This window comes from Chryseobacterium sp. CY350, assembly GCF_027945075.1.
GTDB lineage: Bacteria > Bacteroidota > Bacteroidia > Flavobacteriales > Weeksellaceae > Chryseobacterium.
Window position 1 is genome coordinate 922743 of record NZ_CP116034.1, and the last position, 57671, is coordinate 980413.

Below are 57671 nucleotides of genomic sequence, written 5' to 3' on the forward strand. Positions count from 1 at the left end.
TGGTAACTCAAAGTACTGTATTTCCCGATCGAGCTTGGGATGATATCTTTACCAAAATCATCTCCCGCACCATCTTCAAACATTTTTTTCAAAATAGATTTGGTGAAAATATAAATTCCCATTGAAGCAAGATATTCTTTTCCCTCAGATTTATTTTTATCAGAAACTTCAGACTGCAAACCATCCAAAAGTTCATAGCTTGGTTTTTCAATAAATGACGTAATATTGCCTTCGTCATCAGATTTCAGAATTCCAAAACCTGTAGCATCTTTGGCATTTACAGGAATTGTTGCAATGGTAACGTCTCCTCCTTTTTCGATATGGAAATCGAGCATCGCATTAAAATCCATCTGATATAATTGGTCTCCTGACAGGATCAAGATATATTCATAATCATATTTTTCAAGATGTTTCATAGACTGACGTACAGCATCCGCAGTTCCTTGAAACCAGCTGTCGTTTTCAACATTCTGCTCTGCGGCTAAAATATCTACAAAACCTTTACTGAAAATGTCAAAATGATATGAATTTTTGATATGTGCATTCAACGATGCAGAATTGAACTGTGTAAGTACAAGAATTTTATTTAATCCCGAATTTAAACAGTTTGAAATCGGAATATCAACCAATCTGTATTTTCCGGCAATTGGTACAGCAGGTTTTGATCTTGAATATGTTAACGGAAAAAGTCTTGTACCTCTTCCTCCTCCTAAAACGATTGAAATAACATTTGGATTCATAAATTAATTTGTGGTTTATCTCTATTATTAGTATTATTTTTTGACTTTATTATATTTCAATCATTACTAAATGTGAAAAATTAAAGATTTAATATTTGCACTGAACATTTGATTCTTAGAATCTAAAATTAGTTCTTGTATAAAGCTAAATATTTTTCCGCAGATTTCTCCCATGCAAAATCAAAGTTCATGTTTGAAAGTACAAGTTCTTCCATCGCCTTTTTCTGATTAAATATTGCGAGACCGCGAATCATTGCATGAATAATATCATCAACTCCCGGATAAGTAAAATTTAATCCTGAACCGCCAGTTGAAATATCTTTAACAGTATCTCTCAATCCGCCTGTGTAGCTTACGACAGGCACTGTCCCGTAACGCATCGCGTACATCTGATTCAGTCCGCAAGGCTCTACTCTTGATGGCATCAACAAAAAATCTGCCGAAGCGTATATTTTGTGCGACAAATGTTCCTTATATCCGATATCTGTAGCGAAATTTGCGTAGACATAATCTAATTCCTTTAGTTTATCTTCAATATAAGAGTTGCCAGAACCCAAAATCATTATATTCAGCGAACCGTATGTTTGTTTTATACTTCGCCATACAACTTCGGGAAGCAGGTCTGCACCTTTTTCTGTAGCAAATCTTCCGATAAATGCGAATAAGGGTAAATCTGGGTTTAAACCATACTCTTTGCAAAGTTTCTGCTTGTTCTTCTTTTTTATTTTAAGTACATTTTTTTTATTGAAATTGAAATCAAGCATAGAATCGGTTTCAGGATTCCAAACGTCGGAATCAATACCGTTGATAATTCCATAAGCTTTACCAAATTCATCTCTTACCAAACTTTCAAGACCTCTGAAACTTACAAATAATTCTTCGAGATATCCTTCAGAAACGGTAGTGAAAGCGTGCGAGCACTTTATCATACTAGCTAAAGGATTGATGAAGCCATTCCAGTCTAGAAGTCCCCATTTATGATGATCAAATGATGGCATAAAATGAATCATATCCCAACGCATCATCCCTTGGTATTCTCCATTGTGTATTGTTCCGATGGTTTTAACACCTTTTAAAAAATCAAACTCCGGACAGTGCTCTACCATAAAAGGAACCAATCCTGTGTGATAATCGTGGCAATGCAATACATCGGGACGAATCTGCATCGCAGTCAGCCAATGTAAAACTCCGTGTTGAAATGCCAAAAACTGAAAGCTTTCATCCTGATAACCATAAGGATTTTCGCGGTCAAGAAGCCCGGGAATTTTCACTAAAAACAATTCAAATCCTAATGTGTCAGATTTTTCTTTCATTACCTGAACCTGAAGCATATTTTGCCCCTGATGAATAAAGCCGTCAAAAACCACTTCAAACTCATGATCATAGATAAAAGATTTATTGTACCAAGGCATCACCACTTTGGCATCAACATCTTTCATTTTGTTCTGATATTTCGGTAGCGCTCCTACAACATCTGCCAAACCTCCAACTTTGGCTACGGGATAACATTCTGTGCTAAGGTGATAAACTGTCATTTTATTTTTTGTGTTGTTTTATTCTTGGTGTTTTATATTTTCTGTCTTTTTTCATTTTTAGAACGACTCCGGCGAGCGGCGGAAGTTTCAGGTAAATACATTTCGGACGATTCATCCATTCTTCTTGATCTTCTCTGAAAACTGTGCTTTCTACTCCACTACCATTATATTTTTTATGATCAGAATTAAAAATTACTTCCCACTGCGCTCCTTTATCTACTCCTACTTTGTAATCAAAGACATTCGGAGTAAGGTTTAAAATAACCATTACAACATTATCCTTCCTTTTTCCTTTTCGCAGATAAACGAGAACTGAATTATCTGTATCATCAGCTTCTACCCATTCAAAACCATCCGGATTAAATTGATTTTCGTAAAAAGCCGTTTCACTTCTATACAAATGATTTAAATCTTTCACTAAATTCTGCAAACCTTTGTGAATAGGAAAATCAAGTAAGTGCCAATCTAAACTCTGTTTGAAATTCCATTCGCCGGTTTGCCCAAACTCATCTCCCATAAACAGTAATTTTGCTCCCGGATGAGTAAACATATACACATATAAAGCTCGGAGGTTAGCAAATTTTTGCCATTCGTCGCCTTTCATTTTGTAAATTAAACTTGCCTTACCATGCACTACTTCGTCATGAGACAACGGCATCATATAATTTTCATTATACATGTACATCGATGCGAATGTCAATTTATGATGATGGTGTTTTCTGTCGCCGTATTCTTCTTTAAAATAATCTAAAGTATCGTGCATCCAACCCATCATCCACTTCATTCCGAAACCTACTCCGCCATCATGCACAGGCTTTGTAATTAGAGGAAAATCTGAACTTTCCTCAGCAATCGTCATGATACTGTTCCCAAATTCTTTATAAACTGCTGTATTAAATTCCTGTAAAAATAATTTAGCTTCGAGGTTCACATTAGTTCCCAAAACATTCGGCTCCCACTCACCCTCATTTCTTGAATAATCGAGATGCAACATTGAAGTCACCGCATCAACACGCAAACCGTCAGCGTGATATCGATCCAACCAAAACATTGCATTAGAAATAAGGAAAGATTTCACCTCATTTCTGCCATAATTAAAGATATAAGATTTCCAGTCGGGATGAAAACCTTTTCTGGGATCTTCATGCTCATAAAGATAACTTCCGTCGAAACGGTGCAATCCGTTGGCATCACCCGGAAAATGAGAAGGAACCCAGTCAAGAATTACTCCGATCTCATTTTTATGAAGTTCATTGATTAAAAACATCAGATCCTGCGGCGAACCAAAACGTGAGGTTGCAGCAAAAAAACCAGTGATTTGATATCCCCAACTTGGATCATAAGGAAATTCCATCACCGGCATGAATTCTACATGAGTAAAACCCAAATCTAAGATATAAGGCAGTAATTTCGCAGCTATTTCTCTATAATTTAAAAATCTTTTCGGATTTTCAGTATCTCTTATCCATGAACCAAGATGCAATTCGTAAACTGAGATGGGCGAATCTAAGCTGTTATTTTTCCAGCGTTTTTCCAGCCACTCTTCGTCATCCCATTCGTACCAAGTCGTAGAAACCAGAGAGGCAGCCTGCAAATTCTGCTCCCAACTTAAAGCGTAAGGATCACTCTTCTCCAAAATCTCTCCCTGACTTTCGATAGCGTATTTGTAAAGCGTTCCCCAAGTAAGACCTGAAATGAAGCCTTCCCAGATTCCTGAACCATCCCATCGCTGAAAAAGAATATGGTCCTGATGATTCCAATTATTAAAATTTCCGATCACAGAAACTTTTTTGGCATTTGGAGCCCACACTGAAAAATAAACGCCCTTCACACCGTCTTTCTCAACAGAGTGAGCGCCAAATTTTTCGTACAATCGATAGTGTTTACCTTCTTTGAAAAGGTAAATATCGTGATCCGTGAAAAGAGTATAGGTTTTTACCGAGTTCATCATAGTGTTTCTTTAACCGACAGCATCATTAACTTTAAGACTGAACAAACCCAAACAAACATAATGCTAAATTAGTTTGTCTGAGAGTTGTGATGACTATCAAATATAAACATTTTTCATTTGGTAACCTCTCTTTTTTATTAATTTTAAACAACTTATATAAAAAGATTTTTTATACTTTTATGGGTTAAATTAAAATACAATTATTTTAACACAAATATGAAGTTTACCCTTTACACAGAAGAAGCTGATGAAAGACCAATATATATAACAGGGAATTTCAATGCATGGAACCCGAAAGACTCTCGCTTTCAGCTTTTACAAATCGATCCGAATAATTATTATATTGACATCCCGAATGATTTTCTTAATGAAATTATTGAATTTAAATTCACGAAAGGAGGATGGGAAAACGTAGAACTCGATCGATACGGAAACATTACGCCCAATAAAAAAGTCCTGAAATCTGAGAATGAATTTTCGCATACTGTTGAAAAATGGAGATTCAATTGGGGACCTTTCAAAAAGGAATTCTTTCCGATTGTAGAGATTATATCGGAAGAATTTTATATTCCGCAGCTGGAGCGTCATCGGAAAGTCTGGGCGCTTTTACCTTACGATTACTATGTTTCAGACAAGAATTATCCTGTACTTTATCTTCAGGATGCACAAAATTTATTTAATGAAGGAAGTCCGTACGGAAACTGGGAGATCGATAAAAAGCTATCGATCCTTGCGGAATATGGCCGTGGAGATGTGATTATTATCGCCATTGAACACGGGAGTGAAGAGAGAATAAAAGAATATATCTTTGATAACGATAACGTTGCAAACGGTTCTGAAGGCAAAAAATACATTCGTTTTATCACAGATACCTTAAAACCATTTGTGGATGAACATTACCGAACCAAAAAGGATCGTGACAACACTGGAATTGGCGGAAGTTCTCTGGGCGCACTGATCAGTATTTATAGCGGATTTTTATACCCTGAAGTTTACTCCAAACTTTTGATCTTTTCTCCGTCACTTTGGGTAGAGCCAGATAACAATTTTCCGATGATGAGCTTTAGAGTTCCGTTTAAGACTAAAATTTACTTATACGGCGGCGAACAGGAAGGTTCAAAAATGGTAAAACGAATTCAGGTTTTTGAAAATTATCTGAAAAAATGGGAAAAGAAAAATCTTTTTGATTTTGAATTTAAAACCAATATCAATCCCGAAGGTTCTCACAGTGAATTCTATTGGTCGCAGGAATTTCCGAGAGCAATCGAATGGTTATTTTACAACAATACAGAAAATCCTGTGGAAGTTACGCCGCATCAGGACACTATAGAAAACTAAAATAATATTTAATCGCCAGGTTTTCAAACACCAAAATCGTTGAAGGTAAGGCCATAACATATGACCATAAAAAATAATAACTATTAAGATATGAAACTATTAAATAAAAGAAATAAAAATTATGCGCAGATTTTTGAATTGTTCACAGAAGAATCATGGTCAGAAAATCGCAAAAAATATAATAAAAACATCTCTCTTCTTTTTTCAGGAAAGAAAAATGAGATTTTTGTTGAAGCCAAAGAAGAAAGCATTACCTATTTTATCGGATTAGGAAAATCAAACCTGCAGAATTATGAATTCCAGCAAGTTGCTACTAAATTTTCCCAAAGTCAAAAGAAAAATTTTCAAACGGTTTCCACTTTAATTTTGGCAGATTTTATTAATGAAAAGCAATTTCAAGAATTTGTAAAGGGACTTTTTCTCGGTACCTATAATTATCCTTTTGAGAAAAATCATCCTTTTTGGAATGATACATTTGAATTTCATTTTGGAAATTTAAGTCAGAAAAAACTTGACAATATTTTCACTAAATCGAATGCGATTTGTGAGGGACAAAGTGCTTGTCAGGATTGGCTCAATAAGCCAGCCAACTTAAAAAGACCAGATGCTCTTAACGATTATCTGAAAAATTTAGCTAAAAAAAATCAGCTTAAATATACCGTTTTCAATAGAAAAAAATGTGACGAAATAGGTCTGGGAGCCTTTCTTGCAGTGAATCAAGGAAGTGCTTACGATGCCGCTTTTACAATTTTAGAATATAAAACTACGGTTAAAAATGCCAAAACTTTTGGTCTGGTCGGCAAATGCGTATTGTTTGATACTGGCGGAATTTCCATTAAAGGCTCAGACAACATGCATTACATGAAATCTGACATGGGTGGTGCTACAGCCGTCATCGGAGCTTTAATTTACGCTTCACAAATGCAATTGCCCGTTAACATTACCGCGATTTTGCCCATTACCGATAATGCTGTTTCCGAAAAAGCGTATCTGCCGAGCGACGTTATCACCGCGTACAACGGGAAAACTATTGAAGTTCTGAATACCGATGCCGAGGGCAGAATGACTTTGGCTGACGGACTTTCTTACATGGCTAAAAATTACAAAACTGACGTCCTGATCGATCTTGCCACATTAACAGGAAGTTCCGTCAGAATGTTTGGAGATACCTGTGGAGCAATGTTTTCTAATAATGATGAATTAAAAAATTTATTGATTAAAACCGGAGATAAAACCAATCAGAGATTATGGAATTTACCTCTTTGGGATATCTGGAAAGAAGACTTCAAATCTGATGTTGCAGATTTCAAAAATATATCAATGAAACCAATAGGCGACTGCATCATCGCTGCAAAATTTTTAGAAGAATTTATCGAAGGACACGACAAATGGGCTCACCTGGATATTGCCGGCGTGGCCTTTGGAAATGTAGGATATGCAAAAGATAAAGCTGCAACGGGTTATGGCGTTCAGTTATTAGCCGATTTAATTGAAAATTATCATTAAAAATTAGTTTATCTCGAAAAATCTCTGTATAATTGATTAGCAATTTTCAAATACGCATTGTTTATTGATTTTTAACATTAAAACATCAATAAACAATTGCTTTTATTTTTGAATATTCATCAAAAATTAAAAAACATTATATGGAGGAGAAAACTATTGTATGCATTTCGTGCTATTACAAAGGGTATGATTTTATGGACGAGATGAAAAAACTCGGCAATAAAATAATCCTGGTAACATCCGAAAACCTTAAAGGAAAAGATTGGCCTTGGCATGCCATTGATGAGGTTTTCTATATGCCCGAAGTGAAACCGTCTGTCTGGAATCTTGATCATCTTGTTCAGGGATTTTCACATCTGATGAAAACACGGAAAGTAGATGCTGTCATTGCATTAGATGATTATGATGTAGAAAAAGCAGCATTAATTCGCGAGACATTTCGTATTCCCGGGATGGGACAGACTACACACCGTTATTTTAGAGATAAATTGGCAATGCGTCAAAAAGCCAAAGATTCGGGGATTAATGTCCCAGAGTTTACTGCAGTCTTCAATGATCAGGAAGTAGAAAACTTCACCAACAAAGTCAGTGCACCGTGGGTTCTAAAGCCAAGATCTGAAGCCTCTGCCTCCGGAATCAAAAAACTTAACAACAAAGAAGATCTTTGGACAGCTCTGGAAACATTGGGTGAAGAACGTCATCTTTTTCTTCTGGAAAGCTTCAAGCCCGGTGATGTTTATCATGTTGACAGTCTTACATTCAATAAAAAAATTGTTTTCACATCAGCCTCAAAATATCTGGCTCCGCCGATGGAAGTTTCACATGAAGGGGGTGTTTTCAGAACCAAAACTTTAGGAAGATATTCTGATGAATTTATCGCATTAGATGAAGCCAATTCTAAGGTTCTGATGAACTTTGGCTTGATGAATGGTGCGACGCATACAGAATTTATTCGTGGTAAAGAAGATGGAAAATGGTATTTTCTTGAAACAGCCTCAAGAGTTGGCGGTGCGCATATACCAGATCTTGTGGAAGCATCTAGTAATATTAATATATGGAGAGAATGGGCAAGAATAGAAGACGCATTGCTAAAAGGCAAAAACTATGAAGTCGCAAAACCTACGGGATATTATTCAGGATTGATCGTTGCATTAATTAAAGATAAACAGCCAGATTATGATCAGTTTCAATGTGAAGAAGTGGTAAAATTTCTTCCAATTGATTATCACGTGGGAATCGTTTACAAATCAAAAGATTCTGAAAAAGTGGTAGAAAGATTAGATCGTGCTGCTGAAAAGATTTATTCACATCTGCTCAATATTATTCCACCAAAAGAAAAACCAACAGCTTAAAGATTAGTTATTATTAAATTAATTGAAATTCAGAAACTTATTAATTTAAAATGAATTAATTTGGAACCTAAATGACGATTCAGTTAAAATAACCATATAAAAATTCAGAAATAAAACTAAAAATCTATAGTACATGCCACATATAGAACACACAGATTATTACTCACATATATTAGGAATTAGCCTTAAAGTTGAAGTTACGGGACATTTCGGTTATCCGATCATTATGTTTCCGACTTCGCAGGGACAATACACTCAGAATCATGATTTTCACCTAAACAGCAGCATAGACTGGTTTGTTGAGCAGGGAAAAGTAAAATTATACAACATTCAGACAATTGATGCATGGAGTTTTTATGATGATAAAATTTCTCCCCAGCAGAGAATCAGAAATTACGAAAAATATGTACAATTTCTCATTCAGGAATTTATACCCTACATCCAGAAACTTCATGGTACACATCGTGTAGCTGTAGCCGGAGCAAGTTTCGGAGGTTATCATGCATCGAATTTTGCTTTTAGATTTCCCGATGTAGTTTCTCATTTATTTTCACTCTCGGGAGCGTTCAGCATCAGGAATTTCATGGATGGATATTCTGACGATTTGGTTTATTTCAATTGTCCGAGAGAATTTATGAAAAACGATGAAGCCTGGAAATACAAACATATGCATATCGTTCTGTGTACTTCAGATGAAGATATCTGTAGAGACAAAAATATTGAAATGGCAGATATTCTTCGTGCAAAAGGTATCGACTTTTGGTACGATGAAAAAAGGTGGATCAATCATGACTGGCCGCTTTGGCGAATGGCCTTTCCTAACTTTATCGGAACTTTCTTTTCTTAAAAATTTAAACAACTCAAATTAATAATAAATCATTAAAAAACAAATTATGGCAAAAAAAGTAGGAATTTTATTTGGTATGGAAGATACTTTTCCGTGGGCATTTATAGATAAAGTAAATGAACTTGGAAAGGGAGAAATTGTAGCTGAAGCAGTAACAATCGATAAATTAGAGCAGGGTGCAGATTATGGGTATGCAGTAATTATTGACAGAATTTCGCAGGATGTACCTTTTTACAGAGCTTATCTTAAAAATGCAGCATTAAAAGGAACTTACGTCATCAACAACCCTTTTTGGTGGAGTGCAGACGAAAAGTTCTTTAATAATGCTTTGATGTCTAAACTTGGAATTCCGTTACCTAATACTGTTTTGTTGCCTTCGTACGAAAGACCTACAGATACGTCTGAGACATCGTTCAGAAACCTTAAATTCCCTCATGACTGGGATTATATTTTCAATTACGTTGGTTTCCCAGCTTATATGAAACCTCATGACGGCGGCGGCTGGAAAAGTGTTTACAGAGTTGAGAGTCCGGAAGATCTTTGGGAAAAACTTTCTGAAACAGAGCAGTTGGTGATGATGGTTCAGGAAGAGATTGTATTTCAGGATTATTACAGAGTGTATTGTTTAGGCAAAAAATATGTTCACATAATGCCATATGAACCAAGAAATCCGCATCATTTGAGATATGCAACAACACATCAGACAGAAGGGAAAGATTTAGAAAAATTGTTAAAAGTGATTCATGATTATACGATTACAATGAATGAAGCTTTAGGTTACGATTTCAATACCGTAGAATTTGCCGTTAGAGACGGAATTCCTTATGCAATTGACTTCTGTAATCCTGCGCCGGATGCCGACAGAAATTCTGTTGGTGAAGAAAACTTCGCATGGATTGTTGAGCATTCTGCAAAACTGGCAATCGAAAAAGCCAAAGAATATGTTCCCGGAAAACAAAATATCTCATGGGGAACTTTTGTGAAAGATTCAGTAAAATAAAACCATAAAAAACACAAATTAAAAATGCATCAGTTTACTATTGGGATTGAAGAGGAATATCAAATCATTGATTTAGAAAGCAGAGATTTGGTTTCTCACGTTTCAAAAATCATCGAAGGAGGAAAAGCGGTTTTAAGTGAAAATTTAAAGCACGAAATGCACGAATCAATGATTGAAATGGAAACCGGAATCTGCCAGAATATACAGGAAGCGCAGGCGGAACTCACCAATCTGAGAAGACATCTCATCAATACAGCTCATGAGCAGGGACTTCGTGTTTCAGGTGGTGGAACGCACCCGTTCTCAAACTGGGAACACAATACGATTACTAATGGTGAACGTTACAACAAAATTGTAGACGATATGGGCGATGTAGCCCGTGGAAATCTTATTTTTGGTCTTCACGTTCATATTGGGATTCCGAATCGTGAAGAAGGCGTAAGGATTCAGAATGTGATGCGTTATTTTCTTCCGCACGTTTATGCTCTTTCCGTAAATTCTCCTTTCTGGATTGGCAGAAATACAGGATTCAGATCTTACAGACAGGAAATATTTGTAAAATTTCCAAGAACGGGTATTCCGAGTTACTTCAATTCTTTGGCAGAATTTGACAGCTATGTAGATCTTCTGGTGAAAACCGGAACAATTGATAATGCTAAAAAAATCTGGTGGGATTTGCGCGTTCACCCATTCTACCCTACCATAGAATTTAGAATCTGCGATATGCCTTTGAGAATCGAAGAAACCGTTTGTCTCGCGGCGATTATGCAAAGTTTAGTAGCTAAAATCTATAAATTGCATCAGCAGAATTTAAGTTTCAGAAGCTACAGAAGATTGTTGCTTAATGAAAATAAATGGCGTGCTTCCAGAGACGGAATTCACTCTCAGTTAATTGATTTTGGCAAAGAAGAATCTGTACCATATCCCGATTTACTCAAAGAATTATTAGAGTTCATAGACGATGTTGTAGACGATTTGGGATGTAGAAAAGAAGTGGAATACGCATGGAAAATATTAGAAAACGGAACAGGTGCCGACAGGCAACTTGCGGTCTATAAAGAAACAGGTGATCTGAAGAAAGTCGTTGATTACATGATCTCTGAGACAGAATACGGAATTACTCACGGTGAAAATGCTTCGTAATATTTTTAATAACTTTGCATAAAATATGAGTTATGAAAGATCTTAGAATTGCTTTGCTGGACATGAATAATAATCAGGTAAATCAAGGATTTAAAAACATTAAAGAAATATCTGAAGCCTTCCAGAAGCAGTCTGAAGAAAATATTAGTATAGAAGTTTTTGATGTAAGATTTAAAAATGAAATGCCCAATGTCAGAGATTTTGACATTTTTATTTCTTCCGGAGGCCCAGGAAATCCGCACAGAGAAGGTCATGACTGGGAACAGAAATTTGCTGATTTTTTAAATTCTGTTTACGTCCACAATCAACAAAATGAAGCGAAGAAATTTCTGTTTTTAATTTGTCATTCTTTTCAGTTAGCTAGCATTCATTGGGAATTAGGAAATATCTGCAAAAGAAATTCGTACTCTTTTGGTGTGATGCCTATTCATAAAACAGAAAATGGTGAGCAAGAATTCTTATTTAAAAACCTTCCGGATCCTTTTTATGCAGTAGATTCTCGGGCTTATCAATTTATAGAGCCTGATCACGATCGTTTTGAAGAACTGGGAATGAAAATTGTTGCGATTGAAAAATTCCGTCCTCATGTGAATTTAGAAAGAGCTGTGATGGCGATTCGCTTTTCAGATGAGATTTTCGGAACTCAGTTTCACCCCGAGGCAAATCCTGAAGGTATGATCGAGAACCTGAAAGATGAAAAGAATAAAAATGCAATGATTGAAAATTATGGAATGGAAAAATATCTCGAAACGGTTGACAGGATGGACGATGAAGATAAAATCGTTCTTACACAAGCTCAGATTTTGCCACGATTCTTGAGATTAGCAAAAAAAAACATTTTGAAAGACGTTGAAGCAATGGCTTAATCTTTTATAAATAAAAACTATCAAAATCGGGCACAATTGCTCGATTTTTTAAATCACAAAAGAAAAAAACATGATTCCACAATACAGAAAACAGTTTAATGAGGAATTTACTCAGGAAAAATATGATCGTTTTAAAGAAATTTTAAAAGAAAAAAGTGGATTGGAAGCTTCTTTCAGACTTTCTGAGAGTCCGATGTTTCTCACAAATGAATTTAAAGACAAACTGATTGACGCAAGCGAGAGCATTATCGATCAAATAAAAGCTTTGCCAGCGGGAATTTTAGAAAAAGCTATACCAGAAAACTGCAAAGTTCCCAACGATACAAAACAACCTCATTTTTTCACGATTGATTTTGGAATCTGCAGAAGTGCAAGCGGAGAAATAGAACCACAATTAATTGAATTGCAAGCTTTTCCATCTCTGTATGCTTTTCAGAAAGTTTTTGAAGAAACATTTTGTGAGGTTTATCCTTTTTTAAATGATGTTAAAAGCCAAATGCCACAGGAAGACTTTCAAAATTATCTGAAAGAATTAATTGTTGGTAATGAAAATCCTGAAAATGTAATTCTACTTGAAATTTTTCCTGAAAAACAGAAGACAGCCGTTGATTTTGCTTTAACTGAAAAATTATTAGGAATAAAAACGGTTTGCCTGACAAAAGTAAAAAAAGAAGGTAAAAAGTTATTTTACGAAAATGATGGTGAAAAAATTCAGATCAATAGAATTTATAACCGTGTGATTTTTGATGAACTAGACAGAATTCCTGATCTAAAACTTGAATTTGATTTCCGCGAAGATGCAGATGTAAAATGGATCACGCATCCGAATTGGTTTTTTAAAATTTCAAAATTCCTTTTGCCGATGCTACAGCATAAGTTCGTTCCTAAAAGTTATTTTTTACATGAATTTCCTGAGAGTGAAAATCTTGAAAATTTTGTTTTAAAACCTTTATTTTCTTTTGCAGGAAGCGGAGTTAATCTAAATCCGACAAAAGAAGTTACAGACGCAATTGAAGATAAGGAGAATTATATTTTGCAGCGAAAAGTAGTTTACGAGCCAGTTTTTGAAGACATCAACGGAGAATTTTCAAAAGCCGAAATTCGCTTACTATATATTTGGAGAGAAAATGACGAACGACCGATTTTGCTTGAAAACCTTGGCAGAATGACGAAAGCTGCAATGGTGAATGTAGATTTTAATAAAAAAGATGCGATTTGGATTGGAAGTTCTAATACTTTTTTTGTGGATTAACATTAAAACTAACAAAAAGATGGAAGAAACATCTCGTTTTGACGTTTTCGATATATAAAGTTTTTAAAAATTAGAACAAAGCTGGAAACGGTTTGGTAAACAAAAACCTCAGAAATATTTCTGAGGTTTTTTTATGATAGTAAGCTGTGGCGGACATCTTTGAAGTCCGCCGCAAATATATTTTATATTTTACCATCTTCAAGCAACTCTCTCGCTTGATATTCCTGTACGAGATCTATTGCATTAGAAATAACATCGCTCAATGCGGTGATGAAGGTTCCTTCTTCAGCCATTCCCATAGCATGTTTTAGAGCTTCAATTTCTTTAGGAATCGTTTCATAGCTTACATCTCTCCCTGAAGATTGCATTCCCTCGATGATTAAGCCGTTAATCTCCTCCTCTGTTCTTCCTCTTAGATGCTTTTCATTTCGGATGATAATATGATCAAACATTCTTCCTGCAATTTTACCGCATAATCTGATATCTTCGTCTCTTCTATCGCCAACGCCTGAAATAATTCCTATTTTTTTTGTCGATTCTACATTTTTAAGATAATCTTCGATCGCTTCATATCCTGCAGGATTGTGTGCAAAGTCTATTAAAACTTTAAAGTTTTTAAATTTAAAAACATTCAATCTTCCTGGTGTAAGCTGTGCGCTCGGTATGAAAGTTCGAAGAGAATTTGAAATATCTTCAATACCAAATCCATATAAATAACAAGCTAAACTCGCTGCCAAAACATTATCAATCATGAATTTTGCTTTACCATCCATGGTGATAGGGAAATCTTTGGCTTTACCAATCCTTATTTTCCAGTCGCCTTTTTTGATAGTTACGTAGCCTTCTTCATAGACGCAGGTTGTTTTACCTTCTTTCGCAAATTTTTTGATATATTCATTGTTTTCATCCAAACTGAAAATTGCCACATTGCTTGGCAAATCATTGATGATTCTCATTGAATACTCATCCTCGGCATTCAGAACGCTCCATCCATTTTTCTTTACCGCATCCAGAACAACTCTCTTTACCTTCGTAAGGTCTTTAAGATTGTGTATGTCATTAAGACCCAGATGATCTTCTTTAATATTGGTTAAAACTCCAATATCGCATTGCGAAAAACCTAAACCGGAGCGAAGAATTCCACCTCTGGCAGTTTCCAGAACGGCAAATTCTACAGTAGGATCTTTTAATATAAATTCGGCAGAAATAGGACCAGTAGTATCACCTTTTGTCAACATTGTATTTTGAATGTAGATGCCGTCAGACGTTGTAAATCCTACTCTATACCCGTTACTTTTAACAATATGTGATATTAATCGTGTCGTTGTTGTCTTACCATTAGTTCCCGTCACTGCAATAATAGGAATCGTAAACGGCTTCCCTTGTGGATATAACATATCTACTACCGGAGCAGCCACATTTCTAGGCAGACCTTCGCTTGGCGCCAAATGCATTCTGAAACCCGGCGCGGCATTAACTTCAATAATAGCCCCACCACTTTCTTTTAATGGTTGAGTTAAATTTTCGGCCATAATATCAATTCCGCAAACATCTAAACCGATAATTTTTGAAATCCTCTCAGCCATGGTGATATTTTCCGGATGCACCATATCGGTGACATCGATTGATGTTCCGCCTGTTGAGAGATTAGCTGTAGATTTCAGATAAACCACTTCTCCTCTTTGTGGAACTGTATCTAAAGTATAATGAAGTTTCTCTAGTAATTCTGAAGTATCTTTATCAATACTGATCTCGGTAAGAACATTTTCGTGTCCGTAGCCTCTTCGTGAATCCTGATTTTCTTTATCAATTAATTGCTGAATATTCATCTCACCGTCACCAACGATGTGCGCAGGAACTCTTCTTGCTGCAGCAACCATTTTATTATTAATCACTAAAACCCGGAAATCATATCCCGTAACGTATTTTTCAACAATTACTTTATTTGAATAATTTTGGGCATGTTCCAAACCAATTTTGGCAACTTCCCAATCGTTTACATTGATTGAAGAACCCTTTCCATGATTTCCGTCTAAAGGTTTTATGACAATAGGATATCCAATTTTCTGAATTATATTTTGAAGCTGTTCTTCTGTGGTAATTAAATCACCTGTCGGAACCGGAATCGCGGCATCGTGCAGCATTCTTTTCGTTAATTCTTTATTGCAGGCAATATCAACAGCAATCGAGCTCGTATTTCCGGTAATTGTAGCCTGAAATCTTTGTTGATTTACTCCGTAGCCCAGCTGTACAAGAGAATTACTTCCCAGTCTTATCCAAGGAATTTTTCTTGATACCGCTTCTTCTACGATACTTCCTGTTGAAGGCCCAAGACGCACGCGTTCTCTTATTTCCTTTAAACTTTGTATGCAAAGATTAAGATCGTATTCTGTTCCGTTAATTAAGGCATGAGCTATTTCTACCGCTTGTTCTGCAGCATAAATTCCTGCATTCTCTTCTATATAATCAAAAACTACATTATAAACTCCGGGCGTTTTCGTTTCGCGAGTTCTCCCGAATCCGGAATCCATCCCGGCAAGAGTCTGAATTTCTAACGCAATATGTTCGATAACATGCCCCATCCAAGTTCCAGTTTCTATACGGTGAAAAAAACCGCCATGTGTACCTTCAGAACATCTGTGAGTAATTAAAGAAGGAATCAGTTTTTCTATTCTTTCACGGAAGCCCTCAATTTTATTGGTAGGGAAATTCTCCATTTCTTCAAGATCCAAACGCATTTGTATCAACTTCTTTCTTCTAATACTCCAGATATTAGGACCCCTCAAAGCTTGTATCTTCTCAATTTTCATAGTTTAGTATCGAAATTTATATTAATAAAATTATCTTTTCATATCAAAGATAATGCAAAACCTTAAAAAAAACCACAGTGCTGTTAAAGATTTATTAAAAAACTTTCAATTTCGTAATCAATTTATAATCAATACAAATGCATTAAAACTGCTTTGAAATTTCCTCAACTATTAATAATTTTCTAACTTTGCCTGCTATGAAACCTGTTGGAAAATTAATTATTATCGGGGGAGCTGTTAATAAAGGCAGTTTCTCAGAATCCGATTACGATCAGAATATCGAAAAAAATCTTAACTTTTTTGAAAGAGGAATTTTAAGAAAAATCATTACTGAATCAAAAAACAAAGAAAACTCAATTATTGAGGTTATTACAACTGCATCTCAGATTCCTCAGATTGTAGGAGCAGAATATAAAAAAGCTTTTGAATTTTTAGGAGCTAAAAATGTCAACATTCTTGATATTCACAACCGCGAAGAAGCCAATTCTGATGCCATCGTTGCAAGAGCAAATGCGGCAGACGTTGTAATGTTTACAGGCGGAGATCAGCTGAGGCTGACGTCTATTCTGGGCGGAACAAGATTTCACGATACTATTTTATTAAAATATCTGGAGCAGGATTTTATCTATTCCGGAACTTCTGCGGGAGCTGCTGCAGCATCCGAAAATATGATTTATCAGGGAAGCAGCTCAGAAGCTCTTTTGAAAGGTGAAATAAAAACTACACAAGGATTGGGACTTATTGATAACGTTATCGTTGATACCCATTTTGTGCAGCGAGGCAGAATAGGAAGACTTTTTCAGGCTGTAGTTAGTAATCCCAGAACTTTGGGAATAGGATTGGGAGAAGATACCGGACTTTTCATTTACAATGACACAATGACCGCTGTAGGTTCGGGACTTGTAATCATCGTAGACGGAAGGTTTATAAAAGACACTAATCTTACCAATATTAATCTGGGTGAGCCCATTTCTATTGATAACCTGACCGTTCACGTGATGTCTATGAATGATCATTATGATTTAACGACCAGAAAACTTACCATAGAAAATTCACAATTTAACCCGATACCGCAAGCTTAAATATATCATTAAAGATTATTTATTTGCAAATGAATTCAATTTGTGAATTAATTAATTTCTTATCAACCATCAATCACAATTTTATGAAAATCATCATTCACGGAGGTTTTTTCTCTGAAAGCGATCAAAGCAATGACGTGAAAATTGCTAAGCAAAATTCTTTGAAAGATATTGCAAAAAAAGCTTACCTTTATTTAGAAACGCATTCTGCATTTGAGACTGCTGCTTTTGCAGTTTCTCTTTTAGAAGACGATGAATTATATAACGCGGGGATTGGATCGCAGATTCAAAGTGACGGAATTATTCGCATGAGTGCTGCAATCATGGATGGTGAAACTCAGAAAATGAGTGGCGTCATCAATATTCAAAATGTCAAAAATCCGATATTTGTAGCTAAAGATTTAATGAAAGAAGATGACAGAGTTTTGGGTGGAAGCGGTGCTAAAAATTATGCAACTGAACATGGTTTTGAAGATTTTTCAACCGAAATTCCTCGACGCAGAAAAGAATATGAAGCCAAGTTAAACAATGGTGGAAAAGGCACTGTAGGATGTGTCGCATTTGATAAAGATAAGAAACTGGCCGTCGCAACATCTACTGGCGGAAAAGGTTTTGAAATTCCTGGAAGGATCTCAGATTCTGCCACAGTTGCAGGTAATTATACCAACGAATTCTGCGCTGTCAGTTGTACAGGAGTTGGTGAAGATATTGTGAGCAATGCGACGTCAGCAAAAATTGTCACACGAGTAACGGACGGAATGAATCTAAAACAGGCTTTTGAAAAGACTTTTGCAGAGCTAAAAACTATTGACGGTTTTGCAGGAGCAATTGCAATTGATAAAGATGGAGATATGTATCATCAGGATTCTCATCCAATGATGGTTTTTGCAAGTTATGACGGAGAAAATTTTGAAATATTTAATTAAATTTTAACAATCTTTTAGTATTACCCAACTTTTTTTGGCACGTATTTTACATACTAAGAGTTATAACAAATTTAAATATAACTTTTAAAATCAGAAATCATGGGAAATAAAACAAATGGCTTATTAGCATTAGTTGGTTTAGGAGCATTAGCTTATTGGAAATACAAAAAATCTACTCCAGAACAGCAACAAGCAGTAAAAGATAAGTTCAATAATGCAAAAGACAACCTCAACAAATGGGGAAATGATCTAAAAGACAAAGCAAATGATGTAGCTTCTCAGGCTCAAAATAAATTTGACGAAGCAAAAACAAAGGTAGAAGATACTGCTACAAATATGTAGGATTTGCTACAACAATTTTAATATTATTTACATTCATATTAAAGAAAAAGTCATCGATTACGATGACTTTTTCTTTGCTTTTATGGCATAAACCATTGGTATCTTATTTCCAAATTTAGAGATTCTCCATTTTCCTTTTTCGAACTCCTTTACGTGTTTAAAACAGGGATAAGGAGACCAATCAAATTCCTGAAAATTCTTAAGCTCTAAATTTTTATTGATTAAATTTTGAAGTACATCAGATAATGGATGATTCCAGGAAACATAATCCTGAACGATATCTGCAGAAGAGTCTGCGTATGTACCTTCTAAGGTTTCGGTGATCGGTTTTTCATTAAAATAATTGTAAGCTACACCTTCAAAATCATCATCGTACATCCAAACAACAGGATGGAATTCTGCCATAACGAATTCTCCGTCGGGTTTTAAAAAATGACTGACAACATTTGCCCATTTTTCGAGATCCGGCAACCAACCGATCGTTCCGTAACTTGTAAAAACAATATCAAATTTTTCATCTAAAACATTGGGAAGATTGTAAACATCTGAACAGATAAATTCTGTATCTGTACCACATTTTTTTGCTAAATCTATTGCCGCGTAGATCGCCTTATCCGATAGATCAATTCCGGTAACTTTTGCTCCCAATCTCGACAGCGATATGGAATCTTGCCCAAAATGACACTGTAAGTGCAGAATACTTTTTCCTTTTATATCGCCTAAAAGCTCAAGTTCGATAGAATTGAGTGAAGTTCTTCCTTTTACAAATTCATCGACAAAGTAAAAATCTGATTCCAGATGAGGTTGTACCCTCGCATTCCAAGAGTTTTTATTGATTTCTAAATAATTTTTCATTTGGCTAATAATTATTAACAGTATTCTTAGAGATAAAACGATTAAAATAAAACGTCCAGGGAAATAATGAAATTAGTAAAAATGCAAGCACTATCTTAGACTTGTTATTATAATCTTTAACCTTATAGATATAATCATCATATTCTTTAAGATAGTAAACAGCGATTGAAGATTTTGTTGGAAATTGTTCGCAAACTTCAGAACTCAGTTTTATTGAATATTTTTTTCCATCCACATTAATTAATACACTAGACGAACTTCTTCCGTATTTTCTACAATGTTGACGAGTAACAATATGCGAACTCTTTACACCATTTTCGGTAGTTTTGTGATATTTATTATCTGAATACAAAGCATATATTAACATAATAATCACCATTCCAATAAAGAAAAGATGATTATTACTATAATATTTTTTTCGTTTGAGAGTCAAAATTTTCACCCTAAAAACTCCTCCAAAGAAACCGTTTTCTGTTCTCCAGCTTCCAGATTTTTATAAGTAACAGTTTTGTTTTTAATTTCCTCTTCGCCTAAGAAAACAAGATTTTTAATCCCTTTCTTTTCAGCGTAAGTAAATTGTTTATTTATTTTTGAACTTTCAGGATAAAGCTCCGCAGAAATTCCTTTTTCTCTTAACCGAACAATTAGTTTTAATGCTTCCAGAGTTTCTTCACCTCCAAAGTTGGCAAATAAATATTCAACGTTAGAAGTAGCATCTTCAGGGAAAAGATTCAATTCTTCCATCACGAGATAAATTCTATCTAACCCAAAAGAAATTCCGATTCCGGGAACATTTTTCACTCCGAAAACTTCCGTCAAATTATCATATCTTCCGCCGCCGCCGATAGAACCCATTTGCGCTTCGTCGGCTTTTACCTCGAAAATTGCTCCTGTGTAGTAATCTAATCCACGCGCCAAAGTAATATCAAAAACCAAATTCTGAATATCAACTCCCAAATTCACCGACTGAGTGAGAACAAATTCCAACTCTTCAACGCCTTTTAATCCGGTTTCGTTTCCTGCAAATTTTTCTTTCAATTGAAGAAGATTTTCCAAAGCATTATTTGATTGTGTAAAAAGGAAATCCAGTTTATCAATTGATTCCTGAGAAATATTTCTTTCTAAAAGTTCCTTTACTACTCCATCCTTCCCTATTTTGTCAAGCTTATCTAAAGCAACCGTAAACTCAATTAATTTATCGGTTATTCCTGCATATTCTGCCAAACCTGAAAGAATTTTTCGGTTGTTGATATGAATTGTAACTGAAACTTTTAATTCAGCAAAAGATTTTAAATACAATTGCACCAAATCTACTTCCTGCCAAAGACTTTCGCTTCCCACCACATCGGCGTCACACTGATAAAACTCTCTGAATCTCCCTTTTTGCGGACGGTCTGCTCTCCAAACCGGCTGAATTTGGTAACGTTTGTAAGGGAATGTCAGCTTTCCATGATTCATCGCTACAAATCTCGCGAAAGGAACTGTTAAATCGTAGCGAAGTGCTTTATCTGTAAGGTTTTCTGAACTAAAAGGTTTATCCAAAGCTTTCTGAAAATCATTCTGCATCAGAACTTTCTTATCGTCTTTCGCCTCGTTGATACTTGAATTTAAAATCTTAAAAATCAAGCGATCTCCTTCCTCTCCATATTTTCCTGTCAAAGTAGAAAGATTTTCAAAACTTGGAGTTTCCAAAGGCTGAAATCCGAACAATTCGAAATTATTCTGTAATATATTGATGATGTATTTTCTTCTTGAAACTTCCAGCGATGTAAAATCTCTCGTTCCTTTTGCTAAGCTTGGCTTCATATATAATAAGTAATGGATAATGAGTAATTACTTGCAAAAATAAGGAATTGGAAGGACTTTTAAATGAATAAAAAGCCGGAGATTTTGCTCGCCGACCTTTCACTCAATCATTTATTTTTAATTTTCTGAATCTCTTACACACTTTCTAAAATTTCTAAAATCTCTTCACCATAATTTTCGATTTTATGTTTTCCAAAACCTTTGATATCAAGTAATTCTTCTTTTTTAGCAGGTTTATATTTTGCTACAGAAATCAATTCTTTATTGGTCGCAATAAAATATGACGGAAGATTTTGTTCTTTAGCTTTTTCTGAACGCCAAATTTTTAAAGCATCCAAAATTTCGATCTCATCGGAATTTAGTGCTTCGTCTTCAGCTGAATATTTTGCAGATTTTGAATCTTTAACAACATCTTTGTCCACTGCGATTTTATATTCATTAAAATACAGAACTACCGACCAGAAATTTTCGTCATGCACAAATGCGGTCTCCACCTTTACGATCTCGTGATCGTTGAGAAAATCATCAATCATCTTTTGATCCTGAAGCAAAAATTCATCTGCAATTCTCACTTTTAAAACTTTGATATTCATCATGTACGATTTTAGAATTCAACAATTATTTTCCGCTAAGAAGTAAAAGTTCGTCTACTCTAATTTCTGTAATATATCTTTTCACTCCGTCTTTATCATCATACGATCTGTATGTAATTTTTCCTTCGATGGCAATTTCTTTTCCTTTCGGAACATATTTCTGAAAGATTTCGGCAGTTTTCCCAAAGGCAACGAGACTGTGCCATTGTGTTTCTTCTACTTTTTCACCTTTTGCATTGGTATAATGATCGTTTGTTGCCAATGATACGGTAGCTCTCAGAGTTCCGTTGTCGAATGACATCATTTCTACTTCTTTTCCTGTGTGACCAATCAAGGTGACTTTGTTTCTTAGTGACATAACTTTTATTTTTTAGATTAATTATTCAGATAAGAGACGTTCACTGTTTTCTCAAATCCCTGTTGCAAAGATTCGAATGGTTTGAAAATTTAATCGGTTGAAAATTATTTGAATACGTTTGTAGTCGTTTGAAAATGATTAACTAATGAGTTATAACAAAAACAATCCCTCAAATTTTTAAGTATATTTGAGTATAAAAAGCAAAAAAAATGATTTTCAAAGAGGGCAATAACAATGATTTTTATTGGATCGAACTCATTTCAGATAATAATTTAATGAAAAATTTTATTTCAGATTTCCCACAATTTATTCTCAATAAAAATCTTGCAGTCATTTCCTTTGATAGCGGTTCCATGATTTTGACTGACGAAGAAATTAGTAGAGGATGGAAGTTTGAAAATGAGGTTGCCTATTTTGAATTTCTTAATCTAAATGAACTTTATGGCCCCATTTTCAGTATTTATGACCAATGGTTTTTTCTGCGAACTGGGGCAAGAATAAAAAAATCAGATATTTTTGTAAATTATCTAGGATTTACCATTGATGAATCCAATGCTAAAGATTTACCAAATAAAGATATTACAAAACTTTTTTGGAAGACTATTGAAGAAGAAAATGTAGAAAAATTTATTTTAAATGGTGATCTTTTTTCATTTGGAACAAAAAACAAAAGTGAAATTACACGTATTAAAAATCTATGGATTTAGATATTAATAAAGATCCCCTCCTAAAATTCGCATGCTGCGTCGCCGTAAAATAATCACAAAAAATCTGATAAACTTCAGAATCTGTATGTGTTGCCCGAAGTCCCAACTGAAAATAAATTTCCAAAATCTGATGCGATAGTTTTTCTACCAAACCGATTGAGAAACTGTGAATTTCAGATTGTTTCTCAGAACTTATTAATTCCAAATCTTTCAAAAATTCTTCAATTTTATCAGCAAATTTAAATGCTTTTTCCAATTCATCATTTATTATTTTATTAATCAATTTCAAGCCAAGATTTGGTCGAATTTTAATAGCTTCCTCCAAAAAATGCGCCGCCATCCCAAGGTAATTGACCAGCAATGTCATATCTGCAAAAATCCGAAACGGGATTTTATCTAAAACATCATCCGTAAAAAATTCATCGTAAACAAAACTGTAATCTTCTGAAACTCTTGCATTGTTCACTCTAAAAGAATACGTTCCGGTGGCTTTCATTCCCATTGATTTCCAGTTGGGAATAATTTCTACTTGATCTTTATAAATAACAAAAGAACGGATGATTTCAGAACCCGATTCATCCAATAAAGGATTACCGTTTTCAGTTAATGCAGCATTTAAAGTGAAATGACTTAAATGTGGTGCTCCGGTTGCAAAATGCCAAAGTCCGTTGATCAGAAAAGTTCCGTCATTTTGTTTCTCGGCAGTACCGCCAATCATTCCGCTACCTCCGAAACAGGTTTTTGGATCAGAGAATAATTCTTTTGCAATGCTTGGTTTTAAATTTCTTGAGAAAAAATTGGCTCCCGAACATAAAGTGAGCATCCACCCCAAACTTCCATCGATTTTCGACCAATCGAACAATACAGACAAACCTTCTCTTAGGTGAAATCCTAATCCACCATAAATTTTCGGAACCCAAATCTGAAGCAATCTTTCATGATGAATTTGATTTATGATCGACTCAGAAACTTCAGAAGCTCCCAACATTTCTTTTCTGATTTCTTCAGACGTAAGCATTTTCTCTTTTATTAATTATTTTTCTCCACTCCAAATATCCTGAAATGGCAACAATGAACAAGAAAGCCGTCAAAACAGCGTACAAATAAAGATCTTTGTGAATCAATAACGGAATTGCAATCATGTTACTAATATTCAGCAAAATCCAGTTTTCAATTTTTCTGCGAGCCATGAGCCACATTCCGGCCCATGCAAATGCGCTGACCAAGGAATCCCAAACGGGAACATCAGAATCTGTAAAATGCGTCAGAAAAACCCAGAACAAACCGAATGTTCCAATGACGATTCCTGCAGTAATTAATTTTTCTTGTTTTGTCGTTTCAGAGATCACGGTTTCAGATTTCCGCTTGCCAAACTTCCAATAAAGCCAGCCGTAAATGCTCATTATCAGATAATAAAGGTTAAGCGTAAACTCGGCGTATAGCTTAGAAGTCATCATCACATACAACGTAAGTGAAACTCCGGCAATACCGAAAAGATAATTGTTTGAATTGTTTTTTCGCGCCAAAAGCACCTGAAAAACTGAAAAGAAAACCCCAAACCATTCCGGCAAGGTTGTCTGTTGTAAAATTTCCTGCATCAAATTAACTTATATAAATTAAATGATGAGATGATAAAATCAAATTCCCTACGTCGGCATTATCCGAATCAGGTGTGGAAGATTCCCGGGTATCATCTCAGCCGCAAACACGCAGCACCCCATTGATGGCGCAAAATTGAAGTTTTTTTCTGAAATAAAAAATTAAATTATAAAGTTTTTTAACCGTAAAAGAGACAAAAGAAATGATTTCAAAAAAAGTATTTCAAAAGCTATCAAAATGTGAAGTTAATTTTACGATGAATGTTTTATCATTTTTGAAATATCTAACGCTACGTAATCTTTTGAAACTTTTGCGATAAAACAAAAACCGTTTTCAAACGGATATTTTGTATCTTTAAATTTTAATTATCAGAAACTGTGAAGAAGACGCTGAGAAGAACCTACCGTGTATCGAAATATGTAATTTATAAAGAAACTCTTGTCGATTACAAAGAACATTTTTGGTCGTTTCTGGGAGCTTTTTTCGGAATTGGAATTATCGCTTTTTTACAGTCACAATATTTACTGCAAGAGGAAAATGTATTTTTGATCGGTTCTTTTGGTGCCTCAAGTGTTTTGATTTACGGAGCTATTCAAAGTCCGCTGGCACAACCAAGAAATCTTATCGGCGGACACGTACTTTCGGCCTTGGTAGGAGTGACAATTTATCAGATTGTTCCGGATATTTTGTGGCTTTCGGCGCCGTTAGCAGTTTCTTTCTCAATAATTTTAATGCAATATACCAAAACACTTCATCCACCGGGAGGCGCAACAGCTTTAATTGCGGTAACGTCAACAGGAAAAATTCCTGAATTGGGATATTGGTATGTGATTTCTCCAGTTTTATCGGGATGTATTATCCTATTGATTGTCGCCTTGTTTTTTAATAATATCACAAAAAACAGAAGCTATCCTAACAGCAAAAAATGGAGAAGAATTTTAAATAAAAAACACAAACACAATTTGAAAAATTAACAAGATGGAATGTATCGAATGCGGCGAAAAAATCACCGGAAGATCCGACAAAAAATTCTGCAATGATGCTTGCCGAAATGCTTACAATAATAAGCAGAATAAAGATTCTAGCAATCTGATGCGGAATGTGAATAATAAACTTCGGAGGAACTACCGCATTCTCGCCGAAATAAACATTGATGGTAAAACCAAAATTGCCAAATCTAAACTTGATGGCTTAGGTTTTGATTTTAATTATTTTACACAAATCAAAGTCTACAAAAATGGTTCAGAGTACAAATTTGTTTATGACCAGGGTTACAAAATTTTAGATGAAGATTATATTTTAATTGTTAAAAACTGAAAAAATCTCAAATCATTACATGAAAGAAATTGTAGTAATTACCGGAGCGAGCGGATCTGTTGCAAAAGTTTTAGCCAAAAAACTTGAAAACGAATATTCTGTTCGGTTTCTCACACGTACCAAAAATCATGATAATGAATTTGAGTGGAACATTAGCAATAAAACGATTGATGAGAAAGTTTTTGACAATGTAAGTCATGTCATTCATCTTGCGGGAGCCAATATTTCTGAAAAAAAATGGACGAACGAAAGAAAAAAAGAGATCATTTCGAGCCGTGTAGATTCTGCAAAGTTGATTTTAGAAACACTTCAGAAAAAGAATATTCAGCTTAAATCTTTTATTTCAGCATCGGCAATCGGAATTTATGGTGCCATTACATCACAAAAAATATTCACGGAAGAAGATGATAAGGGAAATGATTTTTTGAGCGAGGTAGTGAGTCTTTGGGAAAATGCAGCAGATGAATTTTCAGTAAAAAAAATCGCCGAAAGAGTTGTAAAGCTGAGAATAGCAGTCGTACTTTCTGAAAAAGAAGGAGCTTTGAAAAAGATGTCGGTTCCTGTAAAATTCGGTGTCGGATCACCTATTGGAAGTGGTAAACAGTATATTCCGTGGATCCACATTGAAGATATTTGTTCAGCCTTTGAATTTGCTTTAAAAAATGAAAATTTACATGGCGCCTACAATGCTTCTGCATCGCAACATACCGATAATGAAAACTTTACAAAAGAAATTGCGGAAGTTCTGGATAAGCCGATGTTTATGCCCAATATTCCCTCATTTGTTATGAAGATGATGTTTGGGGAACTGTCTGTCGTATTACTCGAAGGATCCCGGACTTCTTCCGAAAAACTTCAGAAAGCAGGATTTAAATTTAAATATCCTGAATTAAAAACAGCTCTAAAAGATCTATTCAACAAAAATTAATTAAAAAAACTATCTTTTCAAGATTGTAAATCTATGCAGAATACAAACGTACATATCGAAAAAACTGAAATTCTATCGGATAACTGGTACACTTTAAGAAAAATAACTTTCAATATTCTAAAAAAAGACGGAACCTCCGAAACTCAAAGTCGCGAAGCATACGACAGAGGAAATGGTGCTGTCATATTACTGTATAATACGATTTCAAAAAACATTATCCTTACAAAACAGTTCAGAATGCCTACGTATATCAACGGAAATCCTGATGGAATGATGATCGAAGCGTGTGCAGGACTTTTAGATGATGATAATCCCGAGGAATGTATTTTAAGGGAAACCGAAGAAGAAACCGGTTATAAAATTTCGAAGGTCGAAAAAATATTTGAAGCGTATATGTCGCCAGGTTCTGTAACTGAAATTCTTCACTTTTTTATAGCCGAATATTCAAGTGAAATGAAAATTACAAACGGAGGAGGTCTGGAAGATGAAGGTGAAAACATTGAAGTTTTAGAGATTAACTTTGAAAAAGCTCTTGAAATGATTGATTCCGGTGAGATCAAAGATGCAAAAACGATTATGCTGATACAGCATCTGCGTATTAAAAATAAATTATAAGATATTTGTAAAAAATTAGAAATTATGAAACTGCAATTTTCTGTGATCCTTTTTTTATTGTTTTCTACTGCTGTCTTTAGTCAAAAAAAACAGGCTCTAAACACTAAATATCAACATGCTGTTGAACATTTTAAAAGTGAATACAAAAAGAAAAATTATAAAAAGTTTGAAGGAAAAATTACCACAAGAGACAATCAAATTATTTTTGATGACAAAGTAATTTTATTCGATAAATCTGATCGGCTGACTGCCGCAATATTACAGCAAGGGCTGATCTATCCTCAACTTCTCACCGATTATCAAATGAATAAATTTATTGATGAAACTAAGGATAAAACTCAGATACGATTCCTGAAACTGCACAAAAACCCAAGAGCGCCTTTCGATGTAAATAATATCTCAGTTGAGATCACTGAACTTCCTTTTTTGCAGGAAAAAGACAGTTCAAGGAGATTTAGACTGACAACAAAAAGCAGAAATTTACCCAATTCTATTGTTTACTTTTTAGAAATTACCAATAACAGAGCAGCGAAAAACATAAGTGCTGAAGAGTTTGTAAAAGGCGCAAAACTGACGTATCTTGATCAGCAGTAAGATTCGATTTTAACTCCGTTATGATTTAATAAACAGATTTTTACAGAGAATTAGTGGCAAAAGTGTGAAAATTAATTAAAACTTAATATGTATCTGATTGTTAAATTTAATTCAAACAAATTAATAATCAAAAGCTTACAATTTTCTCAATTAAAAAGCCTAATTTTGCACTCCGTAAAAAGGATCATCCGTTATGAAAAGAATAGGCGAACACAGAAAACTTCTTGGGGTAGATAAAACTGCTACTTTAAAAGATTTAAAAACAATTTACAGAAATACGATGAAGGATACACATCCTGATAAATTTGTAAATGATGAAGAAGGCAAACTGGCTGCAGAGGAAAAAAGTAAATCAATCATTGAAGCCTATCACTTTCTGGTAAGCATCAACCCTGAAACTCAGGAAAAATATAAAGAAGAATATACTGAAACGATCACAAAATCTAATATTCAGGATTTTTATCTTGAAAAATCGATTTTGAAAGTTCAGCACTTGAATGGAAAAATGTTTGAATACATCGGTGTTCCAAGAAATACGTATATCAAAATGGTAAATGCTGATTCGCCTAGCCGTTTTGCAAGAAGACACATCTATGGAAATTTTATCTTTAGAAAGTCCGGTGAAGTGATGGCAGATTAATTCTTTTGAAAATAAAAGTAGCTGTAACAACAGTTTAAATATAAAACCGTATTCTCTGAATGCGGTTTTTTGTTTAGTACTACTCATCTTCTCGATACGAATTTTTAAAAATCTACTTGAATTGACGTGGTTTTGATTATAAAATTTCGAAGGTCAAAATCTGATTAATCAATCAGATAATTAAATTCTTTTCTATATTGGGACGGACTTTTTCCTGTATATTCTTTAAAAGTTTTGTTGAAATAACTGAAGTTATTAAAACCGGATTCGAAGCAAACATCTGTAATGCTTAATGGCTGTTCGGCAAGTAGTTTTAGAGAATGCGTAATTCTGTATTCGTTAACAAACTGGGTGAACGTTTTATTGGTGATTTTCTTGAAATAACGACAGAACGAAGGCACTTTCATGCTTGCCAAATCAGAAATCTGCTCCAAAGTAATCTGATCTTTAAAATGATCTTTTACATAATTAAAAATATGATTGATTCTCTCATTATCTTCCACCTGCGTCTGAAGGTAATATTTTCCAGCATTTAAAATCCTATAATCCTTTGTAGAGGCCAAATCTTCCAGAATTTTAATGAATTTGATGAGTTTATCCAAAGAAGAAGAGTTGTGCATTTCTGTAATTTTTAAACCGATTTCTTTTTTGATTTTGTCTGAAAATACTATACCTGCTTTTGCTTTTTCTAATAAATTGGCAATCTTCTGCATTTCAGGAAGAAACCACATTTCTACGCCTAAAAAATCAGGTTTAAACTGGATAACCATTTCGTAATCATTGTTGGTATTTTCATTCGTCATGCCGCAATGTGGTAGATTGCTGCCCATTAAAACCAAATCACCGTCAGAAAAATAAGAAATATTACTTCCAATTTGTCTTTTTCCCGAACCTCCACAGACGAAAATTAACTCAATTTCCGGATGATAATGCCAAACATGAGATTTGATGTTTTCATTTTTTAAAAACTTTAAACTCGTGAAACTGCTTCCCAGATTGGGTTTTACAGCTTCAAAGGCGGGATGAGAATGTTTCATATCTTAACCATTAATTGTATGCAAAATTAACAAATATTATTTAAATAATTAACATCAAGGTTAAAATAGCACATATATTAGAAAATAGTGTAGTAGAATGGCATCAAGGTTTGCTCTAAATTTGCAGTATTAACAAGTGAAAAATTAACAGTATGAAAAAGTATTTAAAATCAGTTTTAGTGATCGGGTTCTTATCAATCTCAATGAGTGCAATGAGCAAAGAAAAGGATTTTTCTCTTTCATTTGGAAAAAGCAAATCTGAATCTGTAACCTTTAAAATAGCAAACGCAAAAAATATTTCGGTAACAATTTACAGCGATGTTGATGGTGAGTTGCTTTCTGAAGATTTAAATTCTGAAAAGAATATTTCTAAATCCTACAGTTTTAAAGATCTCGATTCAGGAATTTATTTTCTGATAGTAGAATCTGATTTAAAAATTGAGAAATATAAAATAAAAGTAGACTCTAACAAAAAAGTTATCATTGACGAGAAACCTGTTGCAGAAATTGTAAAGCCAGAATTTTCTGTAATCGGAAATAAAGCAAAAGTGCATTTCTCAGACTTGAAAAATTCAGTGAAGATCACAGTTTCAGATCTTTCAAATACTGTTTATTATAATGCGACCAGATCTGCAACCGATGGCAAACTAGATTTGACTTTTGATTTAAATCCAAACACAGCCGACAACTACATCATCAGTGTAGAACAGGACGGAAAAGTTTTCAATAAAGTCATCAGTTTGAAATAAGTATTTATTTCAGTTTAAGAATATTATATAGTTTTCTTTTATAAAGTTAGGTTTTGCTGAGTTTCAGGAAAATCTAACTTTTTCTTTTTTTAATGCAAGGTTCGCAAGTTTTTTTCACTAAAAACTGTTTTACTTTAGATTTGCAAAGGCGTTTCACTTAGCTAAGAAATACTAAGTTTTTTAAATTGTGATATTTTTAAATATTAAACCAATTTTTTCAGTTTGTTTACTGAGCCGATAAGGTTATTTAGATATCTGTTGAGGTTTCGGATCAGTCGCTTGCGGTTGACTGACGAGATTTTTGAGGTTGTGGAACCATCTGTTCCTGTGTTTTACGTATGTGGCGAGGTTAAAGATATATCCGAAACGGTTCCTGACCTGTCGGTTGGGGTAGAAGAACCTATCGGATATGGTCGTCAACGAGCAATTTACGGTTTGGAAGCCCGACGTGAGGGTTACTTAACTATTAATTTACGGTTCAGGACACCATTGGACTTGTCGCAGACGTATCCTGAGTACTTCAGGACGTATCAGGATCCTTCTCGAGCGCAGTTTTAAAAATTCAGTTATTAAATATTAATATCTTTAAGGCTTGGGGATTGTCTTACTTATTATTCAAACAAAAAAAGCGCATCAATAAATTGATGCGCTTTAGGTTAATTTAGGTTGTTATATTAGTCTATGTGTTTCGGCGTGTAACCGTCTTCACTTAGTTCTTTTTCTTCATAATCAGCTTTCATTTCAGCGTCATAATCTACTGTTTCATTTTTACCCATTCTTCTCAACATTGAATCGAATAGTGAATAAACCGTAGGAACAATAATTAAGGTAAGGAATAATGACGACGTCAAACCACCGATGATTACCCAAGCCAATCCGTTGTTCATTTCCGCTCCTGCCCCTTTTGCAATCGCAATCGGAATCATACCGAAGATCATCGCAATCGTTGTCATCAAAATCGGACGAAGACGTGCATGGTTAGCCTGAATCAAAGCGTCATGTGTACTTGCTCCTGCTGCTTTTCTCATGTTGGCAAAATCGACAATCATAATCGCGTTTTTCGCCACTAGACCAATCAACATAATCATACCCAACATTGTAAAGATATTAATCGTATTTCCTGTAATTGCAAGAATCAACATTACTCCGATCAATGCCAAAGGAATTGAGAACAATACCACAAACGGATACACAAACGAATCATAGAGCGAAACCATCACCAGATAAACCAGTACAATAGCCGCCAGTAAAGCGATTCCTAAAGTACCCATACCTTCTGTCTGATTCTCCATATCTCCGCTCCAGAGGTAATTTACTCCGGCTGGTTTTGTTTTTTCATTGGTCATAAACTGGTCTGCCCATTCGTTGGCAACATCCGCCATTGCACGACCTACCACTTTAGATTTCACTTTTACGGAAGCTGTTTTATCTCTACGCTCCAGCAAACTTGGTCCTGATCCCATTTTCACATCTGCAAACTGACTCAATCTGATTTGCTCGCCTGACGGATTGGTAAACATTAAGTTTCTTACATCATCAATCGACTGTCTGTTGGCATCGCCAAAACGGATGTTGATATCATATTCGTATTCTCCGGCTCTGAATTTTCCGTCTGTATTTCCTGAGAATGCAGTCTGCATTGTTTGACCAACACTTGAAAGATTTAAACCTAAAGAAGACATTTTATCTCTGTCGATATTCACCTGCACTTCAGGGTTTCCTGAGTCGGAAGATAATTCTGCATCTACAGATCCCGGAACTTTTTTAAGCAAAGCAAGAATTCTGTTGGCTTCTTTGTTTGCCGTTGCGTTATCAGGAGCGGTAACTACCATTTCGATTGGTGCAGCGTCTGCTCCCATCAATCCGATTGGTGCTGTTTTAAACTCAACTCCGGTGAATTTTTCTTCTAAAGCTCTTTTAATTTTAGCAGATTTAATATCTGTACTTTCGTTACGTTCAGATTTATCAACTAAAATTACCTGAATTTCTGATTGGTATAAAGTTGCCTGCGCTCCACCAAAACCTGATGATTGCTGACCAACTGTAGTAATCATATCGACTACGTCTTTATCATTTCTCAGGTATTTCTCAACCTGTAAAGTCAATTGGTTTGTTTTTTCAACGGAAGCATCTTTAGGTAATTCCATTTGAACAAGGAACTGACCTCTGTCCATTTTCGGGAAAAATTCTCCACCGATAAATCCTCCACCCATTAATCCCACTGTCACTACAATCAGAAGTACAAACGTAAGAACAACCGTCATTACCCTTCTTAAACCGGTTTTTAAAACCCATTCCAGAATTCCTGTAATCCAGTGCGTAAATTTATCTAACTGCTTTTCAAACCAAAGAATAAATTTCTCGAAAGGATTTTTCCCCGTCAAATGAACCAACTTTCCAAATCTTGAAGATAGCCAAGGAATAATGGTAAATGATGCCAGTAATGAGAACAGTGTTGCAATAACTACTGTGACGCAGAACTGCGCTAAGATGTCGGATACCAAACCAGAACTCATCGCAATCGGTAAGAATACCACCACGATTACCATCGTAATTGCTGTTACGGTGAAGCCAATTTCTGAAGCTCCATCGTAGGCAGCACGGATTCTGCTTTTACCCATTTCCATGTGACGGTAAACGTTTTCCAGTACTACAATCGCGTCATCCACAAGAATACCTACAACTAGTGAAAGTCCAAGTAGACTCATTAAGTTTAAAGTATATCCCATCAGATACATTCCAATAACTGTTGCAATCAACGATACCGGAATTGAAACCATTACAATGAATGCGTTTCTGATGTTGTGAAGGAACAATAGCATTACAACTGCCACCAAGATAATCGCTAAGAATAAATCGAAAATTACATGATCTGCAGCCTCAAGTGTAAAGTCTGTGTTATCATCTACGATCGCAACTTTTAATCCCTGAACTGCATAATTGGTCTGAACCTGCTCAATTGTCTTCTTTACTGCTTCAGAAACTGATACTGCATTGGCATCAGACTGTTTTTTTACCTGAAGTAAAATGGTGGGATTTTGATTAAATCTCGCTACTTTTTCAATATCTTTCTGAGTATCGAAAACGGTTGCAATATCAGATAAACGAACCTGAGCTCCGTTTTTATTGGAAACCACAAGACTGTTCATTTCGGCAATATCTCTATATTTCCCTGAAAGTCTGATGGTAGATCTCGAAGTTCTTGTTTTCAAAGCTCCCGTCGGGAAATCTAAGTTTGAAGAAAGAATAGCCTGCTGTACGTCTGCGATTGCAACGCCATAACCCTGCATTTTCTTTTCATCTAAATTCACCTGAATTTCTCTCTCCTGTCCACCAACAAGATCAACCTGAGCAACACCGTTTACACGGGAGAAAACCGGTTCTACTTTTTTATCTAAAAGATCATAAAGCTCTTTGTTATTTAGTTTATCACTTGCAATACTCAATGTCATGATTGGTAAATCATCCAGTGAGAATTTCTGTAATGATGGCGGATCTGCATCTTCAGGAAGGTCTGCCAAAATAGCATTTACCTTTCTCTGCGCATCATTCAAAGCATAATTTACATCAGCTCCTGTGTTCAGCTGAACCATAATTACCGATAAACTTTCGTAAGAAGAAGATTCAACTTTTTTTACGTTTTCCAAAGAACCAACGGCGTCTTCAATCTTTCGGGTCACCGACGTTTCCACCTCAGAAGGTGAAGCTCCCGGATACACCGTAGAAATCGTAACCATATTGGTTTCAAACTTCGGAATCAATTCGTACCCCATCATGGAGTAACTTAATAAACCTCCCAGCGTCAGGATCGTAAATAGTACGATAACCAGGGACGGTCTTTTAATGGATATTTCTGCTAACTTCATCTTCTGTTACTTTACGATATTGATTTTTGAACCGTTATCAAGGTTGATCTGTCCGCTGGTAATCACTTGCTCGCCGCCATTCAATCCGCTGATGATCTGTACTTTGTCGCCATATACTTTTCCTGTTTTCACGGTAATCATTTTAGCAGTACCATTCTGAACGATAAAGATTTGCCCTGAACTTACTCCGTTTGCAAAAGCTTCTGCAGGAACCGTCAGCATATTCTGAGTTTCAGCACCGTTATTTGTTTTGAATAATGCCGTTGCATACATACCCGCTTTCAGGTTTCCTCTGTTCTGAACTTCAATTTCTACTGGGAAATTTAAAGAAGCATCACTTTTTGGAGCGATAAATGTAATTCTTCCGCTGAAAGATTCTTCAGGTAAAACATTGACATTAATTGCTACTTCCTGACCCAATTGAATTCTTCCGATTTGGCTTTCGTCAACCAAAACTGAAAGTTTTAAGCTGTTGATATTTACGATTTCGAATAAAGCGGTTCCCGGAGCAACCACCATTCCCGGCTCTACCATTTTTTTGTTGATAATACCGCTGATTCCTGCTCTGATGCTTGTATCATTTACTTTTACACCTTGAGCTCTTACTGCAGCCTGCATATTTTTCAACTGTAATCTTGAATTGTCTAACTGTTGTTTTGTAACACCTCCTGTTTTGAAAGCATTCTCGTAACGCTGGTTATCTGCAATTGCGTTCTGCAAATTATTCTGAGCCTGAGTAACGTCTACTTCAATCGCATCTCTTTTAATGGTTGCTAAAACCTGACCGGCTCCTACTCTAGAACCTTCTTTCACCAAAACGCTCACAATACGTCCTGAAATTTCAGAAGACTGATTTGATTCCTGTTTTGGGATAAAAGTTCCGTTTGCAGTATAATCTGTGTTGATATTTTCTCTGGAAACAGTCACTACATTCACATTGATTTTATCAACCTGTTTTGCTACTTCTTTTACTTCGGTTTCCTGTTTCTTTTTGTTATCAGTAATTTTCCAAGCTGCCAAACCAATAAGCACTGCAGCGACGATGATATATATTAAAGTTTTTTTCATTTTCAGTAATGATTATTTTTAATGTAAATGGAATCTCTTTAAAGAAGATTTCACTATAGTTTATTAAATTAAGGGTTTTGTAAAGTATTAAGTTCGCCTTTAGCCTTGATCAATTTAATCTCGGCCTGTTTGTAATCTAATAATGCATTGGCATAGTTTTGTTTTGCCTGTGTTAGCGCATTTTCAGTATCCAGAACTTCTGTAAGAGTTGCCAGACCGTACTGATAATTGGCTTGTGTATCTTTCTGTACTTTCTCAGCCAGCTCCACATTGTTTTGCATACTTTCGATATTGATTAATGAATTTTCCATATTGGTAATGGCGTTTTTATAATCAAGGCTTAATGAAAGCTGTGTATTTTCGATATCCAAATCCAGATCATCGATATCAATCTGTGCCTGCGCAATTTTAGATTTTGTGGCTCCACCCGTAAAAATCGGAATATTGATATTTAAACCAATTGCAGAAAAATCACTCCAAAGTACACCTTTACTAAGTCCGTTTGTTAAAGGAAACTTCCCACCTGTTGCTCCCCAACCGTAGTTGGCAACCAAATTAACAGTAGGATAAAGATATGCTTCCGTTGCTTTTTTATTGTAAATGAGAAGTTCTCTGTTTTTCTGTAAAACCTTTACCTCAGAGCGGCTATTCAGATCAACATTTGATGCCAATAGTTCTGGTTTTGGCTCAATAGATTTTTGTTCAAGAACAATTTCTGTATCGATAGGAATTCCCATATAAAATTTCAAAGAATTTTTAGATAGCTCCACACTGTTAATTAAAGTTTGCTTATTTGATCCGATGTTAGTAAGCTGAACATTTGTTCTGTCTAAATCTATTTTTTTTGCTAAACCATTATCTACAAGACTTTTAATAACGCTTCTTACTTTTTCAGTATTTGCATAACTTTCGTTTACAGTTTTCAAATTTTCTTCCTGTACAAATACCTGATAATATGCTGTAGCAACATTTTCAATCAATTGCTCATTCGTTAACTGAGCATTGAGTATGTAAAATTCTCTTGTAGATTTTGCAGCTTTCAATCCCGTGAAAACTCTCTGATCAAAAATTGCCTGCTGTACCTGTGCAGTTGATGTGGTTTGCCATGGCTGTCCCAATTTTGCACGAATGCTTTGTCCGCCAAACTCCAGTAAAGACTCCTGAATCACCGGATTGTAGGTAAGACCGGAAGTTATACTGATCTGTGGTAAGGCTCCGGCTCTCGCCTCGGCGATTTTATAATCAGCCTTTTTGATCTGCAAAGCTGCTTTTTTGGCTTCTGCTTTATTTTGCAACGCCTGTTTTATGGCCTCTTGCAAAGACACCTGTTGCTGGGCAAATGCAGATGTAGAGCCGAAAATCATAAATGCTGCAGCTATACCTATTTTTAGCTTTCTTGCAGTTATACGTTTTCTATTCATAATTTTATACTTCGTTTATTTTTTGTAGTTGATTTCTTTCTTTGCTTTATTCCTAAATGACGAATCAGTTTTATAAATACTTTAACATTTTTTTATTATTTCGTAAAAAGCATGTTTAGAATGATTTCTTTCCGCTCCGTAATGATCTGATCAAATTCTTTATCACTAATCATAAGATTTTCTAAGAATAAAGGACGTACAGCACTCGGAAAAACCAGCAGCGAAACCATATTCAGCAGAAACTGTACGGGAGCCATTTTCACAATATTTCCCAACTGCATTTCTTTCTCAATGTCTCGGTACAATTTTTTCAGTTCAGCTTCTTCAACGTCTTTTTTATGGCAGCTCCCTTTATTGATTTGTGAAACGATGTATGTTTCTAAATAAGGATACTGAAGACTGGTAGACAAACTTCCATCAATAAATTCTGCGATCTTTTCTTTAAAAGGAAGATCAGAATTCATAATGATCTCAGATTTCTTTTTCTCAACGCGATGAGCTTCATCAAAAATTATCTGAATCAAATTGTCTCGTGACCGAAAATAATAATTGATCAACGTTCGGTTAACGCCTGCTTCGTCTGCAATCTCCTGTGTAGTTGCATTAAATTTCCCCTGAACAAAGAATAAATTCTTCGCAGTCTCCTTGATTAATTCCTGTGTTTGATCTTTCTTTTCTTGTTTTGACATTTTTGTTAAACAATTTTGTGCAAATATATATCAAACATTTGTTTTGACAAAATTGTTAAACAAAATAATTAACAGAAATTGTCTGATAATTATCATAAAAAAAGTCTGAACAAAAATGTTCAGACTCAGTTTTTATTTCGAAAGTAAATTTTAGACGAGCTTTATTTTATCATCCAAAAGATCTACTATTTTGTCTTTATACAAACCACCAAGAGCTTTTTTGAAGTTCTTTTTACTCATCTGTAACTCTTCTTTGATTTCTTCGGGAGAAGATTTATCAGATAAATATAGAAGTCCAAAATTTTCTTCGAGTTTGTTGATTATTTTCTGTTTAAATTCATCTACGTTTTCAAAACCTTCAGGCTGAAGTGAAACATCAATTTTACCATCTTCACGTACCGCTTTGATGTATCCTTCCTCTTCAGATAGCGGATATAGTTTTTTATAAACATCTGATGTATAAATCAATCCAATGTATTTTTTATTGACGACAACGTTCCATCCGAGTTCGCTCTCATTCATCATAATAAGCTCTACCTTATCACCTTTTCGAAAAGGAACATCTTCGTATTGTGGATTTCTCTTAAATTTTGTAGTCCCGGTAATTAAACCCAATTCTTCGTCAACGTATAAATTGACAAGGTATCTTTTCCCTTCAACGATCTTCGTTTTCTGTTGTTTATAAGGAACAAAAAGGTCTTTAATGATTCCCCAATCCATAAATGCACCGCTCGGAAGACTTTGCACACAACTCATCACACCAAACTCGCCCACTTCAGCTACCGGAATCTCTGTTGTTGCTTTTAATTTGTGATCATCCTGATACACGAAAACTTCAATCTCGTCACCAATCTCTTTTTCTTCGCGAATAAAGACTTTAGATAAAAAAGCAGTTTCACCAGTTTCGGATTCGAGCATCCAGCCAGAATTATTTTTTTCTGAAATTTTTAACGTCTGAGTTTTTCCGATTTGCATTGATGATAAATTTAGTTTGCAAAGGTACGGAAATTAGTTTGAGAGTTATAAAAATGCAGTGTTGTAGTTTTAGTTAAAACAAAAAAAAGACTGCCAATCCTGACAGTCTTTTATAAATATTTAAATTTTAATCTTTAAAGTAGATATTACATATGCAATGCTCTTTTTCCTGTAGCATCCAAAGCTGCTTCTTTAATAGCTTCTGCATAAGTTGGGTGTGCGTGAGAACTTCTTGCAATATCTTCTGCACTTGCACGGAATTCCATTGCGATTACGCCTTCTGCGATCAAATCGGCAGCTCTTGCTCCGATCATATGGAAACCAAGAACCTCATCAGTTTTTTCGTCTGCAATGATTTTCACCAAACCATCAACATCACCACTTGCACGGCTTCTACCTAAAGCTCTCATTGGGAAAGTTCCGATTTTGTAAGCAACACCTTCTTCTTTCAGTTGCTCTTCAGTTTTACCAACTCCGGCAACTTCCGGCCAAGTGTAAACAACGCCGGGAATTAAGTTATAATTGATGTGAGGCTTTTGTCCGGCCAAAGTTTCAGCAACAAAAACTCCCTCTTCTTCAGCCTTGTGAGCCAACATTGCTCCTTTGATCACATCACCAATTGCATAAATGTTTGCAACATTGGTCTGCAAATGGTCGTTGGTTTTTACTCTTCCTCTTTCATCTAATTCAACACCAGCTTTTTCCAAACCAAGTCCGTCAGTGAAAGGTCTTCTACCTACAGAAACCAAACAGTAATCTCCTTCTATGGTTACTTCTTCTCCTTTTTTATCTTTTGCAGTCACTTTTACAGAATCTCCATTTCTTTCGACTGCAGAAACAGCTGTAGAAAGCATAAATTTCATTCCTTGTTTTTTAAGAACTTTAGTCAATTCCTTGCTTAAAGCTCCATCCATTGTAGGAATTATTTTATCCATAAATTCAACTACAGTTACCTGAGCGCCTAATCTTAGGTAAACCGAGCCTAATTCAAGACCGATTACTCCACCGCCAATCACTACCATGTGCTTAGGAATTTCTTTTAAATTCAAAGCTTCAGTAGAAGTAATTACTCTTTCTTTATCTAAAGTGATAAACGGCAAAGAGGAAGGTTTAGAACCTGTAGCGATAATTGTATATTTAGAATCGATTGTTTCAACAGAACCGTCGTTTTTTGTCACTTTAATCTGAGTTGCAGATTCAAAACTTCCAAGGCCTTCAAAAACGGTAATTTTGTTTTTGTCCATCAAAAAGTTGATTCCTTTTGTAGTCTGATCTACCACTTCATTTTTTCTCGCAATCATTCTTGCGATATCAGCCTGTGGCTCATTAATGATAATTCCGTGGTTTTCAAAATTATGTTTTGCGTTTTCGAAATGTTCAGAACTGTCTAGAAGTGCTTTTGAGGGAATACATCCAACGTTAAGACAAGTTCCGCCTAAAGTTGAATATTTTTCAATAATTGCTGTTTTGAAACCTAATTGCGCAGCGCGAATTGCAGCTACATAACCTCCAGGACCAGAACCTATTACGGTAACATCGAATTGACTCATTGTATTATTATGATTTATTATTATCTAGTATAAAGTATTACAAATTTACTGATTTATTGCCACGCTGCAAAGTGAGATTTGTCAAGTTTAATGAAGAAAAATAAGTAATTACAGATCTACATTCAGTTTTCCTTGTCCAAAAGATCCGGCACTTTCAAAATAAGAACCTCCGAAAATATACCAGTCAAGATTTTCCAAGTATTCGACTGCATTTTCAGGTTTCATTCCTGCGACTTCTTTTTTTGCGATAATCCCTTTGTACCACCTTCCGGATTTTGTAAAACTTTCAAATTCCACAAGATATTTTAGCCAGATTCTCTGACAAAGTTTGCATTGCAAAATACTTACATCAGCATATCTTCCGTTGGTTTCATCGATCCCAACCTCTGACGTTCTATAATCCGTATGGTGCAGTTCCGGTTTTTCGCAGATACATCCCAACTTTTGGATTTTATTCATGAAAATTTTGTTTTAAAATTATTGCTGGTCAAATGTAATAAAATATCAAAATTTAAATACTTCATATGTTTTATTTTTTCATCAAATCAAGCAAAACCTTCTCATAATTATCCAAAATTATATCTTTTGAAAATCTAGATTTTATGGAATTAATAATCCACTCTTTATCGTAATTCTGCTGCAAAATAGATCTTATTTTTTGTGCAAAACCTTCATGATTATCAATATTTCCGATTTCTCCGTTGATGTCATTCTGAATGATTTCGTTAATTCCACCCGGACAGTTGTTGGCCAAAGAGTACGTACCACAAGCTCCAGCTTCCAATAAAACATTGGGAAAACCTTCATATCTCGACGAAAGAATAAATAAATCGGCAAATTTTAAAAACTGATAAGGATTTTCCTGTCTTCCGTGGAAGACTACATTTTTTAAACCTAGAAAATCTTTCATCTGATGAAGAATTTCACGGTCTTTACCGTCACCCAAAATATGCAGAATTATTTTTTCATTTTTAAGCCTTGCAAAAACTTTCAGCAGATTGTCAAAACCTTTTCTGGCAGACAGATTCCCAATCGCCACTACGTTTTTATAATTGTATTTGAAACTGTCTGGTTTTTGAGAAAACGAAAGTTTTTCATTAATAAAATCAAAGTCAACAGGATTATTTATTTTAATGATTTTTGAACGGTTTATTTTAAAATTATTTACGAGATCATTCATCATATCATCACTTTGAGCAATGATCTGCTGATAATTATTGTAGAAATTATAGAAAAACTTAATCTCCTTTTTAGTCACATGTTCTGAAACTACATTGGTTTCTCTAGCAATAAACTTAACCTTGGGAAAAAGCTTGATAAATAAAGATAAATATGCATTTACTTCACCAAATCCCGAGAAAACGATATCCGGTTTTCTACGGTAAATCTCTTTTAAAATGGGTTTTAAAGAATGTCTGATTCTTTCTGTACCAATATCGATAATTTCGACATCACTTTTAAGAAAATCCAGATAACCTCCCTGTTTTCGCAAAAGCAAAATCTTAGGCTCAAAACGATCTCTGGAAAGATGATTTGCAATGGTGGTGACGATTCTTTCTGCACCTCCGGTTTCGAGATCCGGCAGAATAAATATGACAGAAATTTTTTTCATGAGTATAAAAAATGCTAAAGTTTTCCTTTAGCAATAGTAAATATTTTTATTTATTTCCTTGTAAAAACCATTCAATTAAAAAATTAAAGACATAAAATATCATAATATAACAACCCAATAAAAATAGAGCGAAATACAGTGCATATTTTATATATTTCTTCATACTTTAATTCGCGACATCACTGATGAATTTAATTCTCAGCATTCGCACTTCATCATCAGAGAGTTCATCACCAAACTCATCCAGCAGAACTTTCATGCTGTCGCTTTCAGATTCCGTCATAAATTCCATGAAATCATCTACGATATCTTCATCAAAATTTTCTTCAATGTAATAATCGATATTAAGTTTTGTTCCCTGATAAACAATTCGTTCCATTTCCTTCAACAAATCGTTCATTGACAGGTTTTTTGCTCTTGCTATATCTTCAAGATCAATCTTTTTATCTGTACTTTGAATAATAAAAACTTTATGGCTTGATTTATTCGCAACGTTTTTCAGAACCATGTCCTGAGTACGCTCGATATTGTTGTCTTCGACATATTGAGAAATAAAATCAGCAAATTCCTTACCGTATTTTTTAGCTTTTCCTTCACCGACACCGTAGATCTTTGCAATTTCTTCAAGAGTAATCGGATATTGAACAGTCATGTCTTCCAAACTTGGATCCATGAAAACCGTATAAGGCGGAATGCCATGTTTTTTGGCAACTTTTTTTCTTAATTCTTTTAATAGTCCAAATAAATTCTGGTCTAGACCTCCTGCTGCCTGCATCTGTACCTGATCACTGTCTGCTTTTGTCTGAGAGAGATCAAATTCGCGGTCTTCAGCTATCAGAAAAGATTCTTTATGCTTCCCATCAATTACCTGATGGCCTTTTGGTGAAATCTTCAGTACACCATAGGTTTCAATATCTTTCTGCAGAAAATTCTGAACAGTTGCCTGTCTTAAAATTGTTTTCCAGTAATTATCTTTTTCATCTTTTCCGAAACCAAAAAATGAGGTTTGCTCTAATTTGTAAGATTTCGTAACCGCATTTTCTTTTCCAACGATTACCGAGATAAGATCTTTAGATTTAAACTTTTCGCTGGTTACATTAATTAGTTCCAAAACTTTTTCTAAATCTTTAGTCGCATCTTTTAATTTTGGAGGATTCGAGGCATTATCGCACATATTCGCGCCTTCACCAGTAACCGGATCGAAAGTTTCACCGAAATAATACAAAATATATTGCCTTCTACTCATTGAAGTTTCGGCATATCCTACGACCTCATTTAAAAGCTGTAACCCGATTTCTCTTTCGGAAACAGGCTTTTGAGCTAAGAATTTTTCTAATTTTTCAATATCTTTCGGATCGTAGAACGCAAGACAATGACCTTCTCCGCCATCTCTTCCTGCACGACCTGTTTCCTGATAATAGCTTTCCAGAGATTTTGGGAAATCATAATGAATCACGAAACGCACATCAGGCTTATCGATTCCCATCCCAAATGCAATCGTTGCTACTATGACATCAGCTTCTTCCATCAGAAACTTATCCTGATTGGTCACTCTAACTTTTTGATCAAGACCTGCATGATATGGAAGTGCGTTTACACCATTAACTTGCAAAAGCTGAGCAAATTCCTCTACTTTTCTTCGGCTTAAACAGTAAACAATTCCAGATTTACCTTTATGTTTATTAATAAATTTTACAATCTCTTTATCGACATTCACTTTCGGGCGAACTTCATAAAATAAATTAGCTCTGTTAAAACTTTCTTTAAATACCAAAGCATCCGTCATTCCCAACGTTTTCTGAATATCGTCCTGAACCTTTGGCGTTGCTGTAGCTGTAAGTGCAATCACCGGAACATCGGCAATTTTATCTATGATTGATTTTAAATTTCTGTATTCCGGTCTGAAATCGTGTCCCCATTCTGAAATACAGTGCGCTTCATCAATCGCAACAAATGATATCTTTACATCCCTAAAAAATTCAAGGTAATCTTCTTTAATCAGAGACTCTGGGGCAACGTATAAAAGTTTTGTTTTTCCGCTTTTTATATCGTCAAAAACCTGTTTGGTCTGGGTTTTGTTGAGAGAAGAATTGAGAACGTGGGCTACTCCATTTTCAGACGACAATCCGTTGACGGCGTCTACCTGATTTTTCATTAAAGCGATCAATGGAGAAACTACAATTGCAGTTCCTTCAGAAATTAGTGCAGGAAGCTGGTAACACAAAGATTTACCACCTCCTGTAGGCATTAAGACAAAAATGTCTTTTCCTTGCAGCAATTCTTCAATAATAAGTTCCTGCTGACCTTTGAAAGTAGAAAAACCGAAGTATTTCTTTAACTCGCCTGATAAATTGGCTTTTTTTGCGCTCATCTAAATTTGTATTGCTAAATTTGCATCTAACCCAAAGTTATAACTTTTTTACTGAAAATAAAAGTAAAACCGATTTATAAAAATAAGACATGCATCATTCACTCTTAAATTATGCAGTTTCTCTTGGGAATATTTTTAGACAGAAATCATATCCAAAAAATGGACACATCAAACATTATTTCAATCGCCAAGAGCACTTTAGCTATAGAAATTGCAGAATTAGAAAAGTTGAAAAACAGAATAGATCATGATTTTGTGAAGGCAGTAGAAATCATCAATTCAGCACAGGGAAAATTAATTGTTGTAGGCATAGGAAAATCTGCTCATGTCGGAAATAAAATCGTTGCTACTTTAAATTCTACCGGAACTCCGTCGCAGTTTCTGCATGCTTCAGAAGCTATTCATGGTGATTTGGGCGTAATTCAAAAACAAGATGTAGTGTTATGCATATCCAATTCCGGAAATTCTCCTGAAATTATCAATCTGGTCACTTATTTAAAAGATTACTCTTCTGCATTAATAGGAATGACCGGAAACCGAAAAAGCAAACTAGCAGAATATTCTGATGTCATTCTTGATACCCGAGTCGATCTGGAAGCTTGTCCGAATAAACTTGCGCCTACAAGTTCTACAACGTTACAAATGGCGTTGGGAGATGCTTTGGCAATATGTTTAATGGAACTGAATGATTTTAAAGAGCATGATTTCGCGAAATTTCATCCTGGCGGAAGTTTGGGTAAAAATCTTACGGCAAGAGTTGAACAGTTTGTTTCCTCTAAAAAGCCTATGGTTTCAGAAGAATCTTCGATTAGAGATGTCATTATCTCAATCAGCTCATCAAGTCACGGAATTACCGTTGTTACCAGCGGAGAAAAAATTACCGGAGTTATTACCGACGGAGATTTGCGTAGAATGCTCATGAATGGCGACGATATTTCTAAAGTTTTGGCAAAAGATATTATGTCCGAAAATCCTAAAACCATCGAGAAAAATGCTCTGGCAAAAGAAGCGATGAAAATTATTAAAGATAATAATATCGGGCAGCTTATTGTTGTTGACAATGGTAATTATTTTGGAATAATTGATATTCATAAGCTTTTGGACGAAGGCATTAATTAATTGGGGTTGAAATTTAGGTTACATTAAAAATTAGGCTGATTGGATAAACAATCTTTATAAACGTTAATTTTAAACATTCGAGCCATAACTTCCTGTTTCCGTAATTGAACTCCCGCTTTTTTTCCTAAATTTGACAACATTAAAAAAAATTCTGTGAGTGAAGGTAAAGACATGTCCTTTTTTGGGCATATTGGAGAACTGAGAGGTCATCTTATCCGTTCTATTATTGCTATTATTGTTGCAGCTGTAGTTGTTGGATTCAACATCAACTGGATTATGGATCATGTTTTCTTCGGACCAACCAGAAATGATTTTCCAACTTTTAAAATCGTCAATCATTTTTCGAGAATGGTTTTGGGTGAAGATAGTATTGAGCTTCCCAAAGAATTTCCGGTGCGTGTACAAAGACTTTATCAGCAGTTTAATGTAATGATGGCCGTTTCTATTTTCGGCGGTCTGGTGATAGGTTTTCCATACATCGTTTGGGAACTATGGCGATTTATAAGTCCGGCTTTACATCCCAACGAGAGAAAAAATTCAATATTCATCATCAATTCTGTTTGGGTTCTCTTTATGTGCGGCGTTTTGTGCGGATATTATCTGATCTTACCCTTCGCAGTAAATTTTGGGGTGATTTTTAAAATTTCCGATATTATAATTCCGCTTTACGATTTGAGCGATTATACTACTTTATTTTTACAGGTCGTTATAGGAATGGGTGTCGTTTTTCTTTTTCCTGTATTGATCTATTTTCTTACCAGTATCGGTATTCTGAATCCTGCTTTTATGAAAAAATACAGAAGACACGCAATCGTTTTAATAATGGTTGTCGCTGCAATAATCACTCCGGCTGATGTTTTGAGTATGATGATGGCAGCATTGCCACTGCTATTTTTATACGAATTCAGTATTTTAATGTGCGGATATACCTACAGAAAAGTACAGAAAAGAGAAGCAAAACTTCCTGCTGTAAGATAAATTTAACAAGAGAAAAATTTATATGTAAATAAACCAATAGTTTATCGGATTAAACCCTGATAAACTATTTTTTTTAATTTAACTTTCAATAATTACTGAAAGTTCAAAAATATTTGTCTACATTTGTTTAGAAATAAATACAATTATAATGAAGAATTTTTTAACCTATTTTATTGCAACGGTATGGCTTATCAACGGTCTATTTTGTAAAGTTCTAAATCTGGTTCCTCGTCATCAGGAAATCGTTTCGAGAATTTTAGGTGAAGATTATTCAAGAATAGCAACAGTTCTTATTGGGGTTTCAGAAATAATTATGTTTTTCTGGATCATATCTGGATTTAAATCTAAACTCAATGCAGTAGTACAAATATTCGTGATTGCAATTATGAACACTCTCGAATTCATTTTGGTTCCAGATCTACTTCTTTGGGGACATTATAATTCGTTGTTTGCTTTCATATTCATTATTTTGATTTATTTTAATGAATTTAAATTAAAACTAAAAACACAAAAACAATAATGATTAATTTTTTAAAGAATCATCCGTTTCCTGTAGAAGCTTTTTTTGAAAGTTCACTGGTTTTCACGTTTGCAGTTCCGAAAGAAGAATTACAGAATCTCATTCCAGAATGTCTCGAACTGGATACTTTTCAAGATCAATGGGCTTTCGTTGCTGTAGCAATGGTTCAGACAAAAGATCTTCGACCGAAAGGTTTTCCAAAACTTATGGGAAATGATTTCTTCCTGATTGGCTATCGTGTTTTTGTGAAATATACCAACAACGCAGGAAAAAGATTACGAGGTTTGTACATTTTAAAATCTGAAACCGACAAAAAGAAGATGGAATTCTTAGGAAATATTTTTACCCATTACAATTATACGACAACCGATATTCAGCAATCGGAACATGAAAATGTAAAAGAAATTTATTCAATTCATTCAAAATTTAATGTAAGGCTAAGTAACAACGAAGAAATTATTTCGCTTCCGGAAAATTCCCCTTTTGCAACATGGAAAGAAGCGAGAAGATTTGCCGGACCTTTACCTTTTACTTTTACCTTTAATAAAAAAGCAAAGGAAGTTTTGATTATCGAAGGTGTAAGACAAAACTGGGTTCCCGAACCTGTAAAAGTTTTGGATTATCATTTTGATTTTTTGGACCAATTAAACCTGAAAAACCCCATTTTGGCAAACGCATTTATCATTAAAAATATTCCATATCATTGGAAAAAAGGAAAAATAGAATCATGGAAATAAACAGAAGAAAATTTCAGGGTGTGCTGAATATTTTAAGCTTCAACCGACATTTTTATTTTTTTGGAATCGGGATTTTAGCTTTAATGATCATCAGTCACCAAATCTTTCACTGGTCAGATTTTTTGTTTTGGATCATCATTATTTCATTTTTGTACGGTTTAATTATGCCTTTAATCGTTTCGGCATATGTTTACGATTTCTCAGGATATTATGATTTTAAATGGTTGAAAAATTGCGCAATTAATGATTCAGAGGTTAAGCAAATCCTTAATATCAATGCAGGTTTTGACGAAACCAGTTTTATCATTAAAAAGAATTTTCCTAACGCCGATCTGAAGGTTTTTGATTTTTATGATGCGGAAAGACACACTGAACCGGCTATTATCAGAGCGAGAAAAGTGAGTATGGTTTATCCAGACACGCAACAAATGAAATCAAATTTAATAGTAAGCGATGATCATTCTGGTGATCTCATATTTCTTTTGTCGGCGGTTCACGAGATCAGATCAAACGATGAAAAAATTCAGTTTTTAAAAGAATGTTACCGCGTTTGCAAACCAAATGGAAAGGTAATTATGGTGGAACATCTCCGAGATTTTCCGAATTTTTTAGCTTTTTCTGTGGGATTTACTCATTTCTTTTCGAAAAGAATCTGGAGAAATGCTTTCAAAAATTCGGGTTTTACAACATTTGAAGAAGTTAAGTTTACACCATTCATGTCTATTTTTATCTGCACACCTTAAAATTTTTCACAATGCATATTCATTTCGTTATCATTGTAATTCTCTTCATTATTTTAGCTTTGATTCATATTATTTTTCCTAAATATTTTGATTGGGAAAACGAATTTAAATCTTTAAGCCTTATTAATCGTCAGATTATGAAAGTTCACACCATTTTTATAGCTTTCACGGTTCTTTTGATGGGTCTGCTTCTTATCACATCTTCAAATGAATTGCTTGAAACCAATCTTGGTAAAAAGATAATCTTCGGATTGGCAATTTTCTGGACATTCAGACTGATCATTCAGTTTTTCGGTTATTCAGCAAAACTGTGGAAAGGCAAATTGTTTGAAACTACCGTTCATATTACTTTTTCTCTTCTTTGGTTCTACATTAGTTTTGTATTCTGGATCGCATATATTGACTATTAAATTAAGATTATTAGAATTTAATTTATATTTTTGAAATCATCAAATTTCACATTGTATGAAAAAGATTTCACTATCTGTTTTATTAATTTCAGGATTGACTTTCGGTCAGTTTTTTGAGCAAAATAAAACTTTCACAAACCAAGACACTTTAAAAGGTTCTGACACAGAATTCCGAAATTTTTGGGATGTTAAAAAGTATGAATTATCTGTAGAACCCAATTTTTCTCAGAAAAGCATTAAAGGAAACAATAAAATCAGTTTTGAAATCATAAAAGACGTCACAAATCCTGTCTTTCAAATCGATCTTCAAATGCCGATGAAAGCGGATAAAATTGAATGCAGTTTCCCGACTAAAAATGATTTTAAAAGAGATGGCGACTTCATTTTCGTCACAGCCAATAAAAAATTCAAAAAAGGAGAAAAATATACCATTGACGTAACGTACTCTGGCAATCCTGTAATTGCCAAAAGAGCTCCGTGGGACGGCGGCTGGGTTTTTACTAAAGATGAAAAGGGAAATCCCTGGATGAGTGTTGCCGATGAAGGTATCGGCGCTTCCATCTGGCTTCCTACAAAGGACATCTGGAGCGACGAGCCAGAGAACGGAATCGTTATGAAAATCATCACTCCGTCAGATCTTGTGGGAATCGGTAACGGAAGACTGACAGACAAAAAAACCGAAAACGGAAAAAACATTTTTACCTGGGAAGTTAAAAATCCTATTAACGCCTACTCTATTATTCCGAACATCGGTAAATATGTAAATTTTAAAGATTCTTACGACGGCGAAAAAGGTAAACTTGATCTCGATTATTGGGTACTCGATTATAATTTAGATAAAGCAAAAAAACAGTTTCAGCAGGTAAAACCTATGTTGAAAGCCTTCGAATATTGGTTCGGGCCCTATCCTTTCTATGAAGACTCTTACAAACTGGTAGATTCACCCTATTTAGGAATGGAACATCAAAGCAATGTGGCTTATGGAAATGGTTACCAAAACGGATATCTGGGAAATGATCTTTCGGGAACCGGTGTTGGTTTAAATTGGGATTATATCATCGTTCACGAAAGTGGTCATGAATGGTTTGCCAATAATATTACTGCAAAAGACCAGGCAGATATGTGGATTCATGAGAGTTTTACAATGTATTCTGAAGTACTTTTTACTGAAAATTACATGGATAAAAAATCCGCTAACATTTATGCTCAGGGAATTCAGAATAATATTGCGAATGATATTCCGATCATCGGAAAGTATGGCGTAAGAAATGAAGGAAGCGGCGATATGTATCCGAAAGGTGCTAGCATGCTTCACACAATGCGACAGATTTTGAATAACGACGAGAAATTCAGACAGATTTTAAGAGGCCTGAATAAAGATTTTTATCATCAAACGGTAACGACCGAACAAATTGAAAAGTACATTTCTCAGAAGTCCGGAATTGATTTTTCGAGTATTTTTAATCAATATTTAAGAACAACAAAAGTTCCTGTTTTAGAATATTCTCAAAATGGAACTGAACTGAAATATCGTTTTACCAACGTGGTAAAAAATCTGAATCTTCCCGTGAGATTTGGCGATCAGATGATTTCTCCTACTGAAAATTGGCAAAAAATTACACTTAAAAACAGCCAGCCAGTTGAGTTTAATAAGAATTACTATTTGAGATATAAGAAAGTATCGTGATAATTTAAACTAAAAAATGATGTATAAATGTTTTTTAATATTCTCAATTTTATCCTTTAACATTTCAGCCGGTCAAGAACTAAAGACTGTAAATATTTTTGAAAATCAATATAATAAAATCACTTATAAATTATTTCAAGATAAACTTGATTTTTTTTCTTTAAATAATATTGAGAATTCTAATTCAGAAAATATCATTAGATTTTGGAATACATCTAACTGCATACAACTCGAAAAATCAAAAAACTTCATAAGTGGTAAAATAATTTTTGTTATTCAAAATTCTGATAATAAATTAGAGTTTTTAAGAAAAGAAATTTCATTAAGTGAAAATCAGATAAATGAAATTTTAAAAATCATAGCTGATTATAAATTAGATCAACTACCTACTGAAGAAAACATAAAAAAATGGAAAACTGGTTTTGATGGACACTTGTATGAGATCGAATTATTAATAAATAAAAAATATCAATTTAAATCCTATTGGACTCCAGAGATTCAAGATAATCCTGAAGGAAAATTATTAGTGAATTTAAAAAACAATATAGAAAAAATTGTAAATATTAGTAATCTTTTTAAAGAATTTATTTCAGAAAATAAATTTCCATGCTATAAATACTATGGCACATCATATTCAATTTGTACTATTTATACAAAAAAGGAAACAAGAAGATTAAAAAGAAATGCAAGGAAGATGAAATAGTGATTTTCTAAAATTAAAATTGCTTGAATTCAGATTCATCTGTAACAAAACCAATTTTCCGTCAACTACTTATCTATAATTAAATCTAATGAAAAAAACAGCATTTAGCTTAGGAATTCTTGCAGCAGCTTTCGTTAACGCGCAGTCGATCAAAACAAATATCGACCTTGTCAACGTAAAAGACGATAAAGTTGCCGTAACGATGGAATTTCCGAAAATGAAATCGGGAGATGTGAAATTTCACTTCCCAAAAACCGTTCCCGGAACTTATTCTGTGGATGATTACGGACGGTTCATCGAAGGAATCAAGTTTTTAGATAATAAAGGAAAAGAATTGGCTTTCACAAAAGTTGGAGACAATACTTATACGCTTAAAAATGCACAGGCTTTAAATAAAGTTACTTATTTTGTAAATGACAGTTTTGATGAAGAAGGTGACGCTACAAAGCATAAAGCGGTATTTTCACCATCAGGAACCGATATTGAGCAAGGTAAAATTTATATGGTCAATACTCACGGATTTGTTGGGTACATTGATAATATGCAGGATGTCCCGTATCAGTTGATTATTCAGAAACCGGCTGATTTCTACGGCACAACAGCATTGGTTGATCAGGACAAATCTGAAGCTACTGATACTTTTATTTTGGCAAATTATGCTAAACTTACAGATTCTCCATTGATGTATTCAAAACCTGATTTCATCACATTTAATGCTGGTGGAATGGACTTGGTTTTAGGCGTTTATTCACCGACAGGAAAATATAAAGCAGCAGATTTTAAAGAAAACCTTGAAAAAATGGTTTTAGCTCAAAAGAAATTTTTGGGAGACATGAATACCAACAAAAAATATGCGATCATGCTTTATCTTGCAGGAACAGAAGGTCCTCAAATAAAAGGTTTTGGTGCATTGGAGCATCACGAATCTACAAGCGTAGTTTTGCACGAAATGATGCCTAAAGAAGCGATCGATGAAGCCATTGTAGACGTGGTTTCTCACGAGTTTTTCCATACAGTGAATCCTTTGAAAACGCATTCGGAAGAAATTCATTATTTTGATTATGCAGATCCTAAAATGTCTCAGCATCTTTGGATGTATGAAGGTGGAACTGAATATTTTGCTAATTTATTTCAGATTCAGGAAGGTTTGATCACCAAAGATCAGTTTCTTCAAAGAATAAGTGACAAAATTAAAAATTCAAAAAGCTACAACGATACAATGCCTTTTACGGTAATGAGTAAAAATGTTTTGCTTGATGAATACAAAGATCAGTACAGAAATGTTTATGAAAAGGGAACACTTTTGACGATGTGTCTTGACATTGAATTGAGAAAATTGTCGAATGGTGAAATGGGTTATCGTGATATGATCAGAAAATTATCACAGAGATTTGGTGAAAACAAACCTTTCAAAGATGATAAACTGATTGACGAATTGGTAACCGTAACAGGTTATCCTCAAGTAAAAGATTTTTATAATAAATATATTGCAGGAAGTCAACCGACACCTTACGCAGAATATTTGGCACAAGTAGGTGTAGAAATCAACAAACAGGAAACTCCACCAATTTTTTGGTTTGTAAAAGACCCGAACCAAACAGGTTATAACGATAAAAACAACACATTTGTGTTTGACGAGCATTCTGCTTTATCTCCGTTTGCAAAAAGTATCGGATTCAAAATCACTGACGAAATTGTGGCTTTGGACGGAAAAACAATTAATATTCAAAATATTCAGGAATTTATTAATTATTCTAAAACGATCAAAGACGGACAAAATGTTACCGTAACGATTCTCAGAAAAAATGGTGATAAATCTGATAAGATAGAGCTTAAAGGAAAAGCTGTTTTAGACAAAATGACGATGGAAACATTACAGTTTAAAGCAAATCCGACACCGGCTGAAAAGAAACTTCAAGACCAATGGTTAACCGGTAAAAAATAAAGCAAAAAAAAGCGGAGAAAATTTCTCCGCTTTTTTTATTATAAATTTCTTAAATCTTATTTATATAAATCCGGTTCTATGGGATTATTATTCTTTTTAAATCCTTCTTTCGCCTTCTTCTCCATTTCTCTGAAAACCTGATTCGGATCTGAAATTTCTTTTCCGTTTGCTGATGTTGTTTTGAAAACCACTCTGTTTGTTTCGGTATTCTTCATCATCATTTCACGCATATTTTTCGTCGGATCATTTACATAAGATTTCCAGGCTTTTTTAAATTGGTTTTTATTGATTTCAATATCTTTTCCACCCATTCCGTAGATTTGTACTCCTTGCGGAAGTTCCGTTTCTTTTTCAGCAGCTATTGCAATCATTTTATTTCCCACCAAAGTCATCGAATGCGACCCTGTTTTATCTTCAATTTTCACAATTAAACCCGGAAGTCCGTAGAATTTATAAGGCCCGTCCTGAAATGGCAGATCAGTAGAAAACCAAGCAGTCCATTCTCTTCCGCCAAAATTTGTTGTAGCTTTCTGAGTATTGTATGCTCCTATTTTCTGCTTATTCTGAAGAATTTTCCATTCTGGTTTTTGATCTTCTTCAATTTTATAACTGTCGCTGGAAATTCTTGTAAAAAGATATGTTTTAAAGTCCGGATATTGCTTTCTTACTTTATAAGAGATCTGTCCCGGCTTTTCTCTTCTATTGATATTGATGTTATTCGGACTTAGTTTCAACTGTTTTTCAAGATCTGCTTTTGATGTAGAATCTGATACAAATTTATCCTGACTGTAATAATTTGATCCGTTTTTATCGATATCTAAAAGCATTATTTCCTTTTTAATATCTGCTTTATCTGTAGAATCTGAAATAAATTTATATTCGTAAAAGAAACGATTGCTTTGCGAGAATATTAATATCGCAGAAAGTAAGAAGCTTAGACTTAAAATCTTTTTCATTATGCTATATTTTAATTAATTCTATTCTGTTATTATCTTTTTTAAATCCTGCTTTTATGCGTTCTTCCTGCTCTTTCATTTGATTTGCCGTACCGTCTTTCATGATCATCGTTACGCCACCCATCTGCATTTGTCTACGGCCTTTCGTTGGGTCGTTCTCAAAGTCTTTCAACAATTTTTCATATTGCTTCTGATTAACGTTAATTTGTTTTTCACCAAAAATATCTGATGGAATATTAGCGATCGTTTTTACAGCCTGCAAATTGAAAACATGAGATTTTGTAACATCTTCGATTTTCACAATAAGCCCGGGAAGACCATGGAATTTATACGGACCATCCTGAATGGGGATTTCAGAAGCAAACCAAGCAATCCATTTTCTTCCGCCAAATTCTGTTTCGGCTTTCTGTGTGTTCCACTCCCCGATTTTCTGTTTTTTAGATTTTATCTTCCAATTAATTTTTCGGTCATCAGAAACTTTGTACTGGTCGCCAAGAATTTGATTATGCAAAAAAACTTTGTAATCAGGATAATCTTTTGATATAGAATATCTTACCAGGCCTTTTCGCATGTCAGATCTTACGTTCATCATTCCGGTTGTGGCCAGCTGTTTTTCAAGATCAACTCTCATGATTGAATCTGAATGATAAACGGTATAACTGTAAAATTTCGACTGTGACGGCGAAGTATCCAGAATCATCATCTCAGATTTTACATCTGCAATATTGGTAGAATCAGGAATAAATTGATACTCGTAAGTAAAACGCTTATTCTGTGCGCTGAAAAATGTAGTGATAAATGATAAGCTGAAAATGATAATGTATTTCATACTGTTTTTATTTTGTGGAAAATTCTACTTTATCAAGTTTTGAAAAACCTTTATCACCGTACGGCGTTCTGTACATTTTTACAGATTTGAAAGGAGCTTTTGCTACTTTAATATCTTTATATGAAACTTCATCTTCAAAACTCTTCATATATTTTTTAAGCTCTTCTTTTGTAAATTCTTTTCCATCAATAAAAAATCTTCCATCAGTTATAGACATCATCATTACACTAGATTTTACTGGTGCTTTACTTTTATCAACTTTTGACAACGATTGGTCTTTGTTTTTTAAATAAGAACCAATTTCATCAAACTTGAAAACGATTATATCTTCTTTTCTGCCTTCAAACTCTTTTTCTGATTTAATACGTAGCCTTTCTGAATCTTCTCTTAGTTTCGATATTTCAGCTTGAGTAAGTGGATTTTTATCATAATCTCTTCCTTTTTTAAAATTTATGCTTTCTTTTTCCATCACGTCAGCGGCTTCCTGTGCAGACTTTCTAGCTTTTGCCGCTTCCAAAACTGATTGTCGCAGGTTCTCGCTTTCTTCATCAGAAGAAACCATTCTTGTCATAAACAAAAACATATCGTTGCCCACATTATTTTCCTTCATTAGCTTGTTTCTTACAGAACTGGAGAACTTATCATTGTTTCTTGCCGCACTGTAAATCATCACTTTTATACGTTCATTTTTAGGCGAAGAATGACTGAAAATATAATTGGGAGTTTCTCTATTTTTTTTAAGAAAATCTTGATATTCAGATTTACTTACCTTCTTCCCTTCTACCAAAAAAATATCAACTTCTTCCGCATCACTTAAAAATTTCTCCAAAGGATCTCCGTTGATTTTTGCAATCTTTATATTTGAAATGGCAGCAGCAGTTGAAGTTTCTGAACTGATTGGTGTAATAGTATCTCTTGATGCGAGTTTTTTACCCGTTACAGATTTTTCAACAATTACTTTAGTGTTATTATTGAAACTTTCAGCCTCCAATGTTTTTATAATTTTTTCAGCATCTGTGTTCACTTTTTCTATTTCCTTGTTTTTCGCATTTACCATGTACGCAAAGGCAACAGTAAATAAAACCGGTAATGCTAAAATTCTACGCAAATACCCGAACTTTGTATGTGGTTTTTGAATCATTTTAAGTCTTTTTTTTATGTTTGAACTAAGAAACGGACTGGTAATCGAAACTTGATTTCCCGGAAAATGACTGGCCAAAAGCATCTGCGCAAACGCTTTGGTATCCGAATGTCGTACCGCTTTTTTATCTGCTAAATATTCGTGAATTAAATAAATTTCTTTTTTAAGTAAATGAAAAAACGGATTGAACCAAAAAACAGCATTCACGATTTCGATGAAAACTTTGTCATAAGAATGTTTCTGCTCAATATGAACCATTTCATGTTTCAAAATCTGTTTTCCGATGTCCGAATTGATCGCTATCGTATTTTTCCAAAACAGATTTTTAAAATAAGAAAAAGGCGCTTCTGAAAGATTGGTCTGGTAAAAATTGATTCCCTCAATCTTTTCTCTTTTAAATTGAGCTTTGAATTTATGAATTTTAAAGATTCCAAAGAAGAATTTTAATAGTAAAAAAATTGTGATTCCTAAAATCCCATAGTTGAAAAATTTAAGATAATTAATTCCGTCATTTGTGTTTTTGTAATCCGTGAAAGTTTGAAATTTATTGATTAAAATAAATACTTTATCGCTAAATTCTATCGTGAAATATTCAACTTTTAACAAAGGCAAAATAAAGGAAATAGCCATTATTGAAAGAAGATAAAATCTGTTGTAATGATGGAATGTTTTGTCTTTCAGGGCAATCTGATAGTACAAAAACATGACACCGGAACCGATTACTACTTGTAAGAAATATAAAAACAGAGCTTCCATGATGATCAGTTTTTGAATTTATTTTAAATGACAAGTCTTACACAATTATTGTTTTGAATTTTCTTTCTTTGTATTTATAATTATTTCTCCCTTTGCTTTACCGTTAACCTTGCTTTTAACAACATTCATATCTTTAATATTCTTTGCATCAAATGCAGCTAAATCTTCACGTGAAACAACTTTTCCATCAATGGTTACTTTCATGTCTTCTTCGAAAGCATCTTTACCATTTATATAAAACTTATTTACCCCGGAATTAGAATTTTCGGTACCATCGGTGATTACCCTCGAATTTTGAGTTTTTACAATTTTATTATTGACGGTATTCTCAGAATCCACATATTTTGAAATAACGGTATAGTCAGCTTTTGGAGCAGCATGTGCATCAACCGATATCATCCAAGGATTATTTTGGGCTTTTGCTCTCACAATTTCTGCTTGCTTTCTCGAAATCTCAGCTTGTTTTTTTGACAGTTCAGCTTTTTCCTTTGATAATTTCTCTAGTCGTCTCTGATCCTTTTGAGATAAATGCGAATACTTTATTTCCCTGTAAGTTGAAACGCCTGTATATCCACGAGTAATGGGGGGTGTTATAGGAGTTGGCGGTCTTTTGAAATTATTATCAGCATAAACTTTTTCACCCTGCAATACCTCAGTTAATCTGTTATCAAGTTCTTTCTTTAAATTCCTGTATCCTTCACCTTCATGATTGGTCATATCAACTGTTGCATTTCTATTCTCATTCAGTCTCAGAGTGTAGTTTTTACCTTCGGGTGAGGTTGTTCTAAATTCTAAATCATTAAAAATAATTTCACTATCCTTTTCATTAAGATTTCTATAAACGATCTTATCCATCTCACCGGAAAGCTGTTTTAATTCTTTAGCCTTCAACTCAAATTCATAGCTTTTATCGCCTTTTTCTTTAGCAATTTTCTTTAGTTCAGCAGCTTTTTCTTTTGATTTTTCGCTTAACGTTTTCAGCTTTTCAGACTGAATCTTTAATTGTTCGTTAGCTTTAGAAATATTAACTTCCTGTCTCTCTACGATCTGATCGATACTACTTTTAGGAGAAATGGTATCTTTTTTAATCTCAGAAACTGCTTTTTC

52 protein-coding genes (2 of these 52 cut by a window edge) are annotated in these 57671 nt (G+C 34.5%); 28 read left to right on the top strand and 24 right to left on the bottom strand.

Annotated features, from left to right (window positions below):
• The 3 genes from PGH12_RS04220 to glgB all read right to left on the bottom strand — a co-directional run.
• Positions 1-740, bottom strand: the 5' portion of a protein-coding gene (locus PGH12_RS04220) for a glucose-1-phosphate adenylyltransferase (RefSeq protein WP_267599252.1). Its footprint begins 529 nt before the window's first position; 740 of the gene's 1269 nt are visible here — the first part of the coding sequence; its start codon is at positions 738-740; its stop codon lies off the left edge, out of view.
• A 128-nt stretch (positions 741-868) separates the two neighbouring features.
• A complete protein-coding gene (locus tag PGH12_RS04225) occupies positions 869-2275 on the bottom strand; it encodes a glycogen synthase (RefSeq protein WP_267599253.1) in 1407 nt (468 codons plus the stop codon).
• 1 nt (position 2276) lies between these two features.
• Positions 2277-4223 carry a 1,4-alpha-glucan branching protein GlgB gene (gene glgB, locus PGH12_RS04230; protein ID WP_267599334.1) on the bottom strand — a complete coding sequence of 649 codons (1947 nt, stop codon included), beginning with the start codon at positions 4221-4223 and terminating at the stop codon, positions 2277-2279.
• A 219-nt stretch (positions 4224-4442) separates the two neighbouring features.
• On the opposite strand from glgB, the gene PGH12_RS04235 reads away from it, so the two are divergent.
• From PGH12_RS04235 to PGH12_RS04270, 8 genes are all read left to right on the top strand, one after another.
• Positions 4443-5564, top strand: coding sequence for an alpha/beta hydrolase-fold protein (locus PGH12_RS04235; protein ID WP_267599254.1), 1122 nt, complete (start codon positions 4443-4445; stop codon positions 5562-5564).
• Positions 5565-5654: 90 nt separating this feature from the next.
• Entirely contained in the window at positions 5655-7070 is a 1416-nt protein-coding gene (locus tag PGH12_RS04240; protein WP_267599255.1) for a M17 family metallopeptidase, read from the top strand.
• 140 nt (positions 7071-7210) lie between these two features.
• Positions 7211-8422 (top strand): ATP-grasp domain-containing protein, encoded by a 1212-nt coding sequence (locus tag PGH12_RS04245; RefSeq protein ID WP_267599256.1) that lies wholly within the window; start codon positions 7211-7213, stop codon positions 8420-8422.
• A gap of 133 nt (positions 8423-8555) precedes the next feature.
• A complete protein-coding gene (locus tag PGH12_RS04250; RefSeq protein WP_267599257.1) occupies positions 8556-9269 on the top strand; it encodes an alpha/beta hydrolase-fold protein in 714 nt (237 codons plus the stop codon).
• Between the two features lie 46 nt (positions 9270-9315).
• A complete protein-coding gene (locus PGH12_RS04255) occupies positions 9316-10269 on the top strand; it encodes an ATP-grasp domain-containing protein (RefSeq protein ID WP_267599258.1) in 954 nt (317 codons plus the stop codon).
• Positions 10270-10293: 24 nt separating this feature from the next.
• Positions 10294-11412 carry a carboxylate-amine ligase gene (locus PGH12_RS04260; RefSeq protein WP_267599259.1) on the top strand — a complete coding sequence of 373 codons (1119 nt, stop codon included), beginning with the start codon at positions 10294-10296 and terminating at the stop codon, positions 11410-11412.
• Positions 11413-11444: 32 nt separating this feature from the next.
• Positions 11445-12278, top strand: a complete 834-nt coding sequence (locus PGH12_RS04265) for a type 1 glutamine amidotransferase (protein WP_267599260.1) — start codon at positions 11445-11447, stop codon at positions 12276-12278.
• 70 nt (positions 12279-12348) lie between these two features.
• Positions 12349-13530 (top strand): hypothetical protein, encoded by a 1182-nt coding sequence (locus tag PGH12_RS04270; protein WP_267599261.1) that lies wholly within the window; start codon positions 12349-12351, stop codon positions 13528-13530.
• A gap of 182 nt (positions 13531-13712) precedes the next feature.
• Here PGH12_RS04270 and cphA read toward each other — a convergent pair whose 3' ends face one another.
• Positions 13713-16340 (bottom strand): cyanophycin synthetase, encoded by a 2628-nt coding sequence (gene cphA / locus PGH12_RS04275; protein ID WP_267599262.1) that lies wholly within the window; start codon positions 16338-16340, stop codon positions 13713-13715.
• A 197-nt stretch (positions 16341-16537) separates the two neighbouring features.
• Here cphA and PGH12_RS04280 point away from each other — a divergent pair, with 197 nt between their 5' ends.
• The 3 genes from PGH12_RS04280 (at position 16538) to PGH12_RS04290 (ending at position 18690) form a co-directional block, all read left to right on the top strand.
• Positions 16538-17422 carry a cyanophycinase gene (locus PGH12_RS04280; RefSeq protein ID WP_267599263.1) on the top strand — a complete coding sequence of 295 codons (885 nt, stop codon included), beginning with the start codon at positions 16538-16540 and terminating at the stop codon, positions 17420-17422.
• A gap of 83 nt (positions 17423-17505) precedes the next feature.
• On the top strand, positions 17506-18348 hold the full coding sequence (locus tag PGH12_RS04285; protein ID WP_267599264.1) for an isoaspartyl peptidase/L-asparaginase: 843 nt from the start codon (positions 17506-17508) through the stop codon (positions 18346-18348).
• A 99-nt stretch (positions 18349-18447) separates the two neighbouring features.
• Entirely contained in the window at positions 18448-18690 is a 243-nt protein-coding gene (locus PGH12_RS04290; RefSeq protein WP_267599265.1) for a YtxH domain-containing protein, read from the top strand.
• A gap of 57 nt (positions 18691-18747) precedes the next feature.
• Here PGH12_RS04290 and PGH12_RS04295 read toward each other — a convergent pair whose 3' ends face one another.
• The 4 genes from PGH12_RS04295 to PGH12_RS04310 all read right to left on the bottom strand — a co-directional run bounded on the left by PGH12_RS04295 (position 18748) and on the right by PGH12_RS04310 (position 22302).
• Complete coding sequence (locus PGH12_RS04295; protein ID WP_267599266.1) at positions 18748-19545, bottom strand: class I SAM-dependent methyltransferase; 798 nt, start codon at positions 19543-19545, stop codon at positions 18748-18750.
• Positions 19546-19983: 438 nt separating this feature from the next.
• The gene (gene hisS / locus PGH12_RS04300; RefSeq protein WP_267599267.1) at positions 19984-21351 is read right to left on the bottom strand and encodes a histidine--tRNA ligase; all 1368 of its coding nucleotides are present in this window, start codon (positions 21349-21351) and stop codon (positions 19984-19986) included.
• Between the two features lie 134 nt (positions 21352-21485).
• Positions 21486-21944: an HRDC domain-containing protein gene (locus PGH12_RS04305; protein WP_267599268.1), complete on the bottom strand. Its 459-nt coding sequence runs from the start codon at positions 21942-21944 to the stop codon at positions 21486-21488.
• A 25-nt stretch (positions 21945-21969) separates the two neighbouring features.
• Entirely contained in the window at positions 21970-22302 is a 333-nt protein-coding gene (locus PGH12_RS04310; protein WP_263002211.1) for a single-stranded DNA-binding protein, read from the bottom strand.
• A 275-nt stretch (positions 22303-22577) separates the two neighbouring features.
• Here PGH12_RS04310 and PGH12_RS04315 point away from each other — a divergent pair, with 275 nt between their 5' ends.
• The gene (locus PGH12_RS04315) at positions 22578-23009 is read left to right on the top strand and encodes a hypothetical protein (RefSeq protein WP_267599269.1); all 432 of its coding nucleotides are present in this window, start codon (positions 22578-22580) and stop codon (positions 23007-23009) included.
• Here the strand turns inward: PGH12_RS04315 and PGH12_RS04320 are convergent.
• Complete coding sequence (locus PGH12_RS04320; RefSeq protein WP_267599270.1) at positions 22990-24027, bottom strand: acyl-CoA dehydrogenase family protein; 1038 nt, start codon at positions 24025-24027, stop codon at positions 22990-22992. The genes PGH12_RS04315 and PGH12_RS04320 overlap by 20 nt on opposite strands.
• A complete protein-coding gene (gene pnuC / locus PGH12_RS04325) occupies positions 24014-24610 on the bottom strand; it encodes a nicotinamide riboside transporter PnuC (RefSeq protein ID WP_267599271.1) in 597 nt (198 codons plus the stop codon). Before pnuC ends, PGH12_RS04320 begins: the two co-directional genes overlap by 14 nt.
• Before the next feature lie 375 nt (positions 24611-24985).
• Here pnuC and PGH12_RS04330 point away from each other — a divergent pair, with 375 nt between their 5' ends.
• The 6 genes from PGH12_RS04330 to PGH12_RS04355 all read left to right on the top strand — a co-directional run bounded on the left by PGH12_RS04330 (position 24986) and on the right by PGH12_RS04355 (position 28702).
• Positions 24986-25582: an HPP family protein gene (locus tag PGH12_RS04330; protein ID WP_267599272.1), complete on the top strand. Its 597-nt coding sequence runs from the start codon at positions 24986-24988 to the stop codon at positions 25580-25582.
• Positions 25583-25586: 4 nt separating this feature from the next.
• Positions 25587-25925, top strand: a complete 339-nt coding sequence (locus tag PGH12_RS04335) for a DUF2116 family Zn-ribbon domain-containing protein (protein WP_267599273.1) — start codon at positions 25587-25589, stop codon at positions 25923-25925.
• 19 nt (positions 25926-25944) lie between these two features.
• Positions 25945-26853, top strand: coding sequence for a TIGR01777 family oxidoreductase (locus PGH12_RS04340; protein ID WP_267599274.1), 909 nt, complete (start codon positions 25945-25947; stop codon positions 26851-26853).
• A gap of 33 nt (positions 26854-26886) precedes the next feature.
• On the top strand, positions 26887-27468 hold the full coding sequence (nudK, locus tag PGH12_RS04345; protein ID WP_267599275.1) for a GDP-mannose pyrophosphatase NudK: 582 nt from the start codon (positions 26887-26889) through the stop codon (positions 27466-27468).
• A gap of 24 nt (positions 27469-27492) precedes the next feature.
• A complete protein-coding gene (locus PGH12_RS04350; RefSeq protein WP_267599276.1) occupies positions 27493-28062 on the top strand; it encodes a hypothetical protein in 570 nt (189 codons plus the stop codon).
• A gap of 193 nt (positions 28063-28255) precedes the next feature.
• Entirely contained in the window at positions 28256-28702 is a 447-nt protein-coding gene (locus PGH12_RS04355; protein WP_267599277.1) for a KTSC domain-containing protein, read from the top strand.
• Between the two features lie 164 nt (positions 28703-28866).
• On the opposite strand, the gene PGH12_RS04360 is transcribed toward PGH12_RS04355, so the two are convergent.
• Positions 28867-29739 carry an AraC family transcriptional regulator gene (locus PGH12_RS04360; RefSeq protein ID WP_267599278.1) on the bottom strand — a complete coding sequence of 291 codons (873 nt, stop codon included), beginning with the start codon at positions 29737-29739 and terminating at the stop codon, positions 28867-28869.
• A gap of 152 nt (positions 29740-29891) precedes the next feature.
• Here PGH12_RS04360 and PGH12_RS04365 point away from each other — a divergent pair, with 152 nt between their 5' ends.
• Positions 29892-30488 (top strand): T9SS type A sorting domain-containing protein, encoded by a 597-nt coding sequence (locus PGH12_RS04365; protein WP_267599279.1) that lies wholly within the window; start codon positions 29892-29894, stop codon positions 30486-30488.
• Between the two features lie 674 nt (positions 30489-31162).
• On the opposite strand, the gene PGH12_RS04370 is transcribed toward PGH12_RS04365, so the two are convergent.
• The 9 genes from PGH12_RS04370 to recQ form a co-directional block, all read right to left on the bottom strand.
• Entirely contained in the window at positions 31163-34354 is a 3192-nt protein-coding gene (locus PGH12_RS04370; RefSeq protein WP_267599280.1) for an efflux RND transporter permease subunit, read from the bottom strand.
• Between the two features lie 6 nt (positions 34355-34360).
• On the bottom strand, positions 34361-35422 hold the full coding sequence (locus tag PGH12_RS04375; RefSeq protein ID WP_267599281.1) for an efflux RND transporter periplasmic adaptor subunit: 1062 nt from the start codon (positions 35420-35422) through the stop codon (positions 34361-34363).
• Positions 35423-35490: 68 nt separating this feature from the next.
• On the bottom strand, positions 35491-36843 hold the full coding sequence (locus PGH12_RS04380; RefSeq protein ID WP_267599282.1) for a TolC family protein: 1353 nt from the start codon (positions 36841-36843) through the stop codon (positions 35491-35493).
• Positions 36844-36938: 95 nt separating this feature from the next.
• A complete protein-coding gene (locus tag PGH12_RS04385; RefSeq protein WP_267599283.1) occupies positions 36939-37532 on the bottom strand; it encodes a TetR/AcrR family transcriptional regulator in 594 nt (197 codons plus the stop codon).
• 150 nt (positions 37533-37682) lie between these two features.
• Positions 37683-38507: a CvfB family protein gene (locus tag PGH12_RS04390; RefSeq protein WP_267599284.1), complete on the bottom strand. Its 825-nt coding sequence runs from the start codon at positions 38505-38507 to the stop codon at positions 37683-37685.
• 146 nt (positions 38508-38653) lie between these two features.
• Positions 38654-40057, bottom strand: a complete 1404-nt coding sequence (gene lpdA / locus PGH12_RS04395; RefSeq protein WP_267599285.1) for a dihydrolipoyl dehydrogenase — start codon at positions 40055-40057, stop codon at positions 38654-38656.
• A gap of 108 nt (positions 40058-40165) precedes the next feature.
• Positions 40166-40516, bottom strand: coding sequence for a hypothetical protein (locus PGH12_RS04400; protein ID WP_267599286.1), 351 nt, complete (start codon positions 40514-40516; stop codon positions 40166-40168).
• 70 nt (positions 40517-40586) lie between these two features.
• Positions 40587-41669, bottom strand: a complete 1083-nt coding sequence (locus PGH12_RS04405) for a glycosyltransferase (RefSeq protein ID WP_267599287.1) — start codon at positions 41667-41669, stop codon at positions 40587-40589.
• 166 nt (positions 41670-41835) lie between these two features.
• Positions 41836-44040, bottom strand: coding sequence for a DNA helicase RecQ (gene recQ, locus PGH12_RS04410; RefSeq protein ID WP_267599288.1), 2205 nt, complete (start codon positions 44038-44040; stop codon positions 41836-41838).
• 159 nt (positions 44041-44199) lie between these two features.
• On the opposite strand from recQ, the gene PGH12_RS04415 reads away from it, so the two are divergent.
• From PGH12_RS04415 to PGH12_RS04455, 9 genes are all read left to right on the top strand, one after another.
• Positions 44200-45159 (top strand): KpsF/GutQ family sugar-phosphate isomerase, encoded by a 960-nt coding sequence (locus PGH12_RS04415; protein ID WP_267599289.1) that lies wholly within the window; start codon positions 44200-44202, stop codon positions 45157-45159.
• 153 nt (positions 45160-45312) lie between these two features.
• The gene (gene tatC / locus PGH12_RS04420) at positions 45313-46137 is read left to right on the top strand and encodes a twin-arginine translocase subunit TatC (protein ID WP_267599290.1); all 825 of its coding nucleotides are present in this window, start codon (positions 45313-45315) and stop codon (positions 46135-46137) included.
• A 148-nt stretch (positions 46138-46285) separates the two neighbouring features.
• Complete coding sequence (locus PGH12_RS04425; RefSeq protein ID WP_267599291.1) at positions 46286-46657, top strand: DoxX-like family protein; 372 nt, start codon at positions 46286-46288, stop codon at positions 46655-46657.
• On the top strand, positions 46657-47394 hold the full coding sequence (locus tag PGH12_RS04430) for a DUF2071 domain-containing protein (RefSeq protein WP_267599292.1): 738 nt from the start codon (positions 46657-46659) through the stop codon (positions 47392-47394). The genes PGH12_RS04425 and PGH12_RS04430 overlap by 1 nt, the downstream gene beginning before the upstream one ends.
• Positions 47385-48137 carry a class I SAM-dependent methyltransferase gene (locus PGH12_RS04435; protein WP_267599293.1) on the top strand — a complete coding sequence of 251 codons (753 nt, stop codon included), beginning with the start codon at positions 47385-47387 and terminating at the stop codon, positions 48135-48137. The genes PGH12_RS04430 and PGH12_RS04435 overlap by 10 nt, the downstream gene beginning before the upstream one ends.
• A gap of 11 nt (positions 48138-48148) precedes the next feature.
• Positions 48149-48547 (top strand): hypothetical protein, encoded by a 399-nt coding sequence (locus PGH12_RS04440; RefSeq protein WP_267599294.1) that lies wholly within the window; start codon positions 48149-48151, stop codon positions 48545-48547.
• A 55-nt stretch (positions 48548-48602) separates the two neighbouring features.
• Positions 48603-50234 (top strand): M1 family metallopeptidase, encoded by a 1632-nt coding sequence (locus tag PGH12_RS04445; protein ID WP_267599295.1) that lies wholly within the window; start codon positions 48603-48605, stop codon positions 50232-50234.
• Positions 50235-50250: 16 nt separating this feature from the next.
• A complete protein-coding gene (locus tag PGH12_RS04450) occupies positions 50251-50937 on the top strand; it encodes a hypothetical protein (protein ID WP_267599296.1) in 687 nt (228 codons plus the stop codon).
• Positions 50938-51025: 88 nt separating this feature from the next.
• On the top strand, positions 51026-52882 hold the full coding sequence (locus tag PGH12_RS04455; protein WP_267599297.1) for a M61 family metallopeptidase: 1857 nt from the start codon (positions 51026-51028) through the stop codon (positions 52880-52882).
• A 56-nt stretch (positions 52883-52938) separates the two neighbouring features.
• Here the strand turns inward: PGH12_RS04455 and PGH12_RS04460 are convergent, their stop codons facing one another.
• The 4 genes in view from PGH12_RS04460 to PGH12_RS04475 are tightly spaced (at most 45 nt apart) and all read right to left on the bottom strand, a layout consistent with a single transcriptional unit that may run on beyond the window.
• The gene (locus PGH12_RS04460) at positions 52939-53838 is read right to left on the bottom strand and encodes a GLPGLI family protein (protein ID WP_267599298.1); all 900 of its coding nucleotides are present in this window, start codon (positions 53836-53838) and stop codon (positions 52939-52941) included.
• Between the two features lie 4 nt (positions 53839-53842).
• Positions 53843-54667, bottom strand: a complete 825-nt coding sequence (locus tag PGH12_RS04465; protein ID WP_267599299.1) for a GLPGLI family protein — start codon at positions 54665-54667, stop codon at positions 53843-53845.
• A 7-nt stretch (positions 54668-54674) separates the two neighbouring features.
• Entirely contained in the window at positions 54675-56564 is a 1890-nt protein-coding gene (locus PGH12_RS04470) for a M56 family metallopeptidase (RefSeq protein WP_267599300.1), read from the bottom strand.
• A 45-nt stretch (positions 56565-56609) separates the two neighbouring features.
• Positions 56610-57671, bottom strand: the 3' portion of a protein-coding gene (locus PGH12_RS04475; protein WP_267599301.1) for a M56 family metallopeptidase. The gene runs 888 nt beyond the window's last position; only the last 1062 of its 1950 coding nucleotides appear in the window; its start codon lies off the right edge, out of view — the gene reads right to left on this strand; its stop codon occupies positions 56610-56612.

Coding starts and splice junctions, on each gene's coding strand:
- PGH12_RS04415 (WP_267599289.1), top strand. CDS start 44,200: ATGGACACATCAAACATTATTTCAATCGCCAAGAGCACTTTAGCTATA.
- PGH12_RS04240 (WP_267599255.1), top strand. CDS start 5,655: ATGAAACTATTAAATAAAAGAAATAAAAATTATGCGCAGATTTTTGAA.
- PGH12_RS04440 (WP_267599294.1), top strand. CDS start 48,149: ATGCATATTCATTTCGTTATCATTGTAATTCTCTTCATTATTTTAGCT.
- PGH12_RS04225 (WP_267599253.1), bottom strand. CDS start 2,275: ATGACAGTTTATCACCTTAGCACAGAATGTTATCCCGTAGCCAAAGTT.
- PGH12_RS04460 (WP_267599298.1), bottom strand. CDS start 53,838: ATGAAAAAGATTTTAAGTCTAAGCTTCTTACTTTCTGCGATATTAATA.
- PGH12_RS04425 (WP_267599291.1), top strand. CDS start 46,286: ATGAAGAATTTTTTAACCTATTTTATTGCAACGGTATGGCTTATCAAC.
- nudK (WP_267599275.1), top strand. CDS start 26,887: ATGCAGAATACAAACGTACATATCGAAAAAACTGAAATTCTATCGGAT.
- PGH12_RS04385 (WP_267599283.1), bottom strand. CDS start 37,532: ATGTCAAAACAAGAAAAGAAAGATCAAACACAGGAATTAATCAAGGAG.
- PGH12_RS04255 (WP_267599258.1), top strand. CDS start 9,316: ATGGCAAAAAAAGTAGGAATTTTATTTGGTATGGAAGATACTTTTCCG.
- PGH12_RS04355 (WP_267599277.1), top strand. CDS start 28,256: ATGAAAAGAATAGGCGAACACAGAAAACTTCTTGGGGTAGATAAAACT.
- PGH12_RS04270 (WP_267599261.1), top strand. CDS start 12,349: ATGATTCCACAATACAGAAAACAGTTTAATGAGGAATTTACTCAGGAA.
- PGH12_RS04235 (WP_267599254.1), top strand. CDS start 4,443: ATGAAGTTTACCCTTTACACAGAAGAAGCTGATGAAAGACCAATATAT.
- recQ (WP_267599288.1), bottom strand. CDS start 44,040: ATGAGCGCAAAAAAAGCCAATTTATCAGGCGAGTTAAAGAAATACTTC.
- PGH12_RS04465 (WP_267599299.1), bottom strand. CDS start 54,667: ATGAAATACATTATCATTTTCAGCTTATCATTTATCACTACATTTTTC.
- PGH12_RS04445 (WP_267599295.1), top strand. CDS start 48,603: ATGAAAAAGATTTCACTATCTGTTTTATTAATTTCAGGATTGACTTTC.
- PGH12_RS04250 (WP_267599257.1), top strand. CDS start 8,556: ATGCCACATATAGAACACACAGATTATTACTCACATATATTAGGAATT.
- PGH12_RS04455 (WP_267599297.1), top strand. CDS start 51,026: ATGAAAAAAACAGCATTTAGCTTAGGAATTCTTGCAGCAGCTTTCGTT.
- glgB (WP_267599334.1), bottom strand. CDS start 4,223: ATGAACTCGGTAAAAACCTATACTCTTTTCACGGATCACGATATTTAC.
- PGH12_RS04315 (WP_267599269.1), top strand. CDS start 22,578: ATGAAAAATTTTATTTCAGATTTCCCACAATTTATTCTCAATAAAAAT.
- PGH12_RS04290 (WP_267599265.1), top strand. CDS start 18,448: ATGGGAAATAAAACAAATGGCTTATTAGCATTAGTTGGTTTAGGAGCA.
- PGH12_RS04390 (WP_267599284.1), bottom strand. CDS start 38,507: ATGCAAATCGGAAAAACTCAGACGTTAAAAATTTCAGAAAAAAATAAT.
- PGH12_RS04320 (WP_267599270.1), bottom strand. CDS start 24,027: ATGCTTACGTCTGAAGAAATCAGAAAAGAAATGTTGGGAGCTTCTGAA.
- PGH12_RS04245 (WP_267599256.1), top strand. CDS start 7,211: ATGGAGGAGAAAACTATTGTATGCATTTCGTGCTATTACAAAGGGTAT.
- PGH12_RS04470 (WP_267599300.1), bottom strand. CDS start 56,564: ATGGAAGCTCTGTTTTTATATTTCTTACAAGTAGTAATCGGTTCCGGT.
- PGH12_RS04365 (WP_267599279.1), top strand. CDS start 29,892: ATGAAAAAGTATTTAAAATCAGTTTTAGTGATCGGGTTCTTATCAATC.
- lpdA (WP_267599285.1), bottom strand. CDS start 40,057: ATGAGTCAATTCGATGTTACCGTAATAGGTTCTGGTCCTGGAGGTTAT.
- PGH12_RS04280 (WP_267599263.1), top strand. CDS start 16,538: ATGAAACCTGTTGGAAAATTAATTATTATCGGGGGAGCTGTTAATAAA.
- PGH12_RS04295 (WP_267599266.1), bottom strand. CDS start 19,545: ATGAAAAATTATTTAGAAATCAATAAAAACTCTTGGAATGCGAGGGTA.
- PGH12_RS04375 (WP_267599281.1), bottom strand. CDS start 35,422: ATGAAAAAAACTTTAATATATATCATCGTCGCTGCAGTGCTTATTGGT.
- PGH12_RS04305 (WP_267599268.1), bottom strand. CDS start 21,944: ATGAATATCAAAGTTTTAAAAGTGAGAATTGCAGATGAATTTTTGCTT.
- PGH12_RS04335 (WP_267599273.1), top strand. CDS start 25,587: ATGGAATGTATCGAATGCGGCGAAAAAATCACCGGAAGATCCGACAAA.
- hisS (WP_267599267.1), bottom strand. CDS start 21,351: ATGAAGCCAAGCTTAGCAAAAGGAACGAGAGATTTTACATCGCTGGAA.
- PGH12_RS04310 (WP_263002211.1), bottom strand. CDS start 22,302: ATGTCACTAAGAAACAAAGTCACCTTGATTGGTCACACAGGAAAAGAA.
- PGH12_RS04430 (WP_267599292.1), top strand. CDS start 46,657: ATGATTAATTTTTTAAAGAATCATCCGTTTCCTGTAGAAGCTTTTTTT.
- PGH12_RS04260 (WP_267599259.1), top strand. CDS start 10,294: ATGCATCAGTTTACTATTGGGATTGAAGAGGAATATCAAATCATTGAT.
- PGH12_RS04285 (WP_267599264.1), top strand. CDS start 17,506: ATGAAAATCATCATTCACGGAGGTTTTTTCTCTGAAAGCGATCAAAGC.
- PGH12_RS04340 (WP_267599274.1), top strand. CDS start 25,945: ATGAAAGAAATTGTAGTAATTACCGGAGCGAGCGGATCTGTTGCAAAA.
- PGH12_RS04400 (WP_267599286.1), bottom strand. CDS start 40,516: ATGAATAAAATCCAAAAGTTGGGATGTATCTGCGAAAAACCGGAACTG.
- PGH12_RS04435 (WP_267599293.1), top strand. CDS start 47,385: ATGGAAATAAACAGAAGAAAATTTCAGGGTGTGCTGAATATTTTAAGC.
- PGH12_RS04370 (WP_267599280.1), bottom strand. CDS start 34,354: ATGAAGTTAGCAGAAATATCCATTAAAAGACCGTCCCTGGTTATCGTA.
- PGH12_RS04350 (WP_267599276.1), top strand. CDS start 27,493: ATGAAACTGCAATTTTCTGTGATCCTTTTTTTATTGTTTTCTACTGCT.
- PGH12_RS04380 (WP_267599282.1), bottom strand. CDS start 36,843: ATGAATAGAAAACGTATAACTGCAAGAAAGCTAAAAATAGGTATAGCT.
- PGH12_RS04450 (WP_267599296.1), top strand. CDS start 50,251: ATGATGTATAAATGTTTTTTAATATTCTCAATTTTATCCTTTAACATT.
- PGH12_RS04265 (WP_267599260.1), top strand. CDS start 11,445: ATGAAAGATCTTAGAATTGCTTTGCTGGACATGAATAATAATCAGGTA.
- PGH12_RS04360 (WP_267599278.1), bottom strand. CDS start 29,739: ATGAAACATTCTCATCCCGCCTTTGAAGCTGTAAAACCCAATCTGGGA.
- PGH12_RS04405 (WP_267599287.1), bottom strand. CDS start 41,669: ATGAAAAAAATTTCTGTCATATTTATTCTGCCGGATCTCGAAACCGGA.
- cphA (WP_267599262.1), bottom strand. CDS start 16,340: ATGAAAATTGAGAAGATACAAGCTTTGAGGGGTCCTAATATCTGGAGT.